This is a genomic window from Alteromonas antoniana, assembly GCF_019249295.1.
Classification (GTDB): domain Bacteria; phylum Pseudomonadota; class Gammaproteobacteria; order Enterobacterales; family Alteromonadaceae; genus Alteromonas; species Alteromonas antoniana.
Genome location: NZ_JAESDH010000005.1, coordinates 1 through 57,671 on the forward strand (window position 1 = coordinate 1; position 57,671 = coordinate 57,671).

The 57,671-nt window shown below is 50.0% G+C and carries 54 protein-coding genes (1 of these 54 running past the window's edge); 29 read left to right on the top strand and 25 right to left on the bottom strand.

The features are described 5' to 3' along the window. Positions 1 to 291: 291 nt before the first annotated feature. The 4 genes from JKP77_RS05215 to JKP77_RS05230 all read right to left on the bottom strand — a co-directional run bounded on the left by JKP77_RS05215 (position 292) and on the right by JKP77_RS05230 (position 4,164). Positions 292 to 1,596: a methyl-accepting chemotaxis protein gene (locus JKP77_RS05215; protein WP_218310153.1), complete on the bottom strand. Its 1,305-nt coding sequence runs from the start codon at positions 1,594 to 1,596 to the stop codon at positions 292 to 294. Between the two features lie 163 nt (positions 1,597 to 1,759). Then, the gene (locus JKP77_RS05220) at positions 1,760 to 2,782 is read right to left on the bottom strand and encodes an alpha/beta hydrolase (RefSeq protein WP_218310154.1); all 1,023 of its coding nucleotides are present in this window, start codon (positions 2,780 to 2,782) and stop codon (positions 1,760 to 1,762) included. Between the two features lie 17 nt (positions 2,783 to 2,799). Continuing rightward, positions 2,800 to 3,003, bottom strand: coding sequence for a hypothetical protein (locus JKP77_RS05225; RefSeq protein ID WP_218310155.1), 204 nt, complete (start codon positions 3,001 to 3,003; stop codon positions 2,800 to 2,802). A gap of 6 nt (positions 3,004 to 3,009) precedes the next feature. Beyond that, positions 3,010 to 4,164, bottom strand: coding sequence for a glycoside hydrolase family 43 protein (locus JKP77_RS05230; protein WP_218310156.1), 1,155 nt, complete (start codon positions 4,162 to 4,164; stop codon positions 3,010 to 3,012). A gap of 464 nt (positions 4,165 to 4,628) precedes the next feature. Between JKP77_RS05230 and JKP77_RS05235 the strand changes: the two genes are divergently transcribed. The 4 genes from JKP77_RS05235 (at position 4,629) to JKP77_RS05250 (ending at position 11,964) form a co-directional block, all read left to right on the top strand. Beyond that, positions 4,629 to 7,313: a TonB-dependent receptor gene (locus JKP77_RS05235; protein ID WP_218310157.1), complete on the top strand. Its 2,685-nt coding sequence runs from the start codon at positions 4,629 to 4,631 to the stop codon at positions 7,311 to 7,313. A gap of 222 nt (positions 7,314 to 7,535) precedes the next feature. Continuing rightward, positions 7,536 to 10,067 carry a glycoside hydrolase family 3 protein gene (locus JKP77_RS05240; RefSeq protein WP_246601088.1) on the top strand — a complete coding sequence of 844 codons (2,532 nt, stop codon included), beginning with the start codon at positions 7,536 to 7,538 and terminating at the stop codon, positions 10,065 to 10,067. A gap of 54 nt (positions 10,068 to 10,121) precedes the next feature. Next, complete coding sequence (locus JKP77_RS05245) at positions 10,122 to 11,201, top strand: sensor histidine kinase (protein WP_246601089.1); 1,080 nt, start codon at positions 10,122 to 10,124, stop codon at positions 11,199 to 11,201. After that, positions 11,173 to 11,964 (top strand): LytR/AlgR family response regulator transcription factor, encoded by a 792-nt coding sequence (locus JKP77_RS05250; protein ID WP_218310158.1) that lies wholly within the window; start codon positions 11,173 to 11,175, stop codon positions 11,962 to 11,964. Before JKP77_RS05245 ends, JKP77_RS05250 begins: the two co-directional genes overlap by 29 nt. A gap of 195 nt (positions 11,965 to 12,159) precedes the next feature. On the opposite strand, the gene JKP77_RS05255 is transcribed toward JKP77_RS05250, so the two are convergent. Both JKP77_RS05255 and JKP77_RS05260 read right to left on the bottom strand, forming a co-directional pair. Beyond that, positions 12,160 to 13,737, bottom strand: coding sequence for an AMP-binding protein (locus JKP77_RS05255; protein ID WP_218310159.1), 1,578 nt, complete (start codon positions 13,735 to 13,737; stop codon positions 12,160 to 12,162). A gap of 128 nt (positions 13,738 to 13,865) precedes the next feature. Further along, on the bottom strand, positions 13,866 to 14,321 hold the full coding sequence (locus JKP77_RS05260) for a hypothetical protein (RefSeq protein ID WP_218310160.1): 456 nt from the start codon (positions 14,319 to 14,321) through the stop codon (positions 13,866 to 13,868). 109 nt (positions 14,322 to 14,430) lie between these two features. Between JKP77_RS05260 and JKP77_RS05265 the strand changes: the two genes are divergently transcribed. From JKP77_RS05265 to lysC, 4 genes are all read left to right on the top strand, one after another. Further along, positions 14,431 to 15,537, top strand: coding sequence for a PQQ-dependent sugar dehydrogenase (locus tag JKP77_RS05265; RefSeq protein WP_218310161.1), 1,107 nt, complete (start codon positions 14,431 to 14,433; stop codon positions 15,535 to 15,537). Between the two features lie 230 nt (positions 15,538 to 15,767). Continuing rightward, on the top strand, positions 15,768 to 18,380 hold the full coding sequence (acnB, locus tag JKP77_RS05270; RefSeq protein ID WP_218310162.1) for a bifunctional aconitate hydratase 2/2-methylisocitrate dehydratase: 2,613 nt from the start codon (positions 15,768 to 15,770) through the stop codon (positions 18,378 to 18,380). An 82-nt stretch (positions 18,381 to 18,462) separates the two neighbouring features. Further along, positions 18,463 to 18,903 carry a DUF192 domain-containing protein gene (locus JKP77_RS05275; RefSeq protein WP_218310367.1) on the top strand — a complete coding sequence of 147 codons (441 nt, stop codon included), beginning with the start codon at positions 18,463 to 18,465 and terminating at the stop codon, positions 18,901 to 18,903. A 70-nt stretch (positions 18,904 to 18,973) separates the two neighbouring features. Then, positions 18,974 to 20,323 carry a lysine-sensitive aspartokinase 3 gene (gene lysC, locus JKP77_RS05280; protein ID WP_218310163.1) on the top strand — a complete coding sequence of 450 codons (1,350 nt, stop codon included), beginning with the start codon at positions 18,974 to 18,976 and terminating at the stop codon, positions 20,321 to 20,323. A gap of 365 nt (positions 20,324 to 20,688) precedes the next feature. On the opposite strand, the gene JKP77_RS05285 is transcribed toward lysC, so the two are convergent. The 7 genes from JKP77_RS05285 to JKP77_RS05315 form a co-directional block, all read right to left on the bottom strand. Next, positions 20,689 to 22,713: a HAMP domain-containing methyl-accepting chemotaxis protein gene (locus JKP77_RS05285; protein ID WP_218310164.1), complete on the bottom strand. Its 2,025-nt coding sequence runs from the start codon at positions 22,711 to 22,713 to the stop codon at positions 20,689 to 20,691. Positions 22,714 to 23,200: 487 nt separating this feature from the next. After that, a complete protein-coding gene (locus JKP77_RS05290; RefSeq protein ID WP_218310165.1) occupies positions 23,201 to 24,016 on the bottom strand; it encodes a symmetrical bis(5'-nucleosyl)-tetraphosphatase in 816 nt (271 codons plus the stop codon). Positions 24,017 to 24,029: 13 nt separating this feature from the next. Beyond that, a complete protein-coding gene (gene apaG, locus JKP77_RS05295) occupies positions 24,030 to 24,404 on the bottom strand; it encodes a Co2+/Mg2+ efflux protein ApaG (RefSeq protein WP_218310166.1) in 375 nt (124 codons plus the stop codon). Positions 24,405 to 24,406: 2 nt separating this feature from the next. Next, a complete protein-coding gene (gene rsmA / locus JKP77_RS05300; protein WP_218310167.1) occupies positions 24,407 to 25,231 on the bottom strand; it encodes a 16S rRNA (adenine(1518)-N(6)/adenine(1519)-N(6))-dimethyltransferase RsmA in 825 nt (274 codons plus the stop codon). Then, on the bottom strand, positions 25,228 to 26,211 hold the full coding sequence (gene pdxA, locus JKP77_RS05305) for a 4-hydroxythreonine-4-phosphate dehydrogenase PdxA (protein WP_218310168.1): 984 nt from the start codon (positions 26,209 to 26,211) through the stop codon (positions 25,228 to 25,230). The genes rsmA and pdxA overlap by 4 nt, the downstream gene beginning before the upstream one ends. Before the next feature lie 19 nt (positions 26,212 to 26,230). Beyond that, entirely contained in the window at positions 26,231 to 27,517 is a 1,287-nt protein-coding gene (gene surA, locus JKP77_RS05310) for a peptidylprolyl isomerase SurA (RefSeq protein ID WP_338024837.1), read from the bottom strand. Between the two features lie 54 nt (positions 27,518 to 27,571). Then, a complete protein-coding gene (locus JKP77_RS05315) occupies positions 27,572 to 29,809 on the bottom strand; it encodes an LPS-assembly protein LptD (RefSeq protein WP_218310170.1) in 2,238 nt (745 codons plus the stop codon). A 389-nt stretch (positions 29,810 to 30,198) separates the two neighbouring features. Here JKP77_RS05315 and djlA point away from each other — a divergent pair, with 389 nt between their 5' ends. From djlA to mazG, 11 genes are all read left to right on the top strand, one after another. Then, on the top strand, positions 30,199 to 31,053 hold the full coding sequence (gene djlA / locus JKP77_RS05320) for a co-chaperone DjlA (protein ID WP_218310171.1): 855 nt from the start codon (positions 30,199 to 30,201) through the stop codon (positions 31,051 to 31,053). After that, positions 31,053 to 31,976 (top strand): site-specific tyrosine recombinase XerD, encoded by a 924-nt coding sequence (gene xerD / locus JKP77_RS05325; RefSeq protein ID WP_218310172.1) that lies wholly within the window; start codon positions 31,053 to 31,055, stop codon positions 31,974 to 31,976. The genes djlA and xerD overlap by 1 nt, the downstream gene beginning before the upstream one ends. 146 nt (positions 31,977 to 32,122) lie before the next feature. Beyond that, the gene (dsbC, locus tag JKP77_RS05330; protein ID WP_218310173.1) at positions 32,123 to 32,836 is read left to right on the top strand and encodes a bifunctional protein-disulfide isomerase/oxidoreductase DsbC; all 714 of its coding nucleotides are present in this window, start codon (positions 32,123 to 32,125) and stop codon (positions 32,834 to 32,836) included. Between the two features lie 97 nt (positions 32,837 to 32,933). Further along, complete coding sequence (recJ, locus tag JKP77_RS05335; protein WP_218310174.1) at positions 32,934 to 34,661, top strand: single-stranded-DNA-specific exonuclease RecJ; 1,728 nt, start codon at positions 32,934 to 32,936, stop codon at positions 34,659 to 34,661. Continuing rightward, positions 34,651 to 34,926 carry a hypothetical protein gene (locus tag JKP77_RS05340; protein WP_218310175.1) on the top strand — a complete coding sequence of 92 codons (276 nt, stop codon included), beginning with the start codon at positions 34,651 to 34,653 and terminating at the stop codon, positions 34,924 to 34,926. Before recJ ends, JKP77_RS05340 begins: the two co-directional genes overlap by 11 nt. 13 nt (positions 34,927 to 34,939) lie before the next feature. After that, positions 34,940 to 35,656 (top strand): DNA repair protein RecO, encoded by a 717-nt coding sequence (gene recO / locus JKP77_RS05345; protein ID WP_218310176.1) that lies wholly within the window; start codon positions 34,940 to 34,942, stop codon positions 35,654 to 35,656. 64 nt (positions 35,657 to 35,720) lie between these two features. After that, positions 35,721 to 36,461 carry a pyridoxine 5'-phosphate synthase gene (gene pdxJ / locus JKP77_RS05350; RefSeq protein WP_218310177.1) on the top strand — a complete coding sequence of 247 codons (741 nt, stop codon included), beginning with the start codon at positions 35,721 to 35,723 and terminating at the stop codon, positions 36,459 to 36,461. 3 nt (positions 36,462 to 36,464) lie between these two features. Beyond that, positions 36,465 to 36,848 carry a holo-ACP synthase gene (acpS, locus tag JKP77_RS05355; protein WP_218310178.1) on the top strand — a complete coding sequence of 128 codons (384 nt, stop codon included), beginning with the start codon at positions 36,465 to 36,467 and terminating at the stop codon, positions 36,846 to 36,848. Then, positions 36,848 to 38,236, top strand: coding sequence for a 23S rRNA (uracil(1939)-C(5))-methyltransferase RlmD (gene rlmD, locus JKP77_RS05360; RefSeq protein WP_218310179.1), 1,389 nt, complete (start codon positions 36,848 to 36,850; stop codon positions 38,234 to 38,236). Before acpS ends, rlmD begins: the two co-directional genes overlap by 1 nt. 66 nt (positions 38,237 to 38,302) lie before the next feature. Beyond that, entirely contained in the window at positions 38,303 to 40,483 is a 2,181-nt protein-coding gene (gene relA, locus JKP77_RS05365; RefSeq protein ID WP_218310180.1) for a GTP diphosphokinase, read from the top strand. Next, positions 40,461 to 41,282 carry a nucleoside triphosphate pyrophosphohydrolase gene (gene mazG / locus JKP77_RS05370; RefSeq protein WP_218310181.1) on the top strand — a complete coding sequence of 274 codons (822 nt, stop codon included), beginning with the start codon at positions 40,461 to 40,463 and terminating at the stop codon, positions 41,280 to 41,282. The genes relA and mazG overlap by 23 nt, the downstream gene beginning before the upstream one ends. 66 nt (positions 41,283 to 41,348) lie before the next feature. Here the strand turns inward: mazG and JKP77_RS05375 are convergent, their stop codons facing one another. Then, the gene (locus tag JKP77_RS05375; protein ID WP_218310182.1) at positions 41,349 to 42,239 is read right to left on the bottom strand and encodes a hypothetical protein; all 891 of its coding nucleotides are present in this window, start codon (positions 42,237 to 42,239) and stop codon (positions 41,349 to 41,351) included. 564 nt (positions 42,240 to 42,803) lie between these two features. Here JKP77_RS05375 and rplM point away from each other — a divergent pair. From rplM to JKP77_RS05410, 7 genes are all read left to right on the top strand, one after another. Further along, positions 42,804 to 43,232 (top strand): 50S ribosomal protein L13, encoded by a 429-nt coding sequence (gene rplM / locus JKP77_RS05380; protein WP_218310183.1) that lies wholly within the window; start codon positions 42,804 to 42,806, stop codon positions 43,230 to 43,232. Positions 43,233 to 43,244: 12 nt separating this feature from the next. Further along, positions 43,245 to 43,637: a 30S ribosomal protein S9 gene (gene rpsI, locus JKP77_RS05385; RefSeq protein WP_218310184.1), complete on the top strand. Its 393-nt coding sequence runs from the start codon at positions 43,245 to 43,247 to the stop codon at positions 43,635 to 43,637. Between the two features lie 487 nt (positions 43,638 to 44,124). Then, positions 44,125 to 44,757 carry a ubiquinol-cytochrome c reductase iron-sulfur subunit gene (petA, locus tag JKP77_RS05390; RefSeq protein ID WP_218310185.1) on the top strand — a complete coding sequence of 211 codons (633 nt, stop codon included), beginning with the start codon at positions 44,125 to 44,127 and terminating at the stop codon, positions 44,755 to 44,757. 1 nt (position 44,758) lies between these two features. Then, the gene (locus JKP77_RS05395) at positions 44,759 to 46,024 is read left to right on the top strand and encodes a cytochrome b (protein ID WP_218310186.1); all 1,266 of its coding nucleotides are present in this window, start codon (positions 44,759 to 44,761) and stop codon (positions 46,022 to 46,024) included. Beyond that, positions 46,021 to 46,755 (top strand): cytochrome c1, encoded by a 735-nt coding sequence (locus JKP77_RS05400; RefSeq protein ID WP_218310187.1) that lies wholly within the window; start codon positions 46,021 to 46,023, stop codon positions 46,753 to 46,755. The genes JKP77_RS05395 and JKP77_RS05400 overlap by 4 nt, the downstream gene beginning before the upstream one ends. Before the next feature lie 115 nt (positions 46,756 to 46,870). Further along, positions 46,871 to 47,503: a stringent starvation protein SspA gene (sspA, locus tag JKP77_RS05405; RefSeq protein ID WP_218310188.1), complete on the top strand. Its 633-nt coding sequence runs from the start codon at positions 46,871 to 46,873 to the stop codon at positions 47,501 to 47,503. Beyond that, complete coding sequence (locus tag JKP77_RS05410) at positions 47,500 to 47,961, top strand: ClpXP protease specificity-enhancing factor (protein ID WP_218310189.1); 462 nt, start codon at positions 47,500 to 47,502, stop codon at positions 47,959 to 47,961. Before sspA ends, JKP77_RS05410 begins: the two co-directional genes overlap by 4 nt. A 39-nt stretch (positions 47,962 to 48,000) precedes the next feature. Here JKP77_RS05410 and mgtE read toward each other — a convergent pair whose 3' ends face one another. Together mgtE and JKP77_RS05420 are read right to left on the bottom strand one after the other, a co-directional pair. Further along, positions 48,001 to 49,359 (bottom strand): magnesium transporter, encoded by a 1,359-nt coding sequence (gene mgtE, locus JKP77_RS05415; protein ID WP_218310190.1) that lies wholly within the window; start codon positions 49,357 to 49,359, stop codon positions 48,001 to 48,003. Between the two features lie 148 nt (positions 49,360 to 49,507). Then, a complete protein-coding gene (locus tag JKP77_RS05420) occupies positions 49,508 to 50,257 on the bottom strand; it encodes a helix-turn-helix domain-containing protein (protein WP_218310191.1) in 750 nt (249 codons plus the stop codon). A 136-nt stretch (positions 50,258 to 50,393) separates the two neighbouring features. On the opposite strand from JKP77_RS05420, the gene JKP77_RS05425 reads away from it, so the two are divergent. From JKP77_RS05425 to yiaA, 3 genes are read left to right on the top strand one after another with little or no spacing between them, the layout of a single operon-like run. Beyond that, positions 50,394 to 50,711 (top strand): hypothetical protein, encoded by a 318-nt coding sequence (locus JKP77_RS05425; RefSeq protein ID WP_218310192.1) that lies wholly within the window; start codon positions 50,394 to 50,396, stop codon positions 50,709 to 50,711. A gap of 3 nt (positions 50,712 to 50,714) precedes the next feature. Further along, the gene (locus tag JKP77_RS05430; RefSeq protein WP_218310368.1) at positions 50,715 to 51,527 is read left to right on the top strand and encodes a DUF2145 domain-containing protein; all 813 of its coding nucleotides are present in this window, start codon (positions 50,715 to 50,717) and stop codon (positions 51,525 to 51,527) included. A 5-nt stretch (positions 51,528 to 51,532) separates the two neighbouring features. Beyond that, positions 51,533 to 51,973, top strand: coding sequence for an inner membrane protein YiaA (yiaA, locus tag JKP77_RS05435; RefSeq protein WP_220100079.1), 441 nt, complete (start codon positions 51,533 to 51,535; stop codon positions 51,971 to 51,973). Positions 51,974 to 52,137: 164 nt separating this feature from the next. Here the strand turns inward: yiaA and JKP77_RS05440 are convergent, their stop codons facing one another. The 9 genes from JKP77_RS05440 to kdsC form a co-directional block, all read right to left on the bottom strand. After that, positions 52,138 to 52,410, bottom strand: a complete 273-nt coding sequence (locus JKP77_RS05440) for an HPr family phosphocarrier protein (RefSeq protein WP_218310193.1) — start codon at positions 52,408 to 52,410, stop codon at positions 52,138 to 52,140. After that, entirely contained in the window at positions 52,410 to 53,255 is an 846-nt protein-coding gene (gene rapZ / locus JKP77_RS05445) for an RNase adapter RapZ (protein WP_218310194.1), read from the bottom strand. Before rapZ ends, JKP77_RS05440 begins: the two co-directional genes overlap by 1 nt. Positions 53,256 to 53,279: 24 nt before the next feature. Next, positions 53,280 to 53,723 carry a PTS IIA-like nitrogen regulatory protein PtsN gene (gene ptsN, locus JKP77_RS05450; RefSeq protein ID WP_218310195.1) on the bottom strand — a complete coding sequence of 148 codons (444 nt, stop codon included), beginning with the start codon at positions 53,721 to 53,723 and terminating at the stop codon, positions 53,280 to 53,282. Between the two features lie 3 nt (positions 53,724 to 53,726). Then, a complete protein-coding gene (gene hpf / locus JKP77_RS05455; protein ID WP_218310196.1) occupies positions 53,727 to 54,014 on the bottom strand; it encodes a ribosome hibernation promoting factor in 288 nt (95 codons plus the stop codon). Positions 54,015 to 54,043: 29 nt separating this feature from the next. After that, entirely contained in the window at positions 54,044 to 55,534 is a 1,491-nt protein-coding gene (locus tag JKP77_RS05460; protein WP_218310197.1) for an RNA polymerase factor sigma-54, read from the bottom strand. A gap of 79 nt (positions 55,535 to 55,613) precedes the next feature. Continuing rightward, the gene (lptB, locus tag JKP77_RS05465; RefSeq protein WP_218310198.1) at positions 55,614 to 56,339 is read right to left on the bottom strand and encodes an LPS export ABC transporter ATP-binding protein; all 726 of its coding nucleotides are present in this window, start codon (positions 56,337 to 56,339) and stop codon (positions 55,614 to 55,616) included. Positions 56,340 to 56,341: 2 nt separating this feature from the next. Beyond that, entirely contained in the window at positions 56,342 to 56,911 is a 570-nt protein-coding gene (gene lptA, locus JKP77_RS05470; RefSeq protein ID WP_218310199.1) for a lipopolysaccharide transport periplasmic protein LptA, read from the bottom strand. Continuing rightward, the gene (gene lptC, locus JKP77_RS05475; protein ID WP_218310200.1) at positions 56,880 to 57,461 is read right to left on the bottom strand and encodes an LPS export ABC transporter periplasmic protein LptC; all 582 of its coding nucleotides are present in this window, start codon (positions 57,459 to 57,461) and stop codon (positions 56,880 to 56,882) included. Before lptC ends, lptA begins: the two co-directional genes overlap by 32 nt. Next, a protein-coding gene (gene kdsC, locus JKP77_RS05480) for a 3-deoxy-manno-octulosonate-8-phosphatase KdsC (RefSeq protein ID WP_218310201.1) crosses the window boundary here: on the bottom strand, positions 57,458 to 57,671 show its 3' end. Its footprint extends 341 nt past the window's final position; 214 of the gene's 555 nt are visible here — the last part of the coding sequence; its start codon lies beyond the right edge, outside the window — the gene reads right to left on this strand; the stop codon is at positions 57,458 to 57,460. Before kdsC ends, lptC begins: the two co-directional genes overlap by 4 nt.

Here is a 57,671-nt window from a genome sequence, read left to right on the forward strand (position 1 = left end):
AGTTTGTCTGATATTGGCATTCTGCATTCCTTTCAACAGGTTAAGAATGCCACTTACACAGATCTTTTTACACTCTCGCATTGCAGGTGGGACCAGTATTAGTTTTTATGTAAAAAGGAGCGCATCGCGCTCCTTTTTCTTAGCATCCACTCACTGCATAGTTCTAACTACCTTTACTCGTAGGTAGGTGAATCCTTGCAGAAAGCCGATAATAGTGATTACTCCCAGCGTTGACTGGAAAACAGGGAAAAAAATCCAGGCCTCGGGGCTCCGGCTTTAGTTAACCCGTACTCACTCAAGCAGTTTGGAAACACTGTTAGTGACGTTTTCAGCACCCTGCTGTATTTCGTTCATTACACCGCGCACCGACATGATCCTGTCGCTGTTGTTTCCTACACTACCAGTGACCTGAGCCATTCTGTTAGTCGCGTCTTCCGTCAGCGCCCGGTTTTCCCTCACCACGGTTTCAATTTCCGTGGTCGATTCGCTGGTGCGCTTAGCAAGATGCCTCACTTCATCAGCCACAACGGCAAACCCTCGACCTTGTTCTCCGGCTCGTGCTGCCTCAATAGCCGCGTTAAGTGCCAGCAGGTTAGTTTGCTCCGCAACACTTTGGATGGTTGAAACGATAGCGCCAATTTTACTGGAATGGTCATTAATTTTTTGCATTAGCACGTTGGTTTCTGTCACCTCACTGATCATATGTTCGAAGGCTTCAGTGGCTTCATCCAGTGACGCATTGCCCTTAATGGCGATTTGCGCCGTTTCTTCTGACGTCGCCAGTACCATCTCTGCCGCGCTGGCAAACGCCTGACTGGCGCGCTGACTTTCTGTTATGTCAGTGGCGAACTTGATAACGGAAATGATATTTCCGTACGAGTCAAAAACTGGCGTATAGGAGGCTTCCATCCAGATCTCTTTTCCGTTCTTGCCAAACCGCTGGAATTTATCCGCCGCGATTTCACCCCGGCCCAGCCTGCCCCAAAAGTCCGGATTGTCCTGATAGAACGCATCGCTACAAAAGAGGCGGTGGTGTTTACCTTTGATTTCCTCTAACCGGTAGCCGGTCAGATTAAGAAAATTGTCATTGGCGGTCAGAACCTCACCATGCGGTGTAAACTCAATGACGGCAGTTGAACGACTGGTAGCATCCGTCATCGAGGCATTTTTCACTTGTTCCTGATGTTGTTCAGTAACGTCCTGAGCAATCTTCATGACAGATTCAACGTTACCGTTCTCATCCTTTACCGGGAAATACGTTGCCTCAAGCCAAATCATATTTCCATTGGCGTTTAAGCGGGGAAACGTGCCGGATACTTCTTTTCCATTTCGAAGCGATGCCCAAAGGTTCTTGTATTCGTGAGAATCTATGTACTGCTGGGTACACAAAGACTTATGGGGTTTACCGGCCAGCTCCTCTTGTTTAAAGCCAACCATTTTCGAAAACAGCGGGTTTACCTCTGTGATAATCGCATCTACCGTAAACCGGATGACCGGTACAGACGCTGTTATCGCGTTAACAATGGTTTTGTAATGCAACAGGTCGGAGAGTAGTTCCTGTTTAACTTCATTATGTTTTTTTGTTGTTGTAAACATGTTTGGTTACGCTGTGAGTAGGGGATGCCATTGATAGTGTAACTGGTTATATCGTAAACAATAAATTATCAATAAGTCTAAATACTTTTTAATGTTTTGAGGAGTCGCTTCGCTGTCGCCACGGATTACTCATAGCCTCCAGCGAAGGCTCGCTTATATGCTTTTATTTACTCTCGTTTATCATCCCATGCATCCTCAGCCAACTGACATAGGCAGTAAACCAGCCTGTACTGGTCGTGGTTTTCGGATACATGCCAAAGCCGTGACCGCCCTGTTCATAAAAGTGAAATTCAACCGGCTTTTTGGCAGTATGCCAGCTTTCAATCAGACCAAACTGGCTGTTGGCGAAAAACGGGTCGTCGGCGGCTAAGGCAACGAACAGGGGCGGCGCGTCTTGTGGTACTTCAACCGAAGTGATTGGCCCATAAATATTCGCAATGAAAGCCGGTTTGGCATCTTCACCAACCAGGGTTGTCGCCATGGTCAGCATGGCGCCGGCTGAGAACCCAATCATCCCGACACGATCTGAATCAATATTCCATTCGTCTGCGCGGCGGCGGATGAGGGCAAAGGCAGCCGTGGCATCTTCAAGCTGAGGTGCCAGTTGTTGTTTCATTTGGGCAGGTTCAGGGCGGGGAGGGCGCCTTCCTGTGTTGGAAAACATCTCTTCCATTGCGCGAGCAAAGTCAGCCATATCTGCTGGCGTCTGATTCAGGCGATATTTAAGAACAAACGCGGCGATGCCTTGTTCGGCCAGCGCTTCTGCCACGCCCCAGCCCTCGTTTTCCATCGATAAAGTACGAAACCCGCCGCCCGGTGCGACAATGACCGCTGCGCCGCTGGCGTTAGCCGGATCTGGTAAAAACGGCGTGAGTGTGGCAACGGTCACGTTGCGCGCGAACTGGCTGCCATACTGTGAATGCCAGGCTTCTTTGTGTTTTGCATCAGGCAGCGGTCCGGTTCCCAATTCGATTGCCTCAGGCTGAGCCGGAGTGGCAATCACTGTCATGGCGTCATTGGGCTGAGCATGCGTTGGTACCGCAAGTAAACAGGAGGTCACACATAACAGCGCGGACATCAGGCCTCGTGCATTGCGCCGCAAAGACGCCGTAACAGACAATCTTGTCAGCGGGCGTCGGATGAATGTCTGGCCATATCTGGCAGGGTGATGAGGGTGTATTTTCATCGGATAGTATCCTTTTATCATCTGTTATGTTTGCGAATAGCGACGCCGGGTCGAAAACCATGGGCGGTGATAAAGCGTGCGTTGGCGATAACACGATTCAGCGTCGTCGAAATGGCCACTGCCTGGCGGAAAAGCAGGTCAGGCAGTGGACGGAATGGCGGCATCAGACTCACTTCCTGCATAACGTTGGCTGGTGCCGGCAAGGCGTTCATCGCTGCCATCAACGGTTATTTCTTAACTGTTCTGACGATATCTTTAATGGTGCCGTCGGCATTGAAGTAGACTCTGTCAATACAGACCGACCTTCTGTAGCTTCCGCCGCCGGGAAGCTCGGCACTGTGGTAGGCCAGATAAGTATTGCCGTTAAAGTCGAACATGGCAGGATGAATGGTAGTGGTGCCCGGCAGCGGGTCCATAATCACGCCCTGATATTCCCAGGGGCCCGTCGCCGACGAGCTTGTGGCATAGGCAATACTTTCCGGGAAACCCGCTGCATACACCAGATAGTAGATACCGTTATGTTTAGAGACATAAGGCGCTTCTTCAAAGTTCGGCAGCGTCTCTACGGCGTGGATCCGGACATTGCTGGTATCGCGGTTTTGCATGTTGCCCTGCGCATCGGTGGTATATCGCTCGCCTTTTAAGTGGATAAGATCCGGCTCAAGCTCCACCCACCAAAGCTGTTGATTCCCCCAGTAAAGGTAGGCGCGGCCATCATCGTCAATAAACACGGCCGGATCAATATTGCGCCATGTATGGTCTTTGTATGCGGCGGTATCTTCCAGCAAAATCATGGGCATGCCGCGTGGGTCTTCAAACGGGCCTTCAGGGCTGTCGGACACGCCAACGCCGATTGAAAAGCCGAATGCATCATCACGTTGTCCGCCTTCGACAGTGGCATAAAAATAGTATTTAGATTTACCGGTTTCATCTTTTCGGTGTATGACATGATGTGCGTAGGCATTACCGGTTTTCTCATCCCCCCGCGCCCAGTCAAAGTCAGAGTAGGTCAGCACGGTCCCTTTATTTTCCCAGTTCACCATATCGCTGCTTATCCACAGGCGATAGTCGTACATTCGGTAATCGTTGCCGTCTACGTACTGCTCGTCATGGGTGGTGTAAAGATATACCGTGCCATCAACCACCATCGCGGCGGGATCGGCGGTGTAAATAATGTCACCGACATTGTTCGTCGGGTCGCTGGTATCGTATTTGATGATGGGGTTATCGAAACGTGTAGGAGCAGAATTGATAGCTTCAGAGACGCTTACTGAAGACGACGAGCTTTCTGAGCTGCAGGCAGATATGCCGATAAATGAGACCAGTAAGCACAGTATCAAAAAGGGAGTTTTGCTATGAACTCGTCGATTCAGTCCGGTCATGTTTCTGGGTTTCCACTTGGCAGATTATTGTGGTTAACATTCTGTTAAAAATGGGAGCAAGGGGAAACGTCAATACCGTTATGAATCTGATTATTGAGCTTATTTTATTTGCTGCTGGAAGCACTAATAAGAATTGCCTGTCAGAAACTCAGGCGCATAAGCGTTATCGGCGAATTACCAGCGAGCGAGCAGTTCGACGCACTTGCGTTCAGAAATGCCGGGCAGCAATTTGTTAACTTTTCGGTCAGAAAATGCCTGTTTATGACCCTGGTCCCATCCCGGTCTTGACCTGTTTATCAGCCACAAACTGAAAATATGCACGTGTTGTAGCGTCAGGCTCTCGCCTTAGCGAAACCGCCTGTAAGCAAGGCGTGGATGGCGGTAAGTTGTTAATAACAAGTAAAACGAGAAAAGTGGCAAGCGCAAAGCCACATTAACATTTACAGGACATCAGGAATCAACCTATGAGAAAACTTAATGCGGTAGCTATTGCCATACTCATCGCTTTACCCGCTTCTCTTCATGCTCAGGAGCGCGATGATGATACATCTTCAACAAGCGCAGAAAGCATTGATGAAAACGCACTGGAAGTCATCTCTGTTACAGCCACTAAGCGTAAAACCAAGCTAATGGAAACACCGGTGGCCATCTCTGCCATCAGTGAAGAAGCACTAAAACAAAATGGCGTTCACAATGTAAAAGATATCGCCAATTTAGTGCCCGGACTGGACATATCCACGGCGACCGATCAGGCTGCGCCGGTCATCTCGATGCGTGGTGTCCGCTCGACCAATATCACGGAATTGGGTGATCCTGCTGTCGGTGTTCACCTTGACGGTGTTTACTCTCCCCGTATGCAGGGCGCACTGGCACTGATGTATGATGTTGACCGTGTGGAAGCGCTACGCGGGCCGCAAGGCACCTTGTTCGGCAGAAACTCGACGGTGGGAAGTATCAACGTGATCACTGCAAAACCCGACTTCATGGGGCAGTTTGGCAACGTTAACGTAGAAGTTGGTAAATACAACAGCAAGTCGGTGGATGGCTTTATCAATATCCCGGTTAACGACGAATTTGCTGTTCGGGTAGCGGCGAAGGGGTTAAAGCGCGACTCCTACCTGGAAGGATATTATGATCCGAACCAGTATGATAGCCGTCGTCTCAGCGACGATGTACTGAATGCGCCTGTCATTTCTGAAGATTCGTATCAGGGCGTTGGCGATACGGTCACTCAGCTGGAGAACTGGTGGATTGATAACGCCGGAACCAACCCGGACGCCCAGCAAGTACGTGCATTAACACCGGCTGACAAGTCATCGTTTTACAACAATGCGGATGAGTACTCTTTTCGCATCAGTACGCTATGGGAACCCCTTGATGGTAATTTCTCAAACCACACTATCTTCCAGAAGTATGTCAATGACAGCGGCAACAATCTGGACCTGGTAAACTGCGAGAAATTACGCGGCAGACCCGGTGAGTTCGGTGGAGACTGCAACGCGTTTTTGCCAAGCGATAACACCTATCAGGCCGTTGTGAACGTACCGGGTGAACTTAACCTGGACATCACTTATCTTAGAAATATCCTGAACTACAACATCAGTGACGAGTTGGATCTGGTATGGATCCTGGGGTATGAAGACATGGAGCGCTCCTCCTCTCAGGACAGTGAAGTAGGGCTCGACCCCTGGGATGGTGCGACCTATTTCCTGGACGGGACAGGCGCTGAGTCATATTCGACGGAAGTTCAGCTGCAGTCTGATGAATATGGCGATCTTATCTGGATTGCCGGTATCAACTATTTCCACGAAACCACCAAAACGCTGGGCTACTACGACAACCCGATGGATGACAAGTCGTTCTGGGATCAGCCAGACAGATCGACAGAAGCTTATGCATTGTTCGGACAGGCCACCTACAACCTGACACCGGATTTGCATCTGACCTTAGGCTATCGCTTCAGCGATGAAACCAAAGAAGATAAGGGCGGGCGTACCTATCGGTGCTCCAATGCTGACGGGTGTGCGCCTGGCTGGCTGAACCGAACCGCACTCAATGATCTGCCGGTAGATTATTTTGAAGATCCATCGATTTATGCGTCTTATTTTGCTAACGACAATAAAGGCAGCTGGAGCAGAAACGATTTCCGCATCGGGCTGGACTATGATGTCAACGACAACACAATGGTTTACAGCTACATCGCTTCTGGCTTTAAAGCCGGTGGTATAGGCGATGTATATGAAGTGGTTAACGACCGCACAGGTGATACCACACGGTTCGAAACGACATTTGAACCTGAAGAAGTGCTGACCTGGGAAGTGGGGGCAAAATCCAGTTTGCTGGACAATTCACTGAACCTGCAAGCCGTGTTCTTCTACACCGATTACACCGATATGCAGTACGCGTCAGTGGGCTCTATAGGAAACGTAGAGCGGCTTTCTCCGGTAGAGGACGAAACCGGCGCGCCAATTCTAGATGAAGACGGCAATCCGGTTCTGGACTACCAAAACCAGCCTGTCATTGCGTATTACACGCAAAACGTGCCCGGCTCAACAATCAAAGGCATTGAGCTGGAGTTTGACTGGAAACCTTATCCGAGTGGTCGGGTGACCGGTTATGTCACCTGGACCCAGGCGGAAGTCACAGAGGACTGGTTTACCAAATGGGACTACGACCCCGAGTACTTATTTGATATCTCTTACGAGGAGTCGATTGACCCGACTAACACAGCGCTCAGCACCAATCTGAAAGGAAATAATCTGGCGATGACGCCAGAGTTCTCGGCGAATATCAGCTATACCCACAGCTTCAACCTGGGAGAGTATGGTTACATTCACGCCTGGACCAATGTGAGCTGGAAAGATGAGTCCTACTCCACCATCTGGAATGTGGATAAACACTTGGACGATATGGATTTTGCGGTGCCGGATGAAGCCATAAAATATATGGATGACACCCGCGATGCATTTGCCATTTTCAATGCGTCTCTGAAGTACGAGCCGCAAAATCAGAAGTGGTTTGCTGAAGTGTTTGTTAACAATGCGACGGATGAGATTGTTCAGTACTGGAACAATACCAGCAAGGGCTTTGCCAAAGGTAGTTTTGGTATGCCGCGCTATTACGGTGTAAGAGCTGGCATCAATTTCTGATCCGGAAATACCGCAATAGAAATCAGGCCCGGCCGGGTAATCACATCAGGCCGGGCTTATGCCTGTAACAGACTATTCAGGACCATGGTGGATAAAACGCTCCTGTTCCCTGCAGATCGCTTTGCAAGGGCAATGCAAACTGCAAGTCTGTTCTTACGCCCTCGTGTGGCGGCTGTAATCACGCTTTTCTTCAACATCTTTTGCTAATCGAGAATGTCAAAAATGAACTTTTTAAAAATGAAGGCGGCACCCTCGTGGTCGCTCCTTTTTATGTTGTGCTGTTGCAAACTGGCGCTGGCGCAAGACAGCAACGTTGATTGGTCTGTACCGGACAAGCCCGATCTGAGAGACGCCGGCATTGAACGCAAGCTCGACCAGTTGCTGTCGACGATGACCGTGGAACAAAAAGTGGCGCAAATGATTCAGCCAGAGATTGGTTATCTCACGGTGGAGAAGATGCGCCAATACGGATTTGGCTCTTATCTTAATGGGGGAAACACTGCACCCTATGGTATCAAACAAGCAGACCAGCGGACCTGGCTGCGCTACGCGGATGAAATGTATCAGGCGTCTGTTGATGCCAGTATAGATGGCAGTACCATTCCTACTATTTGGGGTACCGATGCCATGCATGGCCACAGCAACGTTTACGGTGCCACATTGTTTCCTCACAACATCGGGCTTGGCGCTGCCAGAGATGCGAAGCTTATAGAAGAGATTGGGATCGCCACCGCCAAAGAGGTTGCAGCTACGGGCATTGAGTGGAGTTTTGCGCCCACCGTTGCAGTGGTGCGAGATGACAGATGGGGAAGAACCTACGAGAGTTACTCAGAAGATCCGGAGGTTGTGGCTGACTACGCCGATAACATGGTGCTTGGTCTTCAGGGCCATCCGGACAAAGACTTTCTTGAAGGCTATCACCGCATCGCCACGGCCAAGCATTTTATCGGCGATGGCGGTACCAAAGGTGGCATCGATCGGGGGGATACCCGATTAGATGAGCAAACGTTAAAGGATATTCACGCCGCAGGGTATGTATCAGCGTTACAAGCCGGTGTGCAGTCGGTAATGGCATCGTTTAACAGCTGGAATGGCAAGCGTGTGCACGGGCACAAATATTTACTGACGGACGTTCTGAAAGAAAAAATGGGCTTTGATGGTTTCGTAGTCAGCGACTGGAATGCTCATAAGTTTGTGGATGGATGCGATCTGGAGCAATGTGCCGCAGCAATTAATGCTGGTGTTGATGTACTGATGGTACCCGAGCATTATGAAGCCTTCTTTCATAATACTGTGCAACAAGTGAAAGACGGCGTGATCCCGGTTTCCAGAATTGACGATGCGGTAAGACGGTTTCTACGCGCAAAAATACGCTGGGGGATCCTCGCCAGAGGAAAACCCTCTGCGCGACTTGGTGCGCAGAACCCACAGTGGTTGAACGCACCAGAGCACAGAGACTTAGCGCGTAACGCGGTGAGAAAATCTCTGGTGCTGCTGAAAAATAACCATAACCTGCTTCCCGTAAACCCCGACAGCAGAATACTGATAGCAGGCGAAGGCGCAGACAATATCGCCATGCAGGCCGGTGGGTGGAGTGTATCCTGGCAGGGCACAGACAACACCAACGCAGATTTCCCTAATGCTACCTCGGTATATGAAGGGATAAGGCAGCAGGTAGCGTCTGTGGGCGGCATCGTTGAGCACAGCCCGGATGGCAGTTTTGAACAGAAGCCTGACGTTGCTATTGTGGTGCTGGGCGAGCAACCCTATGCGGAATGGTTCGGCGATATACAGACATTGCAGTTTAATGATACAAAAAACAGGGATCTGGCACTTCTTCAGCGACTTAAATCCGAAAATATTCCGGTAGTCACGGTGTTTTTAAGCGGGCGTCCGCTTTGGGTGAATAACATTCTGAATTTGTCTGATGCGTTCGTGGCGGCGTGGTTACCTGGCTCTGAAGGACAGGGGATTGCAGATGTCCTGCTACGCAAAAAAGACGGCAGCATCAATTATGACTTTTCCGGCAAGTTGAGTTTTTCGTGGCCCAGATACGACAACCAGTACCTGTTGAACCGCCATGACGCAAGCTATGACCCACTATTTCCTTACGGATACGGGTTAACTTACAAGGACGCCGTTTTCGTTGAGCACCTTGATGAAACGGTGACGGCGCAGCAATCACAGAAGCCTTCAGAAGTGATCCCGCTTTTTGTCCGTAATCTCAGTGCGGGTATTCAATGGGCATTAACCGATTCGTCGGCAACAACGGCGCAAATGAAGACCGCGTCTGGTGTGAGTCCTGATGAAAAGTCTCTGACAATGCAGTCAGTTAATCTTGCGTTTCAGGAAGATGGCAGAAAATTCAGCTGGAATAATGCTGAAGCACCAAGCAGTGCAGCGCTGCAATACACCTCGTTGTATCAGAACGATGACGTGCTCACACCGCGCTTTCTGAATCTGAAAATACGGCTTGATCAGTGGCGTTCTTTCGCACCGGTCACGCTTGCAGTGCAGTGTGTAGAGACAGCGTGTGAGAACACGGTGGTGATGACGCCCAAAGGCACGGCACTGCAGGAAGGTGAGTGGGTTGGGTTCAGCATTGCTGCGCAGTGTGGTGATGCGTTGCCTGTTGGCGACCAACCAGACGCGGCATTGCGACTCTCGGCAACCCATGGAGTAAGCCTTGCTGTTGCCGATATCGCTTTGGTGAAAGCGCCTGCGGCAGGTTACAATGTGATTTCATGTCAATAAGACTGATAACTGCGGGTAGATTTTTTATCCGCATTTATTTTTCGGAGCAGTAAATTGATCAATTTAAGCAGACGCCCACACTTGTTCTGGCTTTGTCAGTGTAGTGGTTGGGCGGTTTATGCGTTGCTGACTGAGGTAATGATAAAAATACCCAGTGACGAGCCCTGGCGTATTCATTTACCTCACCTGATTCTGGATACGCTTTTCGGATTTGCCATCACCCTGGCGTTACGTTCTTTGTACTCAAAAGTATACCGGCTGCAACAGCACGTCGTACTTATACATGTCCTGTTGCTGATACTGGCGTCGCTGACCTGGACTCAGTTTAAATGGACAGCGCTGCAGTGGTTATATAACGACCCCTGGAAGTCAATGTCGTGGTTTGATTTTGGTACCTGGACGACGGCATCCTTAACCATGCTGGCAACCTGGACCGCAGGTTATTATGGGATAAAGAGCTACCTGGATAATGTGGAGCAGCGTGAGCGTGCTGAAAGAGCTACGCATCTTGCCAAAGAAGCCCAGTTGAAAATGTTGCGCTACCAGCTCAACCCCCATTTTATGTTTAACAGTATCAACGCCATAAGCACGCTCATTTTAAAGCATGAAAACAATCATGCTGTAGTGATGCTGGAAAAGCTGTGTGACTTTCTGAGATACAGCTTGTATACCGACCCGTTAAAGAAAATTCCGGTATCAGAAGAGGCGACGATGTTACGCACTTATGTTGATATCGAAAAAGCCCGCTTTCGCTCAAAACTGGATGTCCATATTGATACCGAGCCACAGATTCAGTCGATGCGCATTCCCTCAATGCTAATACAGCCTTTGGTGGAGAATGTATTAAAGCACGGCATGCTGCCTAATCAGACGATTTCAGTTTCTGTGGAGTTCGCTGAAGTAAACGGTGGGCTCGCTATAACGGTTACGGATTCGGGTAAGGGGTTCAGTAATCAGGAAAACTGCAAGCTAGGAATTGGACTGACCAACTGCAGAGACAGGCTGCGGTTAATTTACCAGGGAAGGGCTAACCTGGAAACGGTAAACAATCCGGGCGGAGGCGCTTGCGTACGCATTTTTATCCCGCAGGAGGGGACATTGAACAATGACAGTGTTGAAAACCCTACTGGTTGATGATGAAGAGAGTGCACTGGAGGGGCTCGCCCTGCGGCTGCAGATGTTTTCTGATATCGACGTGATTGGACTGGCCTCAAGTGTGGATGAAGCCATTACATTATCGCAGGAGGACGTGCCGGACCTGATATTTCTGGATATTGAAATGCCCGGAAAGTCGGGGTTTGAATTATTAAAACAATTTCAGCCGGAAAACTATCCGGCAGTGATATTTATAACGGCATATCATCAACATGCAATAAAGGCGTTTGAGGTCCGGGCACTGGACTACCTTCTCAAACCTGTCAAACAGGCGAGGTTAGAAGAAGCGCTGGAACGGGCCAGAGAAAACGCTGCGTCGAAACAGTCAGTACTGGAAACGGGCAAGTTAACTGCGCAAGCAGGTGATGCTGACCCGGGTGTTCAGTCTTATAGCGTCGCCAATGACAAGCTGGCGATCCGTGATGGTACAGGGCCGGTAAAGTTAGTGGAGTTTACCGATGTTTACTGGATTGATGCCGCAGGCGACTATATGTGCGTGCACACTGAAAACGAAACTTTTGTGATGCGCGAGAGAATGAAGAATCTGGTCAGTATCGTGCCTGCCTATTTTCAGCGGATCCATAAATCTACGATGGTAAATACGCGATATATCAAACAACTGGACCCGTTGAGAAATGCAGAGTACCGGGTACATCTGTCAAATAATAAGGTGCTAAAGGCCAGCCGGACATTTAGTAAACAGCTCAAAGAAACCATGATGGGATCACTGCCCGCCAGTTAGCACCGACAAACGGCCGGGGCAAACGAGAGGCCAGAAAAGCAAAGGCGAGCCGAGCCTGGGGGCAGAGAGGATTTGCTTGGGCAGCGCAGTGAGGTTTCAGGTACCTGTTTAACCTGTCAGGTTAAGGTAGTAGGCCGGGCAGCAACCACTGCGTGTCAGTGTTTGCTGCCCGGGCTTGCCTTCAAAGTGCCGCACTTACGACGCTTTGCGTAACTCACGGCGTAAAATTTTACCTACCGTTGATTTTGGCAGTTCTTCCAGAACCGTAATGGTTTTCGGTACCTTATACCCGGTAAGATGTTCGCGGCAATAAGCTCGCAGCGCGTCGGTATCAATCTCTTTCCCGGTTGTAATGAAGGCGCATACACGTTCGCCGGAGTTGTCATCTGGCATGCCCACGACAGCGGCCTCCATGACATCCGGATGCGACGTAAGTACGTCTTCTACTTCGTTCGGATACACGTTGAAGCCGGATACCAGGATCATATCTTTCAGACGATCGACAATTTTAACGGCGCCCGATTCAGTAAACTCACCAACGTCGCCGGTTTTGAAAAATCCGTCTTCGGTCATGACTTTGGCCGTCTCATCATCACGGTTCCAGTACCCCAGCATAACCTGGGGACCGCGGGCGGCAATCTGTCCTGACTCGCCCTCTGGCACAGAGTTGTCATGACTATCCAGCAGTACGATGTCGGTGTCAGTCAGGGGTAAGCCCACTGTGCCAATTTCTTCCTCGCCCGGATTATTAAAACATAGCACCGGGGCGGTTTCAGACAGGCCATAGCCTTCCGTGATACTGCAGCCGGTCACATCTTTCCAGATAGCGACAGCCCCTTTGGTTAACGCCGTTCCCCCGGAGAGGGTCAGGTGCAGCTCTGAAAAGTCGAGCTTGGCAAACTCCGGATGACGACCAAGGCCGACAAACAGCGTATTAATACCCGCAAAAGTCGTAAATTTGTGTGGCTTCAGAGTGTGTATGAATCCATCAATGTCACGCGGGTTCGGGATCAATATCGTCTGACATCCTTTGGCGAAAAACGTCATCATGCATACCGTAAAGGCATAAATGTGATACAGCGGTAACGGACACACCACCACTTCCTTGCCATCGCGAAAGCGTGCGCCAAGACGATCCAGCGTCTGTATACTGTTTGCCAGCACGTTTCTGTGACTGAGCGCCGCCCCTTTTGAAACCCCGGTGGTGCCGCCTGTGTATTGGAGCATACATAGCTCGTCAAGCTGGGTTTCGGGACGTGATGGCAACGATTGTGCACTGCCTTTATCCAGCACAACGGTAAGTGATGTCGTACCGTCGATGTCAGGGGCTGAATCCGGGTCAAGTAACTCTGTTGCCGAGGTGGTGATGACGGTAGCAATGCCAGTGTCGGCTTTGATAGCCTCAAATTTAGGCAGTAAATCACTGAGGATCACCAGTGCTTTGGCACCGCTGTCGGTAAACTGATGCTTCATCTCCCGTTCGGTATAGAGTGGGTTCGTGTTGACCACGACCAACCCGGCACGCAAAGCGCCATATACCGCAATGGGATTCTGAATCAGATTTGGCAACTGAATGGCAATTCTTTCACCGGGTTGAAGATCAGTATGGTGGCGCAGGTAACTGGCAAACGCCCGGGAGTAGGTGTCTATCTGACTAAACGTCAGCGTTTGCCCAAGCGCGGTGTAGGCGGGTTTATCTGCAAAGCGCACCAGAACCTGTTCAATATAATCTGCCAGCGACGATACATTATCCGGATAAGTCAAACTTGTCATAAGGCTGCAACCACGATTCAAATATAAATTAAGAGTCATTAACCCTAGCAAAGGTTCTGAATTATTTACATTTTGATTACATGATTAGTATCTATTCATCGTTTTTATGCAGAACTATATAAGGTTGTTTATTTAGCTCGAAACACCTGGTCAGTTACCGCAAAAGTGAGCCCGCCAAGGAACCCGGCACTGCTCTGAAGTAACTTGCCGCCTGTCTCTCGGGCGCCTGCAATTAACGTGACTTCCATGATGGGATGCATGGCCAGCAGCATCGCGAGCATACCGAATGCACCAGCGCAGGCGCAAATAAACGCATAGAGTGCGCCGCGGTGCGGAAGAAAGCGTCCAGACAGTGACGCTACGCCCATCGCGATAAACAGCATGGCGAAAATCGCCGTACCATAGGCAGGCAATAGCCCAGCCAAATCATAAGCAATGGTTGCCAGACGCTCTGCCAGAGGGATCTGTACATCCAGTTCACTGAGCCTGGCCAGAACAGATTGGGTATGAAAGATACAGGCAAAGCTGTAAGTGACTAAAAAAGCCGGTACTAAAATCATCACAAAGCGGACAAACTTTTTCACACTCACTCCTTTTGACTGCGTTGCAGCTACTTGCCAACAGTGGCGTTGGCGCGACCTTATCATTCCATGGTAGGGTAGACGTCTTCAAGTTTTCTTTGCATCTAACATCATGAAAGTATGGCTTTCTTTGCTCACATCGCTGGTTCTTTTCAGTCTTTCTTCAGCTACAGCGCTGGGACGCGAAGACGTTCAGAAATACAACACAACCACACTGTCTGAACAGCTTCGTCGTCCGTGGGCCGTAGTGGAAACGCCAGACAGACGCTGGTTAATTACCGAAATGGGCGGCACGCTGGTTACGCTTTATCCTGACGGCACAACCGTGCGCACCGTGTTGCCTCTGGCGTCTTTGTACGTTGAGGGGCAGGGTGGCCTGCTGGATATTGCACTGACCCAGGATTTTACGATGTCAGGCCGGATCATGCTGACATATGCGAAGGGGACCGCAGACTGCAACCGCTTGGCGGTAGTCAGTGCGACACTTACCCAACAAGGCACGCTGGAAGATATTACGCCTGTGCTGGACGTGGCCCCGTGCAAAGATACCCCGGTCCATTTTGGTGGACGTCTTGCAGTGTTAAATGATGGCACCTGGCTGGTGACGACCGGCGATGGCTTTGATTATCGCGAGAGTGCGCAGAAGCCGGACTCGCAACTGGGCAAGGTATTACGTTTTCGTGAAGATGGCGCTGCCCCTGCGAACAATCCTTTCATCGCTGAGGCACCATATATTTTCTCTCTGGGTCACCGTAATCCGCAAGGCCTTATTGTAGACCCCGAAAGCAACACGATTTATCAGCAGGAACATGGTCCGGATGGCGGTGATGAAATTAATATCCTTACCGCCGGTACCAATTACGGCTGGCCGGTAGTGACACTGGGTGTGGATTATTCCGGCGCGCGAATCAGCCCGTTTGAATCTTATCCGGGAATGCAGGACCCCTTGTTCAACTGGACGCCCTCTATCGCGCCGTCGTCAATGGTGTTATATCAGCAAGACACCTTCCCCTGGCTACAAAATCACCTGGTTATCAGCGCCCTGAAATCAAAAGGCCTGTTTGCCATAAATTTGTCTGAGTCTCCCCTTCAGAGCCAGCGAATATTTGCTACTATTGATCAGCGCATACGCGACGTTGTGACTGACCGTGAGGGCAATATCCTTGTGTTGACGGATGGCGAAACGGCGTCGCTGATAAAACTGACACCAGCATCATAAACCTTTGTCCCGGGCGCTCAGGCACGCCGCTGTCACGAGTCAGGGCAAAGTATCAACAATAACTATGCGAAATGTACAGCAATAGCCTGGCTGAATAGCCGCTATAAGTGAATGAAAGCGCATTAAAATTTAAATTTACACTACAAGCCGTTATAATCCCGGCGTTTATCTAGTCACGTCCTGTGCCAAGACCGTTTACTTAGGGCAGGATTAACCATGAGGAAGATATCGTGTTAGAAGAATACCGTAAACACGTAGAAGAACGTGCTGCAGAGGGTATCCCGCCAAAAGCACTGACCGCAGAACAGGTTGCAGGTCTGGTTGAATTACTGAAAAACCCACCTGCTGGCGAAGAAGAGTACCTGCTGGAGCTGATCTCCGAGCGCGTTCCTCCTGGTGTAGATGAAGCCGCCTACGTAAAAGCGGGCTTCCTTAGCGCAATCGCCAAAGGCGAAGACAGCTGCGAGCTGATCAGCCGCGAAAAAGCCGTAGAGCTGCTGGGTAACATGCACGGCGGTTACAACATCGCTACGCTGGTAGACTTGCTGGACGAAGATGCTCTGGCACCCATGGCAGCGAAAGAGCTTAAGCACACGCTGCTGATGTTTGATGCTTACCACGATGTAGAAGAAAAGCATAAAGCCGGTAACGCTCACGCTACTGACATCATCAAGTCATGGGCGGAAGCCGAGTGGTTTACTTCGCGTCCTAAGATGGACGACAAAATGACGTACACCGTGTTTAAAGTCACCGGTGAAACCAATACTGATGACCTGTCTCCGGCACCGGATGCATGGTCACGTCCTGATATTCCACTGCACGCACTGGCGGCTTACAAAATGACCCGAGACGGTCTGGAGCCGGAAGAGCACGGTGTGAAAGGACCGATGAAGCAAATTGAAGAGATCAAGGCAAAAGGCCATCCGGTAGCGTTCGTTGGTGACGTCGTGGGTACCGGTTCTTCACGTAAGTCGGCAACTAACTCTGTACTGTGGTTCTTCGGTGAAGATCTGCCAGGCGTGCCTAACAAGCGCGGCGGCGGTGTCTGTATTGGCGGTAAAGTCGCGCCAATTTTCTTCAACACCATGGAAGATGCCGGTGCATTGGTTTTTGAAGCTGATGTCGACAACATGAACATGGGTGATGTCATCGATATCTACCCGTACGAAGGCAAAATTACTAACAGCGAAACCGGTGAAGTGCTTGCCCAGTACGACTACAAATCAAAGGTTATCCTTGACGAAGTTCGTGCTGGTGGCCGTATCAACCTGATCATCGGTCGTGGTCTGACTGACAAAGCCCGCGAAACACTGGGTCTTGAGCCTACGGATCTGTTCCGTACGCCAGAACAACCAGAAGATACAGGCAAAGGCTATACCCTGGCTCAGAAAATGGTCGGTAAAGCGTGTGGTGTGGAAGGCGTTCGCCCTGGCACCTACTGCGAACCTAAAATGACAACCGTAGGTTCACAGGATACCACCGGTCCTATGACCCGTGACGAGCTGAAAGATCTGGCGTGCCTTGGCTTTACAGCCGATTTAACCATGCAGTCTTTCTGTCATACTGCGGCGTATCCGAAGCCAGTAGATATCGAAACACAGCACACATTGCCTGATTTCATCATGAACCGTGGCGGTGTTTCGCTGCGTCCTGGCGACGGTATCATCCACAGCTGGCTGAACCGTATGTTGCTGCCTGATACTGTAGGTACCGGCGGAGATTCGCACACCCGCTTCCCGCTGGGTATCTCGTTCCCTGCCGGCTCTGGATTGGTGGCGTTCGCGGCTGCTACAGGCGTTATGCCTCTGGATATGCCAGAGTCAATCCTGGTTCGCTTTACCGGTAAGCGTCAGCCTGGTATCACGCTACGTGATCTGGTTCACGCCATCCCGCTTTACGGTATCAAGCAAGGTCTGCTGACGGTTGAGAAGAAAGGTAAAATTAACCAGTTCTCTGGTCGTGTTCTTGAAATTGAAGGTCTCGAAGACTTAACCGTTGAACAGGCGTTTGAATTATCTGATGCGTCAGCAGAGCGTTCAGCTGCCGGTTGTACTATCAACCTGTCAGAAGAATCTATTGCAGAGTACCTGCGCTCTAACATCACCATGCTTCGCTGGATGATCAACGAAGGCTACGGTGACCCACGTACGCTTGAGCGTCGTGCGCAGAAGATGGAAGAGTGGCTGGCGAACCCAGAACTGATGCGTGCGGATAAAGACGCAGAATATGCAGAAGTTATCGAGATTAACCTTGATGACATCAAAGAGCCTATCGTGTGCTGCCCGAACGATCCGGATGATGCGAAAACGTTGTCTGAGGTTGCCGGCGATAAGGTCGACGAAGTCTTCATCGGCTCTTGTATGACCAACATCGGTCACTTCCGTGCCGCTGGTAAACTGCTTGAGCAATACAACAAAACGCTGCCTACCCGTCTGTGGATTTCTCCACCTACCAAGATGGATAAAGCGCAGCTGATGGAAGAAGGCTACTACAATATCTACGGTCGTGTAGGTGTGCGTACAGAAATGCCGGGCTGTTCACTGTGTATGGGTAACCAGGCACGTGTTGATGCCGGTGCCACCGTACTGTCTACCTCTACCCGTAACTTCCCTAACCGTTTAGGTGATGGCGCGAATGTATACCTGACTTCTGCTGAGCTGGCTGCAGTAGGTGCTATCGTAGGTCGTATCCCGACGGCGGAAGAGTACATGGAGTATGCCGGTAAGATTGACTCTATGGCTGCTGATGTTTACCGCTATCTGAACTTCGATAAGATGGAAAACTTTAAGAAAGCGGAAGACGATGCGAAGGCGAAAATCATTCCAACGTTGAATGTTGCCTGAGTGAGCGTATAAACTACAAAGCCGGGCACCGAAAGGGCCCGGCTTTTTTTATGGCTTTATGGAGAGCACCTGTATGCCAATGATGAAACCTGCCACACTGGCTTTTATTGCGCTTTTTTTACTGACAGCCGCTGCGGTTCAGGCGATACCCGACCTGCCGGTAAAATTCGACAGCGCATCAATAGAAGTGGAAGGACAGGTATATCCCGTGGAATACGCTCAGACCTATGAGCAACGGGCCCGCGGCCTGATGTATCGTAAGTCGTTGTGCGAAGACTGCGGCATGTTATTCAGGTTCAGCACTCCTAAAAGAGCCAGCATGTGGATGAAAAATACCTTCATTCCACTGGATGTAGCATTTATCGACAGAAACGGCGTGATAACAGATATAAAAGCCCTGGAGCCCCATAACCTCGAGTCAGTGGGAGCATCAAAAGAGGTCATATACGCGCTGGAAATGAACCAGGGGTGGTTTGCCAGACAAAATATAAAGGTTGGCGACCAGATTATTGTTAATCCATAACAACGGATCCTGTATCCCGTTGTTAGCTTACCGGGCGCGTTAACCTGTCCCGGTGAACACGGAGAAAACTGTGACTAATGCTTTAACTATTGCCAAATTCGGCGGCACCAGCGTAGCGAATTACGCAGCGATGCAAAACTGTGCGCGTATTGTCGCCGGCAACCCTGATACCCGTATTGTCGTGGTTAGCGCGTCTGCGGGCGTGACCAACTATCTGGTAAGTCTTGCGCATACCGCAATGACACAGGACCAGATTTCGCAAACCTGCCAGGCGATTGAAGACATTGAGCGGGCTATCCTTGCCTGTCTGAAAGATCAGCAGGAAATTGAGCCCAAACTTAACGATTTGCTGGACGAAATGCGGGCACTGGCGTTGCACGAAGAAATCATGCATCGCAACGATTTAAAAGACGGTTTGTTGTCGATGGGCGAACGTATGTCTTCGCTACTGTTCAGTGCGGTACTGGCTGAAGAGAACGTCAGCACCATGAACTTTGACGTGCGCAAAGTACTGAGAACCGACAGTGAATTTGGTGCGGCAGCACCGCAACTTGAGGACATCGCAGCGCTGAGTGAGCAGCTGCTGCGCCCGGAGATAGAAAATGCCATTGTCGTCACACAGGGCTTTGTGGGCGCAGACGAGGAAGGCAGAACCACAACCCTGGGACGCGGCGGTTCTGATTTTACTGCGGCGTTGCTGGCGGAAGCGCTTAACGCGCAGGTTTGTGAAATCTGGACTGACGTGATTGGTGTTTACACCACCGATCCCCGAATTACGGACGCCGCACGTCCACTCCCTGAATTAAGCTTTGAAGAAGCGGCAGAGATGGCGACGTTTGGCGCCAAGGTGCTGCACCCGGCGACCATGGAGCCCGCGCTTCGAAAAGATATCCGGGTTTTTGTGGGCTCCAGTAAAGAGCCTGAAAAAGGCGGTACCTGGATCATGCGTGACTGCCAGGAAGAGCCGCCGTATCGTGCCATCACCCGTCGTAAAGAGCAGGTAATGGTAACGGTGAAAACACCGAAGATGATGTATGCTCAGGGCTTTCTGCAGCAGGTATTTGCCATTATCGCAAAGCACAAGCTAAGCGTGGATTTGGTCACTACCTCGGAGATTTCAGTGTCGTTTACGTTGGATAATCCGGCCAATTCTGTGGCGCAGCGATTGAACAAAGAAACGATAGCTGAACTGGAAACCTTGTGTGATGTGACGGTAGAAAGCGGCTACGACCTGGTCACCGTAGTGGGTAACCACATGCAAACAGCCAAAGGCGTATCCAGTAAGATTTTTGCGGCAGTGTCAGACTATAATCTGCGTATGATTTGCTTCGGCGCGAACCCGCACAACATGTCATTCTTAGTGAACGAGCAGGACAGCAACGATATTGTCACAGGTCTGCACAAGACACTCTTTGAATAAACAGGCGTTGTTTTCTCCCTATCTGATGTGAAGAGGCCGGTTGGCCTCTTTTTATTTGCTCTGCCTTTGCCAGTGGATCTGTGTTTTGCAGGTAGGACTCTACATGCCAAATAAAGTCGATTTACTCGGCGCTGGTATAAAGCAAAAAAAGAGTAGCCTCTGCTTTGCCTGAACTCAGTCTGCTTTGCCTTAACTTAGCATGAGCAGAACTGACAATCTGTGAGGACTGGTATGCGCGCACTGCGCGGATTTGAACATGCTACGTCATGTTTCTGTCTGTGGCGATGACACGGCTCATAAGATGAAATTGCAAGATAACAAAAAAGGGGGCGCATGGGCCCCTTTATCATCATTCGTGTAAGTGTCTACACTTTAAACTGACGGATAGATTGCTGCAGCTCTTCTGCCAGTCTGGCCACTTCATGGCTGGACTCAGAGGTCTGTTGCGCGCCGACTGTAGTTTCCTCGGCAATGCCAACAATGGTTTCGAGTTTCTCACTAATTTCATGAGAAACCGTATTCTGCTCGCGGGCAGACTGCTCAATCTGTGAGCTGACATCATGCGCTTTGTGAACCGCATCAGAGATAATATCCAGCGCCTGTGTCGCGCGTTCAGTCTGTTCTACACACACTGCGGTTTGTTCTTTACCCTGATTCATAACCGCCACCGCTTTCTCAGCACCGGCCTGCAGCACCTCAATCATCGCGTTGATTTCCTGCGTAGATTCCTGAGTACGACTTGCCAGCGTACGGACTTCATCCGCAACCACCGCAAAGCCGCGACCTTGTTCACCGGCACGTGCAGCTTCAATCGCCGCGTTCAGCGCCAATAAGTTGGTCTGGTCAGCAACACCACGAATTACGTCCAGGATCCCACCGATAGAGGCGCTGTCCTGATGCAGTTTATTGATAACTTCCGCTGCATCCTGAACATCTCTTGCCAGCACTTCGATGGTGTTGCGGTTTTCAAGAGAAATCTTACGCACATTTTCTGCTTCAGCATCGGCATGGCGGATTTGACTGAGCGTGTCTTCTGCGTTTTGCATAACCAGCTGAGACGTAGAGTGCATCTCTGTAGTGGCGGTAGCCACCTGTGAGATTTGAGACTTCTGATCCTGAATGCTGTGGGTAGTTTGCGAGGTCACTGTTGAAGTTTGCTCTGACGCTGCAGCAAGCTGCTCTGCACGGGTGTTGATACCTGTGATAAGCGACTTCAGGTTGCCGATCAGTTTGTTACAGTTGCGGGCCAGCTGACCGAATTCATCCTGTGCAGAGTCATCCATACGCTGGGTTAAATCACCCGAAGATGCAATGTTAAGTAATTCGTTGACACGGTTAAGCGGACGGGTAATGGCATTAACGGTGATAAAACCGATAACAGCGGCAATGGCGATAGACACAATCACGACAACAATCACGAAAATATTGCCGTTTGAAACTGCACCATTTACCTGCGCGTCAATATCGGCTGCTTTCTGGTTCGCCAGGGTAAGTAAACGCTCCAGCTCAACTGTTGCCTGTGCGATATTTTCATCGGACGCATTCAGTGCTTTTTCGGCAGCGTTTCTAAACTCAAGACGATCAACTTGCAATTGCAGTACACCGTCATTGGCAGTAATTGCATTCAGCGCGTCTGATACCAGCGTGTTGATCTCATCCAGCGTACCGGAGGCATCCTGGCCGTCCGCGGCACTGACCATGTCTGAAAGCAACCCGGCTACGCGGTCGACTACCAGCTCAACTTCATTACCTAACGTTTGTGAGCGGATCAGCGTCTGAGTTTTGACATATTCGTAAGAAACAGTAAGCAGTGACAGCAGAGAGGTTTCAAGTTCGCTGCCGACTCGCGCCGCTTCCTGTAAATCATCGCTGTTTCGAACAGCCTGCATGTCTGAGAAATCCAACAGATAGGTAGAAGCGTCATCGGCATTATCTTCTGCAACGCCCAACTGTTCATCGATTTCGTTACGCATACTCATATAAGCACGGTGGCTGGTATACATGGTTTGCACGTTATCGATGTATTCATCGTAGCTGGCTTTTACCGAATTCAGCGATTGTTTCAACTCAGGATCGTTGCTGACAGCTTTTGCTAAAAGTGCATATTGACGCTCGAAGTTTTCTTTACTTTCGTTAAAGCTGGCCTCTTTTTCTTCCAGACCACTGAGGTCTTCTTCAATGTACGCCTCAAAGGTGAGACGGCCCATGTTAAGAAAACTGGCTTTTAACGCGTTACTGCCAGAGAGTGTGGGTAAGGCTACCTCATTCACTTCATCTGTCGCAGAACCGACGGAGTTCAGGTTATAGAGTGAAACGGCGCTGATAACAACCAGCAACAAGCTGATAGCAACGAAGCCGCCAATGACCCGCATGGCTACTGTAATTCTCATCGGAACTCCTGATGTGACACTGTTATTGTTATGAAGATTTCTCTCGCAGTGAATTTTGGCAAAAAAATAGTATAAATTCACTACCGAACTTACACTTTTCCTGCAACGAAACCGTCGTGAAAAACCTATCCTGATTTTTTTATCGACATTACAATAAGATACTTAAGCCCGCTTATCCTAAATAGCAGAAAAGATCTTACAGATTTTACTACTATACCGGAAAATCCTGAGAAGGTGCGAATAAGTCGATGGGCGGCAATGCTGAAAGTCAGGTGATTTCCTGCGGTAGTTGTCGTAGGCAAAACGGGTGAGAGCGCAAAAAACGCAGGCCGGGCAAGCACAGGTTTACTGCCTGCCAGGGCAAGCTTCAAAACGTATTTGCAGCAAAAACTACGCGGCCTGATTATTACCTTTAGTTGCAACTTCTGTCATGCAACCGCATACACCCGAATGCGCTGCGTGATTACCCACGCTGTTCTCTCTTATTTTAGGCGCTGACGCTGATGCGTTTACCCGATTCAAGATGAAGGGCGGTCATTGTCTGTCCCCATACGTAGCCAGTATCCAGACCGATAAACTGGTCGTTACGGGTTTTTCCATTTAACGCTGCCCAGTGGCCAAATACCACTTTCTCATTTCTCTGAAGCTGATTGTTGGGGCATTGGTACCATGGGATCAGGTTGGAAGGCGAGTCCATAGGTGAGCCTTTGGCATCAAAATCCAGAGACTGATCGGGCATTAAAAAGCGCATGCGTGTGCAGGCATTGATAATAAAACGAGCGCGATCTTTACCCTTTAAACTTTTTTTCCATCGGGTAGGGGAGTTCCCATACATGTTATTCAGCATGGTTACCCAGTCATCTCCCTTTAACACCTGGCTGACTTCATCACTTAGTGACAGAAGCGTTGGCACAGACCACAGCGGATAGAGGCCAGCATGAACCATCACATGGTTTTCATCAATCTGATAGGCCAGCGGAAACTGGCGAAGCCACTCTATGATATCCGGGAGGTCCGAAGCATTGAGCAGGTTGTCCATGCGATCACTTTTTTTCACTTTGCGGATCCCTTGTGTTACCGCCAGTAAATGCAAGTCGTGATTGCCTAAAACCGCGTGAAACCGGTCGCCGAGCCCCATTAATAATTTAACGGTTGCCAGCGAGTCTTCACCCCGGGCCACCAGGTCTCCCACAGCAAAAAGACGGTCAGTGGCACGGTCAAAGTTGATTTTGTCCAACAGCGCGTTCAGGCCATCTGCACAGCCCTGGATATCACCAACAATATAGGTATTTCCGGTGGTCATCAGTCCTCTGAAATCAGTTTATGACGTTGGGTACAGCAAGTCGAAACACATCGATTGGGGCCCGGAACAGGCTGCCATCGGACGCTTGCATCTCATAATAGCCTTGCATATTCCCCACCGGTGTATCAAGGATTGCGCCACTGGTGTACTGAAATTGTTCGCCAGGTTTGATCACAGGCTGCTTGCCGACCACGCCACTACCCTGAACTTCAGAGCTTTTGCCGTTGGCATCGGTAATGTTCCAGTAGCGGTTAATCAACTGCACCGTGTCACTGCTTTGATTAATGATCGTAATCTGATATGCAAATGCATATTGCGTGGAGTTTTCCGGCAGATGGTCGGGTAAATAACGCGTCGATACCTGTATGACTATGGTGGGATCGTTCATTGTTATTCTGCCGGCCAGTCTTTCTCGGTTACGGCGTTGGCAATTGCTGCAAAGTCCGCCAGAGACAATACTTCTGCGCGAGCAGTAGGGTCCAGCCCCAGCGCTACAATTTCGCTTTCATCGAGGCAATCCTTTAGCGAATTACGGATGGTTTTACGGCGCTGATTAAATGCCTGTGCGCAGACTCTTTCCAGCGTGGTAACTGACTTCACCGCAACCGGTGGCGTAGCGTGAGGAACAAGCCTGACAACAGCAGAATCGACTTTCGGGGGCGGCTTAAACGCGCCGGGAGGCACGTTCAGTACCGGCATTACCTGGCAATAGTATTGTGCCATCACAGATAACCTGCCGTAAGTTTTTGAGCCAGGCCCTGCTGCGAGTCGTGTGACCACTTCTTTTTGCAACATAAAGTGCATGTCTTTAATGTCACCGGTAAAGTCAAAAAGATGGAACATCAAAGGAGTAGAAATATTATATGGCAGGTTACCGAATACGCGTAGCGGCTCATCAGGCTGTTTGGAATTAGCCCGGACCGACGAAAAGTCGAGGGTGAGTGCATCCTGTTCGATAATCGTTAGCTTGTCGCCATGAAACGGATGGTGACGCAAACGTTTTGCCAGATCTCTGTCCAGTTCGACGACAGTGAGCTGATTTACGCGTTCGCAAACCGGATCGGTCAGCGCGCCAAGGCCGGGCCCGATCTCAACCAGATTCTCACCGTTCTGCGGATTAATTGCAGAGACAATTTTATCAATGACGTACTCGTCATGAAGAAAATTCTGGCCAAATCGTTTTCTGGCAGTGTGTCCTAAATGTGTTTTACTCATTGTTGATGATGAGCCAGTTCAATGGCTTTCTCTAATGCTTTTCTGAAACTTCCGGTATCGGCCTGTCCGGTGCCGGCGAGTTCCAGCGCGGTACCATGATCGACAGACGTACGGATAAACGGCAAGCCAAGGGTGATGTTTACCGCTGCGCCAAAGCCTTTGTACTTAAGCACCGGTAACCCCTGATCATGATACATCGCCAGTACCACGTCGGCATCTTCCAGATATTTTTTCTGGAAGATCGTATCGGCGGGAAGAGGGCCTGTAATATGCAGTCCTTCATCGCGTAGCGCATCTAATGCGGGGCGTATAGTGTGTATTTCTTCGGTACCAATATGCCCGTCTTCGCCCGCATGGGGATTGAGGCCACACACATAGATATGCGGCTGCGTAATGCCAAACTTAAGTTTCAGATCGGTGTGAATGATATGAATAACTTTGTGCAACCGTTCCCGGGTTATCGCTCTGGACACATACTCCAAGGGGATGTGGGTGGTTGCGAGCGCAACATTCAGGCCTTCTGTAGATAACAGCATAACCACGTCCATGGTATTGGACTGATGCGCAAAGAATTCGGTATGTCCGCTGAATGAGACGCCGGACTTATTGATGATCCCTTTGTGTACCGGGCCGGTTACCACGGCAGCAAAGTTTCCTTCCATATTTGCCTGACAGGCCTGACGCAGGGTTTCAACAACGTAGCGACCATTCTCACTATCTAACTGGCCGGCGATAGCAGGTGTGGCGATATCGACCTGTTGAATATACAGGCTGCCCGCTGGCAACAGTTCGTCGTTGCCGGCTTCAAAGGGAACCAGTGTTAACGGCAGCCCTAGCTGACTCGCGCGGGCTTCCATCATGGCCTTATCAGCAAACACGACCAGCTGCGCATCCCATTGCTCCTGCGCCAGCTGGATAATGAGATCAGGGCCAATGCCAGCGGGTTCGCCGGGCGTTACCGCAAGTTTAATTGCTGTCATGAACGTGTCAGTTACCTTATTAGTCTAAGACTTCGATGTACGCAGCATCACGCATTTCACGCAGCCAGGTTTCGGATTCTTCAGCAAACTTCCGGTTAAAGATAAGTTGATGTGCTTTTTCCTCTTTACGCTTATCGGTAGCGTCGTCAAAGCGACGGTCAATAAGCTGCATTAAATGCCAGCCGTGAACAGAGCGTACCGGGTCACTGTATTCACCGGGCTCCAGTTGCGCCAGCGCATCACGGAATGCAGGCACATAGTTGTTTGGATCTGTCCAGCCAAGCTCACCACCGCGCAGTGCAGAACCCGGATCTTCGGAATGTTCCTTGGCCAGTTCAGCAAAATCAGCCTCACCATCAATGAGCTGTTGTTTGAAGTTTGCCAGCATCTCTTTGGCTTTTTCTTCACTCAAAATGATTGATGGCTTGATAAGAATGTGACGGGAGTTCACTTCTTCTACCGTGACCGTTTCGATACCACGGGTATCCATAATCTTCAGAATGTGGAAGCCTGCACCACTGCGGATGGGGCCGATTAATTCGTCTTTCGCTTTGCCCTGAACGGCTTCGGCAAAAAGAGTAGGCATCGAGTTAATGTTTAGCCAACCCATATCACCGCCTTCCAGCGCTTCTGAGCCGGATGACGATGCCAGTGCAATTTTCGCAAAGTCAGAACCGGTATTCAGCAGCTCAAGCACCTTGTCCGCACGGTCACGCGCGTCAGCAACATCGGCATCGGTAGGTTCTGGCGGAAAGCCGATAAGAATATGTCCAAGACGGTATTCCGCTTGTTCGGCGCCTTGTTGTTCAATCAGTTTCACCAGCGTGTTGACTTCCTGTTCGGTGATATACACGCGGCGGCGAACATTCGCGCGGCGCACTTCACCAATGATCATTTCTTCGCGCACATCTTCGCGGTAATCTTCATACGCGATACCGTCCAGGCGAAGCTGACGGCGCAAGTCTTCCAGACTGGCTCCCTGATTCGCGGCGATGTTAGAGATAGTTTGTTCAAGCTGTGGATCGCTTATCCGGATCCCCATACGCTCTGCCATCTGCATTTGCAGGCTTTTCACAATAAGCCGCTCAATAGCCTGCGTGCGCAGAGCCCGGTCTGAGGGCAGATCCTGATTGTTTTCTTCCGCATTGCGCTTTACTTCAGAAACCAGCGCCTGAATTTCGCTTTCCAGAATAACACCCTGGTCGACGATTACGGCGACCTTGTCCAGCATGACTTCCTGTGCAACGGAAGAGAAACTCAGTAGCGCACTTAAACACAATGCCCGAAATAAAAACTTCATAAACACTCTTTTTAATTGTTTGCTTCATTGTGAGCCGTCAGTATGACGACTACAAGTGGGTTAATTTAAACTATACGGCTGTCGATAGCCAAACATGCCGTCTTCCAGCATGCGTCGGTTTGAGCCTTTTGAGCCCATACCCTTGAAAATAAACTGCATGGAAATGCCCGACTCATAGTCATCATTCCCCTGCACGTTCCCGGCTTCGTAGCGATTGCTCAGATAGCGCTGTGCAACCACCCGGATAGCCCAGCAACAGGATTCGTACTGAATACCAATATAGTTTTCGATACTCCTGTCGCGTTCAATATCACGGTACGTACGACCTACCCAATGCCAGTTTTTGGCGATAGGCCAGCTTGCAGACAGCCCGGCCTGGTCAATGGTTTCCCCGGACAAATCGCGAACGTAGCGGTGTGTAAGCTGAATCAGGCTGTCATTATCTCTGCGATACTCCAGCGCGACGCTGCTTCGCTCCACCTTATCTGTGTCGGTAGTAATTTGTACATCGGTGTGAAAATACCAGCGGTCACTCATGCGCCAGTCAACTTCGCCGGCCAGAGCTGAACGATCGCCATCCTTGGTCGCTGCAATTAACTGATTATCATCAAGGTAGAATATCTGACCCAGGCTAATGACAAATTGTTCCCGGTTGGCGTTATCAATTATTCTGCTGGTGACACCCAGCGTGATTTCATTGTTATCACTGATTCTGTCCAGGCCGGTAAATTCCTGCCCGCGAAAGAGACCGTCAACATCGGTGAGTAGTGACGTTGAATCATACATGCCGATATCACTCTGATCCTCGTAAGAGGTATACAGATACTGCAACTTGGGTTCGAGAGTCATCGTCATGCCGTCGGCAATCCAGGTTGTGTCGCGCTCGAAGTAGAGTGCAGAGAACAGCCTGAACTGACCTAATGTGCGGTTTACTTCCTCTTTCAACTCAGTCCCGTCAGTATTGTCCTGACTGTAATAGGTATTCAGCACGGTAGCCTGTGCTGTTATCTCCCCCCACTGACGCTGATACGGGATAGACAGCGAGGGAGCCACATGCCATCGCAGCGCTGTCGGGGCGGTATCCAGCGAGTTATCAAAATACGCAAGCTCTGAATCGAACGTGAAATCGAGATACTCTGCAAGCGGGGTCGTATAATTAAGTTTGGCTTCCGGCAGAGCACGGTAAGTATCGGGATAATCCCCAATCACCACAAAATCTTTTAGCTGGACGTCCATGGTAAGCTTGGGGGAATAGTAGCTTAGCCCGACAGTGCGGTATAAGTGGGTATCAGCACGGTTATAGAAATCGGAGCCTAGATCGACAATATAGTTGTCATCGCTCATTCCGTTCACGTCTACCCGCGTTTCCCAGTTGTCACCCAACGCACCGTGATGCTCCAGGCGATAAAAATAACGGTCTTCGTTCGGTGTCAGGTCACGATCGCTGGGTAAGTACTCCAGGTTGATTTGTCCATAACTCTGCTCAGTCAGGTATCGAAACTCCGTCTTAAGCTGGACCCCCCGCTTTGTCATTACGCGAGGTGAGAGGGTCATGTCGTAATTGGGGGCCATATTCCAGTAAAACGGCTGTTCGTAATCGATGCCGGTTTGCCCTGAGCTGGTAATCTCCGGAAAAAGCAGTCCCGTCTGACGCTGATTACTGACTGGAAACGCGAAGTAAGGGAGGTAGAATACCGGCACGTCACGTACGTAGAAACGGGTATGTTTCGCCTGACCCCATACCGTACCCTTCTCAATACTGATCTCGCTGGCCTGAATGCTCCAGTCTTCTTCTCCCAGCGGGCAGGTGGTGAAGCTGACATCTTTTAAAATAAGCCCTTCGTCTGAAGCCAGAACAATGCTTTCTGCAGCGCCGCGCCCGGCAACCCCGGAAAGCTGATAGCGGGTATTGGTCAATGCCAGTCGCTCGTCTGCCTGACTTAACGAGATTGAGTCAGACTTCACTTGCAACTGAGTGTCCTGATACGTGACATCGCCCTCGGCATACATGTTTTTGCCGTTTTCGTTAACCTGGGCCTGATCGGCATGGATAGTGGCAGCGTCTGAAGTAATATCGACATTGCCCGAAAACAGCGCCACCTGATTTTCGATAATTTCAGTCCGGTTTGCTTCCACCTTCACGTGTCCGCGCGGCATCAACTGCTGACTGGAAAACTGCACGGGCTCTACGCTGCACAAAGAGGTTGCAGTATCAGCTGGTGTATCTTGAGTAGATTGCGCTATCGCGGCGTGGTTGGTAAAGGCCGCCAGAACAAGCAAAGCGCAGAGTTTTTTCATGCGTAGGTGAGTCGCCCGTGTTAATCCCCGCAGCCTGTTACCTGTGTTTGTACACAAAAGAATGACAGACTGTGTGTCCCCGATGATGTCGTTGAATCGCTAAGTACAGAAGCCTGCACTGCGTTAAAGCGACAATTCTAAGCACTTATGTCTGAATAACCAACCAGTAGTTCAAAAAAATCTGCGAATTTCGCTATGTCTTCTCTTTCGTGAAAGCATTGTTTATAGTGATTTTGCCCTCAGATTGTAGGTTTGCCGGTGGCTGGCTTTGATTTCACAGCACAAAACATTCACCTGCACGAAGTAAAGATGTGCCCGTAGTGAATGTCGCATAGCGCGCTGCCCGGCTATGCCGTTCACTGTTTACGTTGCGACAGGAGTACGCGGTTATGGCGTTTTGGGGAAAAATCCTCGGTTTTATTTTCGGCTTTATGTTTTTCAAAATTCCCGGTGCCATCCTTGGCCTGGTAGTCGGGCATTTTTTTGATAAAGCGTACAGTCAGGATTTTAACCAGTTGGGCGGTTTTGGACGCTTTTTCACCGATCAGAATAGCGTAAAGCAGCAGGCGATTTTCTTTCACAGTCTGTTTTCGTCGCTGGGGCATCTGGCGAAATCAGACGGCCAGGTTACCAGCCGGGAAATTCAGATAGCGACTAATTTGATGGACGAGATGCGTCTTACCGGGGAGGCCCGTCGTGAAGCTCAGGACGCGTTTCGTGAAGGTAAGGCCCGGGACTTTCCGGTGGTAGAGACCTTAAAAGGCCTGTATGAAAATTGTCACGGTCGTCGCGATATCTTGCAGGTGTTTTTGGAAATCCTTATCCAGGCGGCCTTTGCTGACGGCCAGTTGTCGCAGGAAGAATACAACGTGCTGGAGAAGGTTGCGAGCCCACTTGGATTCCGCCGTCGGGATCTCGATTATCTCATTTCCATGTTCGAAGCAGAGTTACGGTTTCGTCAGCGTGGTGGCGCTTCAAATGCCGGAGGGGGAAATCAGCGTCAGCGCCAGCAGCGCGCTTACTCCGATACGCAAACGTTATCTGACGCTTACAAAATTCTTGGCGTGTCGCAAAGCGATGACGAAAAGGTGATTAAACGCGCCTATCGAAAGCGGATGGCCGAGCACCACCCGGATAAGCTTATCTCTAAGGGATTGCCTCAACAGGCGATGGAAATTGCCAAACAGAAAGCGCAGGACATCCAGTCGGCTTACGAGCTGATTAAAGAAAAGCGCGGTTTTTAATGAAAAATACCCTGCGCAAAGAGCCGCTGTCGGTCATGAATCAGAAGCATATTGATGCGTTTATCGATATGTTGTGGCTGGAAAAGGGGCTGAGTGAACATACACAGCAAAGCTACCGCACCGATCTCTCTAAGCTTGCGCTGTATTGTCAGCAGCGAGGCATGAGAGATATTTCGGCCGTCACCACCGAAATGGTGCAGGATTATCTGGTACACCGACACAGCGAGAAGTTGTCAGCCCGCAGTACACAGCGTGCAATGAGTGCGATGCGCGCGTTTTTTGTTTATCTGGTAAATCAGCACCTGCGCGTGGATAACCCGATAACACCATTACGTAACCCGAAAATTCCGCAATCGTTACCCTCGTCACTCAGCGAACGGCAGGTCGATGACCTGCTAAATGCCCCGGATATTGAGGATCCCATTGAATGTCGCGACCGCTGCATGCTGGAAGTCCTGTATGCGACTGGCCTGCGTGTGAGTGAGCTTATTTCGCTGCGCATGGATCAGGTAAGTACGCAACAAGGGGTAGTGAGAGTAACCGGGAAAGGCAATAAAGACCGGCTGGTGCCGCTGGGCGAAGATGCCGTCGACTGGATAGAGAAATACGGCAAAGACGCCAGGCCGATACTGACGAAACATCCTACCGATCTGGTTTTTGTCAGTAAACGCGGCAGTCAGATGACGCGTCAGACGTTCTGGCACCGGATTAAGGTGTATGCAGCGCGGGCAGGGATCGAACAGCATCTTTCCCCACACACGTTGCGTCACGCGTTCGCCACACACTTATTGAACCATGGCGCAGATTTACGGGTCGTACAAATGTTATTGGGGCACAGCGACCTGTCGACCACACAAATTTATACCCACGTAGCGACAGAGCGCCTGCAAAACCTTATTCATTCGCATCACCCCCGGGGTTAGCGATGAATGCCATCAACGTATGGATAAGCATCCCTGCACCTGCGCTGATGCTGTGTTAGGATTTGGGCAAAAGTAAGACAGATCAATTGAAAGAAACTGTCAGTATTCAGGGTCTTTACCTTGTAAACCATCTTCAGGAGTTGTTAGTGAAGTTATTTAAACGAGCGGTCATACTGGCCACTGCCTTGTTGGGCGCGACAGCCTTTGCTGCGGACTCGCAGGACGATATAACGGCGAAAATTGAATCAAAACTTGGCTTTGATGTCATTGCTGTTGCCGATGCACCGGTTGAAGGGCTGTATCAGGTTACGACTGACAAGGGCCTCTTTTACATCAGCAAGGACGGCAAATATCTGGTGCAGGCGCGCATCTACAACATGGATGCCGGTATGCGTAACGAAACGGAAGTCGCGCTGTCTTCACTGCGATTAGAAGGTATCAGTGCGTTCGAGGATTCTGCCATAGAATTTACCGCCGAAGATGAGAAACACACGATTACTGTGTTTACGGATATTACCTGTGGCTACTGCCGTAAACTTCACCGTGAAATCGAAACCTTTAATGATTTGGGTATAACCGTGCGTTACCTGGCGTTCCCACGCTCCGGGTTAAACAGTCAGGGTTTTAAAGACATGGTGTCAGTATGGTGCGCAAAGGATCCACAACAGGCCATGACGGATGCTAAAGCGGGCGAGAAGGTGGAAGCACAGACATGCAAAAATAAAGTTGCCCAGCAATATGAATTTGGTCAGCAGATCGGTGTAAATGGCACACCGAATATTATTCTGCCTGATGGCTCGCTGATCCCGGGCTATCAACCGGCTGAAGCCATTGCCCAGGTCCTGAATCGTCAGGGATAACCACCATCAATGTCACGCTGCGCATTACGCGCAGCGTTTTATCTTTCCCTGCTTCCCCGGTATCATACCGATATTGTTGTCTTCAGCACTGTAGAGTATGCCGTTACCGATTATTCGACGCGAAGTTAGCGGAGCCCCGCTATCTACCGACCTCCATCCTGTCATTGAGCGCATTTATCGCGCCCGTGCTGTTTCCTCTGTGGACGATATTGATACCGGTGCGCGGGGTCTTGAGCACTATCAAAAGTTAAAAGGGATTTCAGCGGCCGCGTCGTTGCTGGCAGATGCTGTGCAAAAGCAACTGCCAGTGACCATCGTTGGAGACTTTGATGCAGACGGTGCCACCAGTACCGCGGTTTGCATGCTCTCGTTACGTCAGATGGGATTGAGTACCGTGGACTACCTGGTACCCAACCGTTTCGATTTTGGCTACGGACTCAGTAAGCCCATTGTGGATATTGCGCATCAGCAGGGTGCAAAGGTGATTGTGACAGTGGATAACGGCATTTCCTGTCTGGAAGGCGTGGCCCATGCGAAATCACTGGGTATGCAGGTAATTGTCACGGATCACCACTTGCCAGGCAACGAGCTGCCAAATGCTGATGCGATAGTGAACCCTAACCAACCTGGTTGCGATTTTCCCTCGAAATCATTAGCCGGTGTTGGCGTCGCGTTTTATCTGATGCTGGCCTGCCGGGCAGAATTGCAGCAGCGTGACTGGTTTGCTTCACAGGCTATCAATTTACCTAATCTGGCGGACCTGCTGGATATCGTTGCAGTCGGGACCGTTGCTGATGTGGTTTCGCTGGACAAAAACAACCGTATATTGGTGCATCAGGGTCTGCAGCGTATCCGCAGTGGTAAATGCCGCCCCGGTATTAAAGCCATTATTGAGGTGGCCAATCGCCAACTGGCTTACTTAAGTGCGTCAGATTTAGGCTTTGTTGTCGGCCCCAGGCTAAATGCCGCTGGCAGGCTCGATGACATGGCCATGGGAATAGCCTGTTTGCTGGAAGACGATACTATGCAGGCGAGAATGATGGCAGCAGAACTGGATAGCCTGAATCAGCAGCGCCGTGAAATTGAAACCGGTATGCGCGAAGAAGCGATGCAGGTGGTGGCGTCTCTCACGCTTAACACGGATGAAGTCCCGCCTGCGCTGGTATTGTATAAACAAGATTTTCATCAGGGCGTCATTGGCATCGTGGCAGGGCGCATAAAAGAACAGGTTAACCGCCCGGTGATCGCATTCGCGCATCAGGACGATGAGGTAATCAAAGGGTCTGCGCGCTCCATATCCGGCATTCATATTCGTGACGTGCTGGATGAAGTGAATACCCGCAATCCTGGCCTGATTGAGAAATTCGGTGGCCATGCCATGGCAGCAGGACTCAGTTTGCCGCTGACGCACCTTGATGCGTTTACCCGCGCATTTACCGAGGTTTGCGAGATGCATCTGGCGAACCGCGACGACACCGATGCTATCTGGTCTGACGGTGAGTTAACGCAACATGAACTGGATCTGTCCTTCGCGCACATGCTGCGCCAGTCCGGCCCGTTTGGGCAGGGCTTTGAGGCACCGGTCTTTGACGGTGTTTTCGAGTTGGTACAGCAGCGTATTGTGGGTGAAAAGCATCTGAAAGTGACATTTCGCCTGCCCCAGGGCGGAGAAATCGACGGCATTGCGTTTAACGTCGATACGTCACAGTGGCCCGCCCATGATGTCAGACACGTGAAAGTGGCGTATCAACTGGACGTCAATGTATTCAGAGGCCGAGAATCCGTGCAAATGCTGGTGGAGCAAATTCTTCCCCATGAACACTGATCCGGAAAAGTTACTGGCGAAACACGGTGCACTGACTGAAACCAGCAATGCAAAAGTGGTTAGCCACGTACAGCGGGATGAAGACGACTGGGTACGTCACACCATTATGTTGGATGGCTATGACGTGCCGTTTGTTTTTCGACGCAAAAAAGCCTACCGAAGTCTGGTTGGCGCGCGGGTGAATCTCACTTATTATCGTCAGACTGAATCGGTAGCAGGCATCGATTTCGAATCCATGAAAGTCGTCAGAATCAAGCGCGCCTGAAACGGAACCACACATGAAACCGGCCACTTGGCAACATACCTATGTCTTGCATCGCCGACCTTACCGCGAAACCAGTTACCTGGTAGATCTGTTTACCCGCGAATCCGGGAAAATGTCAGTGGTGGCGCGGGGCGTGCGAAACAGCAAAGGCGACAAAAAAAGCCTTTTGCAGCCTTTTCAGCAAATTCGCGTTCAGTATTCCGGAAAGTCAGACCTGAAAAACCTGAATCAGACCGAGTCGTTTCTGGCCGCTGTCCCGCTGTCCGGCCAGGCACTTTTTTGTGGCATGTATCTCAACGAGCTTGTGAACCGCATTATGCCGGTCGGGCTTGCCAGTGAGAACGTCTTTGATAGTTATACCGAGGCGTTAATGCAACTGGCGTCGGGGGATGATATCGAGTTGCCATTACGTCAGTTCGAATTCGCTGTGCTGGATGACATGGGGCAACTGGGTGATTTTACCGTGTGTGGTAGTGACGGTGATCCGGTTGTGGCTGAAGGCATGTATGGATGGGCGCAGGAAGAAGGCGTTGTGCAGGTCAAACCTGGTCCTTCGGCGCGCGGTATTCCGGGTTTTGCCCTGCTGTCACTGGCTGCCGGAGACTGGACGCCAGCGGCGAAAAAAGCGGCGAAAATCATTAACCGTGAAGCGTTAAAACCGCTATTAGGCAATAAGCCACTGAAAAGCCGGGAACTCTTTAAGCCTAAAGCGCCGGTAGTGAAGCCATAATTCACCGCTGCCGGCAGAATATTTGATAAACTCACTCAAACAGTAAATCAGAGCGATAACACGAATGACGACGATCTTCTTAGGTGTAAACATCGATCATATTGCAACGCTACGTAACGCCCGTGGCACGAACTATCCGGATCCAGTGCACGCTGCAGATATTGCAGAGCGTGCAGGCGCTGATGGAATTACCGTGCATTTGCGCGAAGATCGCAGACACATTAAAGACCGTGACGTTACGTTACTGGCGCAAACTATCAATACACGTCTGAACCTGGAAATGGCGGTGACAGATGAAATGCTCGCGATTGCTGAAGACATTCGTCCTGCATTCTGTTGTCTTGTGCCGGAAAAGCGTGAAGAGCTTACCACTGAAGGGGGCCTGGATGTGGCTGGTAATCAGGCTGTGATAAAAGAGGCCTGTACACGGTTAGCCGACGCCGGAATTCAGGTGTCTCTGTTTATTGATGCCGATGAGCAGCAAATTGATGCCGCGATTGCCTGCGGCGCACCCTACATCGAAATTCATACAGGCCAGTATGCCGAGGCGAAGACAGAATCTGAGCAGGAGCATGAGCTTAAGAAGCTGGTGCAGGGCATTGAATATGCCCACAACGCAGGCCTTAAAGTCAATGCGGGGCATGGGCTTCACTATCATAACGTAAAACCAATAGCGGCAATTCCTCAGTTAATTGAGCTGAATATTGGCCACGCCATCATTGCACGGGCTGCGTTTGATGGCCTGCATACCGCTGTCGCCGATATGCGCAGGTTAATGCTGGAAGCACGCGCAGAGAGTAAATAAGCGATGGCCATAGCTGGTATCGGCACCGATATTATTGAAATAGCCCGCCTGGAAAAGAACCTTGCGCGTACCCCGCGTCTTGCTGACAGGGTGCTTACACCGGAAGAGAAAGTTATATTCGACGCGCACAATGAACCTGCCCGCTATCTGGCGAAGCGATTTGCGGTGAAGGAAGCGGCGGTAAAGGCGCTGGGTACCGGCATCGGGAACGGCGTAAGCTGGCAGCATATTACGGTATCGAATGATGAATTTGGCGCGCCATACCTGACGTTTTCCGGTCACTTTGCGACGTTATGTGAACAGCGCGGGATTTGCCACAGTCATGTGTCTATTTCCGATGAGATTCACTACGCCGTAGCCACCGTATTGCTGGAGACTGACGGATAATGGTGAGTTTTTACAAGCCGAAAAAAGGCGTGAATACCGGTAGCCAGAAACACAAGGCAAACAAGCGGGGAAAGAACCCGGGCAGAAGCGCCCAGGTGCTTGAGTCGCAGACAATAGAAATAGACAGTTGGGACTGGCAGGGGCTCGGCGTGTCCCGCCAGCATCCGATCACCTTCGTTGATGGCGCGTTACCTGATGAAAACTGCGACGTGCGTATCTTCAAACAGCAAAAAAACGTGGCTCACGCCACGGTAAGTCAGATCAACAAGCCTTCCGACTTGCGACGTGCACCGTTTTGTCCCATCGCTGAGAGATGTGGTGGCTGTCAGTTGCAGCATGTCAGTGCAAAAGACGCTTTAGATTTGCGACAAGAAGCACTTGGCACCTTATGGAAAAAGCAACTCGGTCTGGAGGACATACCCTGGCAACCGGCACTGACAGGCGAGCATCCGGCCTACCGGCGAAAGGCCCGGCTGGCGCTCGACGCCAGAGATAAAAATGCGGTGCGGATCGGTTTTCGTGAAATTCGAGGCAAGCAGGTGGTTGATGTTGAAAGCTGCCCGGTGCTGGTTTCTCCGCTGAATTCTTTGTTGCCAGCGTTACGCGAGTTGCTGCTGGCTCATGAAGGTGTCAGACATGTAGGCCATATCAGTTTGTTGCATGGCGATAATTGCAGTCAGGTAACACTCAAAATGACGCGCTCTGTCAGTCAGGCGATGCTCCAGGCACTTACGGACTTTGGGAAAAAGCACTCGGTTAATATACAGCTTGAAGCAACTGACAATGATTTCCATACACTGCACCACGTTGCGCCGGTCATTTGCGAGACTGAACCGGGGCTTTACATTACCCCTCAGGCAAATGATTTTGTTCAGGTAAACCGGGATGTGAACCAAAAAATGATTGCTCAGGCGATGGACTGGCTTTCACCACAGACCGGCGAGCGGATTGCTGACTGGTTCAGTGGCCTGGGCAATTTCAGTTTGTCGCTGGCAAAGCGTGGCGCACGGGTACAGGCCGTTGAAGGCGTGTCTGAAATGGTGCAACGTGCTCGCCAGAGTGCCCGGGAACAGGGCATTGACAACATCGACTGGTTGCACCTGGATCTGACAAAACCTCACGTGATTAAGCAGGCACTAAGTGCCGGGTTTGATAAAGTACTGCTGGATCCGTCTCGCGAGGGCGCGCTCCAGGTGTGTGAGGCGTTAGCAGATGTCAACGCAAACGTGAAGGCAAAAGCAATATTGTATGTTTCTTGCAACCCGAGCACATTTACGCGCGATGCAAAAGTATTACTGGACTCGGGCTATGAGATGGATAAAGTTGGCGTGCTGGAGATGTTTCCCTACACCAGACATCTTGAAGTGATGGCGCTTTTCTCACAATGACCGAAGCTGCTGGGCCAGCGTAATACGCAGTATCTATCGGAAGTAAACGACGACGGGTTAAAAGGCATGGTATCAACAAGAAAAGTTCACGAGCCCGAGCGTCCGCCATTTGAACACTGGCTGGACAGCCTTTCTTTAACTGATGACACCAAATCAAAGCTGCAGCAAATCAGTGATACACCGGAGAAGTTGCTGGTGGGGCAGGAGATGGTGGAGATCCTTCATCAGCTCAACATGGATGATGCCACGTTGCAGGCTGCATTGGTGTTTCCCTACTGTGAGCAGCATGAGCTGACCGAAGAGCAGATGAACACCGAATTTGGTGAAGAAATCTGTCAGCTTATTGTTGGGGTCAGGCGCATGGATGCGATTAAAGCCCTGCATTCCCGCCGCGTAGACAGTAAAACTAAAGCGGTCAGCGATGAGCAGCACATAGACAGTATCCGCCGAATGCTGTTGGCGATGGTGGAAGATGTGCGTGCGGTAGTCATCAAAATGGCTGAGCGGATCATCGCACTGCAAAAAGTTAAAAAAGCCGATGAAGAAACCCGCGTCATGGTGGCCAGAGAATGCGCCACGGTTTACGCACCGCTGGCTAACCGGCTGGGTATCGGGCAGTTAAAGTGGGAACTGGAAGATCTGGCTTTTCGCTATCTGCACCCGGAAACCTATAAAAGTATTGCAAAACAGCTGGACGGCAAACGCAGAGAGCGTGCTGAATATATTGAGAGTGTGGTTAACGGTCTGCAGTCGTTGCTGGACAATGAACACATTAAAGCTGAGGTTTACGGCAGACCAAAGCATATTTACAGTATCTGGAAAAAGATGCAGAAAAAGCATCTTACTTTTGAACAGCTGTTTGATATCCGTGCCGTACGTATTATCGCCGAACGTTTGCAGGATTGTTATGCTGCGCTGGGCACGGTTCACGCTAATTTTAAGCATATTCCCAAAGAGTTTGACGATTATATTGCCACGCCAAAAGCGAACGGTTATCAGTCTATTCACACCGTCATAGTCGGGCCGGAAGGCAAACCCGTTGAAATTCAGATCCGCACCAGCAAAATGCATCAGGATGCAGAGCTTGGTGTGGCCGCGCACTGGAAGTACAAGGAAGGCTCCGCCGGTAAAAGCTCAGGCTATGATGAGCGCATAAACTGGTTGCGCCGCATCCTGCAGTGGCAGGAAGAAGTGGCCGAGTCTGGCGATCTGGTTGAAGAGCTGCGCAGTCAGGTGTTTGATGACAGAGTGTACGTCTTTACGCCGAAAGGCGATGTGGTTGATTTGCCACAAGGCGCAACGCCTCTGGATTTCGCCTACTATATTCACAGCAACGTAGGCCATCGCTGTATAGGTGCAAAGGTAAACGGTCGTATCGTGCCCTTTACGTATCAGCTGCAAAGCGGTGACCAGGTTGAGATCCATACCGGCAAAGAGCTGAATCCGAGTCGCGACTGGATGCATCCGGGACTGGGATATGTACATTCATCGCGGGCGCGCGCCACCATCCATTCTTATTTTAAAAAGCAGGATCGCGAGAAAAACCTGGGAGCCGGAAAAGAGTTGCTCGAGCGCGAGTTAACCCGGGCTCACTTGCCACTCAAAAGTGCTGCTGATGCGGCAGAACGTTTCAACCAACACTCAGTGGACGATTTATTTACCGCAATTGGTGCAGGTGATGTGCGTGTTATGCAGGTCATTAACTATCTGTTGCAACTACAGGAACCGGTGCAGGATGAGCCGGAAATAAGTCCGAAAGTGAAAACGCGCAGGAAAGCCGGTTCTAAAGGCAAAAGTGATACGGTGGTTGTGCAGGGCGTAGGGCATCTTATGAGTCAGCTCGCCAACTGCTGCAAGCCTGTTCCAGGTGAGCCTATCATGGGCTACATCACGCAGGGACGGGGAGTAAGTGTTCACAAAGAAAGCTGTGAGCAGCTTCAGCATCTGCTCTCTCAACATCCCGAGCGTCAGATAGAAGTGAATTGGTCTGATGAACTGAATGTGGGGTTTGAAGCGGCGCTGGATATATTCTGCACCGACAGAACCGGGATCTTGCGCGACATCACTACGGTACTGGCGAATGAAAACGTTGCTTTGCTTGGCGTGAACAGCTTAAGCGATAAGTCTCGTCAGACGGCCATGATTTCTATTTCAGTTGAGGTGCCGGATTTAAATACCCTGTCAAAAGTGATGGCACGGTTGCGCCAGCTTAAAGGAGTTGTGGATGCAAAACGAAAAAAGCATTGAGTCTGAAGACCAGTTGACGCGTTTAACCCATATCATGGCGGCGTTGCGGGATCCGCAAACCGGTTGTCCCTGGGATGTGGCGCAGACGATGGCCAGTCTTACCCGTTACACCATTGAGGAAGCCTATGAAGTGGCAGATGCTATTGCGAAAGGGGATCCGGATGAGATTTGTGACGAACTGGGCGATTTGTTGTTTCAGGTCGTGTTCTATTCGCAGATAGCGGACGAGGACGGGGAGTTCAGTCTGCAGGATGTCGCCCGGGCGATATGCGAAAAGCTTATTCGACGCCATCCTCACGTATTTGCGGGCGAAGCCGCGCCGGATGAGGCTGGGCTTAACGCACAGTGGGAGGCAATTAAAGCGCAGGAAAAGCAGAGTAAAAATAATCAAGCGCGTCTCCTGCTGGATGATGTGCCCAGCGGTTTACCGGCGTTAAAACTTGCCCACAAAATGCAAAAGCGCTGTGCCAGCGTAGGTTTTGACTGGCCAGAGGCTAAGCCGGTACTTGCAAAAGTAAGAGAAGAAGTTGACGAGATAGAGGCGGAGTTATTCGCAGCAGAAAAAAGCCAGGCAGCGATTGAAGAAGAAATTGGCGATGCGCTGTTCGCCATGGTAAATCTGGCAAGGCACTGCAAAGTCGATGCAGACACCGCGCTCAGGCAAGCCAGTCATAAATTCGCCCGGCGATTTAACGCGGTAGAGACGCTGGCATTGAAAAATGAGCAGCCCCTGCAGGCGATGACACTCCAAGAAATGGAAGCGCTCTGGCAACAGGTGAAGCAGCAAAAGCCTGCTTAACTCCCGTTAACGACCGCATCAGGCTTAACCGGTGTTAATGATCCGCATCAAAATGTGTCTAGCTGGTTAAGGATTTCGTCGTAACGCGGCTATCGCCCTTTCAGGATCATCCACCCAGCGATGATAGTCCAGTGAGTAAGACAAAGACGGGTTAACCAGATCGTGTACTTTGCGCTTAGGGTCAGCGGCGAGTGTGACGGCTTTTTTATGACTATCGTGCTCTAAAAACAGCTCCCGCATTTCCCCGTTCTCGAGCATTCTGATGAGCCCGCGTCTTATTCGTGTGGCTAGCTCCGGACTGGATGGCGACACAAAAAAGTATTCATAGTTGGGATAGCGGAGCAAATGGTGTTGTTCAAGCTGCACATTACGTTGTTGGTGACGGACCAAATCATTATGTACTTCAATAATGTTACGGGGGAAGGTATTGACCACACCCCGTTGAACCATGGCAAACATGGAAGCAAACCAATCGCTCCAGTCAGCACCATGAACATCGAAGCCATTGGCGCGCAATATCTCAAAATCCGGCCAGTCATTGCCCTGCACCGAACGCAGTTTACGTAGCTGTGCGTGAGTCATTGAGTGAGGGAATTGTGACTGCTTGCCTTGCTGGATAACAAATACCCGATAACCGGCGAACCCTTGCAACAGCGGAAACCGGACCGGAATCATCAACGTCTCTCGTTGATCCGTGGTGACTGACCACATAACATGAGCATCGCCATTTCTGATGGTCAATATCTGTCGTGCCTGCGGCATGGGTTGAGGGTGGGGAACCACATTACGCTCGCCATATTCCGGGGTGAGCGCAATAGCGCGCTGAAGAACCTTGGCGTGATAATAGCCATACGCTTCGCCAGGAAATGCGCGAGTGTAAATAATATCTCCCTGAGCGAATACAGAAGGGCTAATGAAAATTAGCAACAGGGAAAGATGCAGCCACCATCGGTTCATAAAACGTCGACTAACGATCGGTTTGATATCGGATATAAGAACAGTAGACCACATTATGCAGTTTTGCAGTGCCTGGGAAGGTATCAAAACATCAATTGTGACAAAGTAGACCTGAGGCATGAGTTCTCTGGACAGCCTTCGCAGCGACTACCACTGCATATAAACGTGAACGCGGAACCCGCGAACACACGCAAGCGAGACCGACATCGAGGCCGCTACCCGATTTATCCGAAACCTGACCTGCGGGCGAGACGAGAGTGGCGTGTCTGTATCGCCCGGTTATACACCCGAATAGCGCGACAAAGCCCGACAAACCTAATCCGCTTGCTAAGTGTGGGCGTCACTCTTAGCTGTTCCACACCCCGACAAGCAAATATTCTGAAAAAAAAGCCCTCAGGGGTTCGCTTTTTATGCAAATCCTGTATAATTCGCGCCCTGCCCAGTTACGCCCACCTTTGGGAAGGTGGAAGAATCAATGGACTCGAAGGGGTTCACGCATTGATTTTTATGGTGATTTTCTGACGCAGAAAATCAGTAACGACGATATTTTTCGGGTGAATTTAAATGAAAACTTTTGTTGCTAAGCCAGAGACGGTAAAACGCGACTGGTTCGTGGTTGACGCCACAGACAAAACTTTAGGCCGTTTGGCTTCTGAAATTGCTATGCGCCTTCGTGGTAAGCATAAGCCAGAATATACTCCTCACGTTGACACCGGTGATTACATCATCGTTATTAACGCTGAGAAAGTAACAGTAACTGGTCGTAAAGCGCAGAACAAAATGTACTACGCACACACTGGTTACCCAGGTGGTCTGAAAGAAACTAACTTTGAAAAGCTACTTGCTCACAAACCAGAAATGGTTATTGAGAAAGCAGTGAAAGGAATGCTGCCAAAAGGTCCTCTGGGCCGTGCAATGTTCCGTAAAATGAAAGTTTACGCTGGTGCAGAACATGCACACACAGCACAGCAACCACAAGTTTTGGACATCTAAGGAGCAACTGACATGGCAGATACTCAATACTACGGCACAGGCCGCCGCAAAAGTTCTACTGCTCGTGTGTTCCTGCGTCCAGGTACAGGTAGCATCACAGTAAACAAACGTGCTCTTGATGAGTACTTTGGTCGTGAAACCGAGTGCATGGTGGTTCGTCAACCACTGGAACTTGTAGAAATGACTGAAAAATTTGACGTTTACATCACCGTTGCTGGTGGTGGTTCAAACGGTCAGGCTGGCGCAATCCGCCACGGTCTTACTCGTGCTCTGATGGACTACGATGAAGCACTGCGTCCCGCTCTGCGTAAAGCAGGATTCGTTACTCGTGACGCACGTCGCGTTGAACGTAAGAAAGTGGGTCTGCATAAAGCACGTAAACGTCCACAGTTCTCAAAGCGTTAATTTTACGTTTTATTCAAAAAACCCGGTTTATGCCGGGTTTTTTATTATCTGCAGTTCCCCATTTTACCAGTGACAACGTGCATAACAGTAGAACTATGCCTTTTGTCATTGCATCTTTAAGAATTCTCCCCGGTTTACTGTGTTGTAAACGCATTGTGAGAAAGATGACAAACCTTTAACCTTGCTGGCGAGAATTACGACGAAAGTTGCATAAAAACGCTAACTGCTGGTAGCTGCAGAGAATTCTGTATAAATGCAAGCCAACTATTTCACCGTTTAATTCCAGTAAAACCTTGTATATTTAAGGGGTTTTCCCTTATCATTTCGGGTCGAAAATTATGACAAACTTTCGTGAATTCTCGACCGGACAAAATTACCCGGAAGAACTAACTTCATGACAAGCCGATATGGCGTACTGACGGTTATCCTAATAATAATCATTCGATATTGTCAGGCACCATAATTATCCGAACCTGGAGAAATGTGGATGAGCAATGTATCTGTAGATGCAAAAGAGTCTGCACAAACTGACAACCAGCCCAAAGACAATACCCGTCGCCGCTTCTTAACGGTTGCGACATCTGTTGTTGGTGGCGTTGGTGTCGTTGGTGCTGCAGTGCCTTTTGTTGCGTCCTGGAATCCGAGCGCAAGAGCGAAAGCGGCCGGTGCTGACGTTGAAGTGGACATCAGTGCGATTGAGCCTGGTCAGCTAATTCGTGTGATGTGGCGAAGCAAGCCGGTGTGGATTGTTCGTCGTACGCCGGATACCTTAGGCGAGTTGGCCAAGCATGAAGACAGGCTGAAAGATCCTAATTCGGAAGCAGAACAGCAGCCTGCATTTGCACAAAACCAGTATCGTTCACTAAAAGAAGAGTATCTGATCCTGGTCGGTATTTGTACCCACCTCGGATGCTCTCCACAGTATCTGAAAGATGGTGCATTTGAAGAAGTCGTGGAAGGCGTTCCTGACGGTTTCTTCTGCCCATGTCACGGCTCTAAGTTTGATATGGCAGGTCGCGTATTTCAAAATGTACCGGCTCCACTAAACCTGGTGGTGCCTCCTTATCAGTTCGTTGATGACAATACGGTTATCATCGGCTCAGAAGCGGAGGTTGCGTAACATGTCTGGTTTCCTAGCATGGATTGAAGAACGTATCCCTATGATGCGCGTGGCAAATATGCACGCCATCCAGTACCCAGCTCCCCGTAACATGAACTTCTGGTACGTGTTTGGTTTTCTGGCCACAATTGTACTGGTAAACCAAATCGTAACCGGTATCTGGCTTACGATGAGCTTTGAACCTTCTTCAGCCCGGGCTTTTGCCTCGGTTGAGTACATTATGCGTGAAGTAGATTACGGATGGATTATCCGCTACATGCACAGCACCGGCGCATCGGCGTTCTTTATCGTGGTATACATGCACATGTTCCGCGGTATGATTTACGGTTCTTACCAGAAGCCTCGCGAATTATTGTGGGTTTTCGGTATGTTTATCTACCTGGCGCTGATGGCTGAAGCCTTTATGGGGTATGTACTACCCTGGGGTCAAATGTCTTATTGGGGCGCACAGGTTATCGTATCGCTGTTCGGTGCGATTCCGGTTATTGGTCCGGACCTGGTTATCTGGATCCAGGGTGACTATGTCATCTCAGGCGCTACGTTGAACCGTTTCTTCGCGCTGCACGTTATCGCGCTGCCGCTGGTTATTGTTATTCTGGTATTCCTGCACATTATTGCTCTGCACGAAGTCGGTTCAAACAACCCGGATGGTGTGGCAATCAAACACAAGAAAGGGTCGTTACCAGAGTCTGAAAAGACGCCTTATAAAATTCATGAGTACTACACCAGTAAATATGACATCGCTGACGACGTCGTACCATTCTTCCCGCACATCGTGCTGAAAGACCTTGTGGCATTCTGTATATTCCTGTTTGGTTTTACGTACATTCTGTTCTTCGCTCCTGAAATGGGCGGTAAATTCCTTGAGCATCCAAACTTTGAGATTGCCAACCAGTTGAAGACGCCTGCGCATATCTTCCCGGTTTGGTACTTCACGCCGTTCTACGCCATCCTGAAAGCGGTTCCGGATAAGCTGATGGGTGTACTGGCAATGTTTGGAGCGATTGTAGCGCTATTTGCACTGCCATGGGTAGACCGCGGTCGAGTGAAATCATGGCGCTATCGCAGTGGTTTACACAAAGCGAACCTGATCCTGTTTGCGATTGTCTTCATCTTCCTGGGCTACTTAGGTGGTACACCACAGGAAAACTGGAAAATCATCGCATCTCAGGTAGCTACCGTGCTTTACTTCGGTTTCTTTGTCGCGTTGTTCCTGTACAGCAAGAACGAAAACACCAAACCTGTACCAGAGAGGATCCCTAAATGAAAAAACTGATGTGCTTTCTGGCATTCTTTCTGCCGGGTATGGCCATGGCCGCAGGTGGCAATGTTCACCTGGATGAAGCGCCAATTGACTTAACTGACAAAGCCTCGCTTCAGCGTGGTGCCAAGTTGTTTATGAACTACTGTCTGGGTTGTCACTCAATGCAGTATCAGCGCTATCAGCGCACGTTCAAAGACCTGGGGATCTCAGATGAGCTGGGCGAGCAGTATCTGCAGTTTACCGGTGAGAAAGTCAGTGACTACATTACCCGTGCTATGCCTGCAGAATCTGCGGCTGGCTGGTTCGGCGCAGCGCCACCGGATCTGACGCTGGTAGCCCGTGTTCGTGGCGAAGACTGGATCTATACCTACCTGCGCTCTTTTTACAAAGATGAGAGCCGTCCGTTTGGTGTGAATAACAAGGTGTTCCCGGAAGTCGGCATGCCGCATGTTTTGGAACCGCTACAGGGTATCCCACGTGAGACCACGGAAGAAGTGATGGTAGACGGTGAAATGGTAGAGCGTTACGTCGGCATTAAGTCTGACGGCACCGGCTCTATGTCTCCGGGCGAATACGATGAGGCGGTAGCCGATATCGTTAACTTCCTGGAGTATACCGGTGAACCTTCCAAACTGGACTCACACCGCATCGGTAAGTGGGTACTGGTATTTATCGTGGTGTTGTTCGTATTTGTTTACTTGCTGAAGAAAGATTACTGGCGAGAAGTGCACTAAACGTCACGGTTTTTATGTATAATAGCTAAGGGGGCATCTCGCCCCCTTTTTTAGCATTTGATAGTTAGCCCGGTCGCCTTTCCGGGTTTCGATATTTCTCGACGGAGGAAACTTAATGGCCGTAGCCGCGAATAAACGTTCAATAATGACGTTGTTCTCTGACACCATTGACATTTACAGTCATCAGGTTCGTATTGTTTTAGCAGAGAAAGGAGTGGGGGTTGAGATCAGCTACACCGATCCGACAAACCTGCCCGAAGATCTGATTGACCTGAACCCTTACGGTACGGTTCCAACGCTGGTGGACCGAGAGCTGGTACTGTATCACTCTCATATCATCATGGAATACCTGGATGAGCGCTTTCCTCACCCGCCACTGATGCCTGTGTATCCGGTATCTCGTGGTCAGAGTCGTCTGATGATGCACCGCATTGAGCAGGACTGGTATTCACTGGCAGAGAAAATTTTCCGTGGCGAAGGCGATGTTGATGCGGCGCGTAATGATCTACGTGAAGCGCTGCTTGCACTGGGGCCGGTATTTGCTGAAATGCCTTATTTCATGAATGAAGAGTTTAGCCTGGTAGATTGCTACCTGGCACCGCTGTTATGGCGTCTGCCGTTATTAGGCATTGAGCTTAACGGCGCAGGTGCGAAAGAAGTTCATGCATATATGAATCGTCTATTCTCACGGACGTCATTCAAAGCTTCTCTGACGGATCAGGAACGCGAGATCCATAACCCGTTATGACATCAATGACCTCTAATCAGCCGTACTTGTTGCGCGCGTTCTTTGACTGGATCGTCGATAATGAATTGACGCCTTATATTGTCGTAGACGCCAACAACGAGTTGGTGGAGGTGCCACAGGAGTTTGTCAAAGATGGGCAGATTGTTCTGAATATCTCTCCATCAGCCTGTGTGAACTTTTACCTGGATACGGATGGCTTGTCATTCCAGGCGCGTTTCGGTGGGCAACCCCGCCGAATTAGCATGCCCTGTCAGGCTGTGATGGCAATTTACGCCCGCGAGAATGGCGCAGGCACGGTGTTTGCCACGGAAGATGAAATGGTACCCACCGCTGAACCACAGTCCGATCAAAGTCAGGATACCTCAGCACCGAAAGCGGTAGACGAAAAAACGGATAAGCAGGCAGATGCGCCTGTTCCTCCTAAAAAAGGCAAACCTTCGCTGAAGGTCATCAAATAAAAAAAGTCCGGCATGCCGGACTTTTTTTTGCCTTGATGCTTACATAAGAAACAGTGTCGCTGTGCCCAGAAAGGCGAAAATACCCACCACATCAGTGATGGTTGTCAGGATCACGCTACCCGCCAGTGCGGGGTCTATCTTCAGCTTTTTCATAATGATTGGCAGCGTTGCGCCAGACAGCGCAGCGGCAATCATGTTTACGAGCATGGCAAAGGCAATGATAACACCCAGCATCGCATCCTGTTTCCACAGGGCGATGACTGACGCAATCAACACTGCCCAGATGATCCCGTTAAAAAAGCCGACAGCCAGTTCTTTGCTTATCAGCCAGCGGGAGTTACTGGCATTTACGTGCCCCAGCGCCATACCGCGAATAACCAGCGTCAGTGTCTGATTACCGGCGACGCCGCCCATACTGGGCACGATGGTATTTAAAATAGCTAACACTGCCAGTTGGCTTAGTGTCGCCTCAAACAAGTCACTGACAGCAGCGGCCAATAAGGCGGTGACCAGGTTAACGCCAAGCCAGACTGAGCGGCGCTTGGTACTTTGTAATACCGGCGCGAAGGTATCTTCTTCGTCATCCAGACCGGCCATACTCATCATCGAGTGCTCGGCATCCTCGCGGATAATATCCACAACGTCATCAATCGTAATACGACCGACAAGACGATGTTTCTCGTCAACGACCGGTGCCGACAACCAGTTGTAACGCTCGAACAGACTGGCGACCTCATCGTCCGGCATATTAACCGGAATGGCTTCAGCCTCCTCGTCCATCACATCACCGACTTTATCATCAGGATCGGCAGTAAGCAGGCGGGCGACAGGGACAATGCCAACGAGGTTATCAGTGCGGTTTACCACATAGAATGTGTCCGTATTCTCGGGCAAATCGCCCTTCAGGCGAATATATCTCAATACGACATCTACGGTGACATCGGGTCGCAATGTAATGGTGTCGGTGTTCATAATGAACCCGGCAGTTTCCTCACCGTAGGATAGAGCTTGCTCAGCGCGGAGTCGGTCCTGTGCATCCATTGACTGCAGGATATCCTGCAGGACTTCATCCGGCAGACTACTAAGCGTTTCTGCCAGATCGTCGGTGTCCATTTCTTCGAGGGCATCGACCACATTGGCCGGCACCATTTTGGTTATGATGCCGTTACGTACTTCTTCTGAAAGCTCTTCGAGAATATCGCCGTGAATGTCAGCGTCTATAAGATCCCATAGCTCATCACGGGTCTTGGTAGGACTGGACTCAAGAATGAGGGCAACATCAGAAGGGGGCAATTCGTGTAACAGCTTACGAACCGAGACAAAGCGCCCTGTAGAGAGTGCCGCGTTGAGCTGTCGCAGCTGACTTTGAGCATATTTTGATTCGACTGCTTCTGCCACTGTCTGCTCCGCCTAACTGACTGATTATTAATATGCTATAGGATATCGCACAACGCCTGAGGCTGTCATGGTAATTCACAGACAGGCGCGCTTTTTGTCATGCCTTCAAACTTAACGTGGTAGACAATCTGAGGACTGTCTCACACTTTCATTCAGGGGCAGGTGGCGGTCGGCGCATGTTCTCAAATAAGGAGGGCTCCCACGGGCGCATCGCCATCAATAACCCCATATGCTTGCGCTCAGTGACTGGTAAACTCCGGTCTTCTTCATTTAACTGGGCAGCTTCGTGCGTGATCTGATCAAGTCGCCGTTGAATGATGTCTATCGAGGTAGGGGAGTACCGTCCTCGTAAATAAAAGCGAAATGTCCATGGCTCGTTTTTCTTCGGAGCCATGAACTTTACCATGACTTCCTGCTCCATAAACCGCTCCAGCGGCCCGCCGGGGATCCAGCGAAAGTCCTGCGCGATCAATAAGCGGTAACGATTATCGGGAAGCAGCTCAATGAGTTTGAGACGGTCAAGTCGGGCAAGCAACTGAATGGCCTCAGTTTCGGAAATCGCATAATACCCAATGATGTCTTTAAACGACCATCCATCACGCACACAAACAGCTGCCAGCAACAACCTTGGATCGTCGAGTAATGTATTCTCCTGCTCTACGGTAAGCTGAGACAGTCGCTGACGCTGCTTTTCAACAGTGGCGAACAAATCGCTGAGTGTCATTGCCAGCAACTGGCAAATTGCCTCAAGGCGCTCAAGCGAAAAGCGCTGTTGTGCAAAACTTCGTTTTACACTGGCTTCGCTGATGCTTAGTTGCTCTGCAACCTGTTTATAGGTGAGGTTATGCTCTCTCAGGCATTGCTTAAGGACACGGGTTAATTGGGTTATCTGACTCATAAGTATTAAAAAATGATACCAATGGGGTCATTATAGTCGACATTTTATATAAAGGTTTATTTATTTGTTCCTTGCCCGTAGCGTAGAGCGTGTTGAACGGCATGAGCCGCTCACCATTCTCAAAGGAGAGAGGAAAATGAAAGCACGTTATATGGTTTTAGCTGCCTTACTGGCAAGCGGATATGTTCAGGCTGATGATTCTGTAGGACACAGTGCTAAAGGTTCAAAGCACAGCGCTATTGCGGCCTCACAAGGCGCGGCGGTTTCAGTCGCGGTAGGAAGTGCGGTCATTGCCGCCCCGGTGGTGTTAAGCGCAGCGGCGGTATCGGCTGCACATGATGCATCACACAAGCATGATGCACCGGAAACGCTGATTATCACCGACACTGTCATTACGGTCGACGCAGCGCCAGATATTGCCATTACTCATCGTCAAACCGACGATAAGGAGTAAATGATGCGTAGGTTACTCGCGGTATTACTTATTTTATTGTCAGCCCGGTACGCGCAGGCGGGAAGCCAGGCGGCCCAATCGCCGGTTTTTAGTCCCGATGCGATTGCCAGTTTCTCCAAGCAGGTGGAAAAAGATCTGGCAGCGCAAGGCGCAAGAGTCGCAATCCTGGCGAGGCAGGGGCGAGCGCAGAAAGAGTTGCCGCAGGGAATAAGCTTCACGCATACGGCCATTGCTATTTATTCAGATATCACGCTGGATGATGGCAGTACCGCGAGAGGCTATGCCATTCACAACCTTTATCAAACGCCTGATAACCTGGATGTCAGCGAACTGGTGACCGACTATCCGGTAGACTTTTTCTGGGGGGCGCACGCCCTGAAGGCCGGCATTATTATTCCTACTCCAGAGCTGCAACTGGCGATACTGAAGATATTTCAGGATAACCAGGTAGCGGGTTTACACAATCCTGCGTATTCGGTCATTGCTAACCCCTTTAATTCTGCCTACCAGAACTGCACGGAATATACGTTGGATATTATTAACGCTGCTGTCTACGGCACTACCGACAAAGCGCGACTGAAAGCCAATGCAAAAGCGTATTTTTCACCTGAAAAAGTTCGCTTGAGCCGCTTCAAACTGACGCTTGGCGAGATATTTTCTGATGGCGTTAGTGTGTCAGATCATGGTCGCACGGTCAGAACAACCACCTTCACAACCATTGGCAATTACCTGAATCAGTATGGTTTAGCGGACGCTGTTTACACACTGGACGCTTCAGGTCAGAAAGCCCGTTTAACACCAGTATTAAAAGGATAAAGATTATGTCAAAGCCAACTAAAGCGTTTCGTATTGCTGCTATTGGTGCGCTTCTTGTGGGAGCCGGCGCTTACTGTATCGGGCTGTTAAATGCGGCTATGCCACTTAATGAGAAAGGGTACTATTTTGCTGTATTGCTGATGGCATTGTTTTCGGCGGTATCTCTGCAAAAAACGTTCAGGGACAAAATGGAAGGAATAAAAACCACTGCCATCTACCTGATGCTTTGCTGGATAGCTACCGGTGCGTCGGTTGTCTTACTGTGTGTAGGACTGTTTAATGCGGACTTGTTGTTAAGCGAAATGGGCTTCTTCGGGATGGCATTTACACTAAGTTTGTTCTCTGCTGTTACGGTGCAGAAAAATGTCCGAGACTGTGCTGTTGTTAACCGGGATGCTGATGATGAACCTGAAATAACATCCCCTGATGCCACTCAACCTGAGTAAAGCCGGACGTGTCAAACGTTAATAAAAACGCCCCGTATCATCGGGGCTTTTTTATGCTTGTGAGCGGTACTCAGTTCGCTTAAGCCCGCTAAAGCCTCACTAAACGTTGCAACGGCAGAGTAAGCCCATGACGGGTATTATTGCGGTGTGCAGCAGTAAGCGAACTATTCTTCTTCGTTAAACTTCCCGTCGATTAATGAGGCAATAGCATGCAACGCTTCTTCTGCATCTTCTCCGTCACTAATGATCTCAACCTGCTCACCCTGATGACTTTCTAACATCATCAGGCCTAGCACGCTGTTTGCGTCCGCTTCTTTATCACCTTTCAACAGTGTCACTGTTGCATCAAATTTATTGGCTACCTGCACCAGTTGTGTGGCTGCTCTGGCGTGCAATCCGAGCTTATTAACGATGGTAACGGTTTTGCTGGCGCGCATTACTGATTTAACTCCCGGTGACGAATCTGTACATCAGGATGCATATCACTGAAGGTTCTGGCCAGTGTTTCTGCGACAAACACTGAACGATGTTGCCCGCCCGTACACCCAATCGCAATGGTGACATAGCTGCGGTTATTACGCTCAAGGTGCGGTAGCCAGGTCGTGATCAGGTTCTGGATTTGCCAGATGAATTTGGTAACTAACGGTTGAGAGCCGAGGAAATTCTGTACTGGTGCATCCAGCCCGGTAAGGTGCTTTAAATCCGGCTCCCAGTGTGGATTTGGCAGGAAGCGACCGTCAAACACATAATCTGCATCCTTCGGAATACCATGTTTAAAGCCAAAGGATTCAAAAACCAGCACCAGCCGCGAGCTTTTTTTACCCAGAATACGTTCACGGATAAGCTCTGCCAGCTGATGGATAGATAACTGGTCAGTATCGATATACAAATCGGCACGCTCAACGATAGGCGCGAGCAAGTCAGATTCTGCTTTGATCGCCTCCGACAGCGACTTATTGAGTTTCGCCAGCGGGTGTAATCGGCGCGTTTCACTGAAGCGCTTCACTAGCACATCGTCGCTGGCATCAATGTAGACAATTGTCATTGACCATGACGATGGCAGGTAGTCGAGAATTTCGACTAAATCTGCCGGGTTTTTTGGCAGGTTTCGTACATCAATACTGACGGCGACCTGTTCATACTCATCGACGACAGTATGTGTCAGCGTGGGTAGCAGGTTAACCGGAATATTGTCGACGCAATAATAGCCAAGATCTTCCAGTGCGCGCAGGGCGACGGATTTGCCTGAGCCGGAACGGCCACTAATGATGATAAGCTTCAATGCGCCTCTCCCTAAAAACGCGCGTTATTTCAGAGCAGTGATAATATCGTCGCTACTATTCGCTTTTCGAATGGCTTTAATCGTGTCTTTATCACTCAGTTTACTGGCAACGGTGGCTAATGTCTGCAGGTGACCTTCTGTTTGTTCCTCGGGGACCAACAGGGCAAAAAAGATATCGACGGGTTTGTCATCTAATGCATCAAAATCTATGGGGGGTGTGCTGGTGACAACAATGGCGAGTACACGCTCAAGGCCGGGCAAACGCCCGTGCGGCAGTGCAATGCCATTACCGATGCCAGTACTGCCCATTCGTTCTCTGCTGAGCAGGCTGCTAAGGACAACGGCTTCGTCGATGGTAGGGTTATTTTTAGCGGCAATCTGGCTGATAATCTCCAGAATTCGCTTTTTGCTGTTGCACTGGACCGCACATTCCGTGCGGTCCAGGCTGACAAGGGCTTGAATATCCATCAATTAATGTTTCTTCATTTTTTCCTTGTGTTTAATTACCTGCCGGTCAAGTTTATCGACCATGCTATCGATTGCTGCGTACATGTCCGTATTTTCGGATGACGCAAATACCTCCGCACCGCTAAGGTGAACCGTGGCTTCTGCCTTTTGATTTAACTTTTCAACATTGAGAATGACATGCACGTTCGAAATATGATCGAAGTGTCTTTCCAGTTTGCTGAATTTAGTATCGACATAACTACGCAAAGAGTCGGTGATTTCGACATGATGACCAGTGAGGTTAATTTGCATATTTCGTCTTCCTTATATTATCAAGCCTGTTAAATAAGGCTCTTACGTTGGTTCGACGGTGGGATCGATAGCGATTCCCGGTATTTTGCGATTGTTCGCCGGGCAACTTTAATGCCTTGTTCGGCCAACAACTGCGCAATTTTACTGTCGCTTAGCGGTTTACTTGGCTTTTCAGCCGCCACCAGCTTCTTGATCAATGCACGAATTGCAGTGGATGAGCATTCACCACCGGATTCTGTCGCTACGTGGCTGGAGAAGAAATACTTCAGCTCATAAATACCACGAGGGGTGTGCATGTATTTCTGAGTGGTTACACGTGAAATTGTCGATTCATGCATATCCACCATTTCTGCGACATCATTCAGCACCATTGGTTTCATCATTTCCGGGCCATGTTCAAAAAAGCCCATCTGTTGTTGAACAATGCAGTTAGCCACTTTCATCAGTGTCTCGTTCCGAGACTCCAGACTTTTAATGAACCACTTGGCTTCCTGCATGTGCGAACGGATAAACTGAGAGTCGCTGCTGTTGCGCGCTTTACGGCTCATGGCAGCATACTGTTGATTAACGCTCAGTTTAGGCAGGCTGTCAGGGTTTAATTCAACCACCCAACGGCCGTTTTTCTTCGCCACAGAGACGTCAGGAATGACGTACTCAGGCTCTTTAGTAATCAGTGCGCTACCTGGGCGAGGGTTCAGTGTCTGCAGCATTCGCATGGCCTCGCGGAGTTGATCCTCTTTCAGGCGGCTCTTGCGCATTAAGGTGCGGTAATCTTTGCTACTGAGCAAGTCAGAATAGTCTTCGAGAAGAATTTTAGCTTCTGCAACCCAGGGCGTGTCGGGAGCAAACTGGCGTAATTGAACTAATAAGCACTCTTGCGGTGTGCGTGAGCCAGAGCCAATCGGATCGAACTGCTGAATGCGCTTAAGTACACACTCCACCTCGTCCATTTCAACCGGCTCATCGGCATCATCCAGTTCGTCAGAGTTCACTGACTCCAGAATCTCTTCAAGTGTCACTGTCAGGTAGCCAGACTCGTCGATGGAGTCAATAATCGCCGTGGCGATGGCGCGATCAATGTCGGAAAACGGAGTCAGGCGCATTTGCCAAAGCAAGTGGTCCTGAATGTTATCGGTGGTCTCACCCTGAAATACCTGGTCTTCGTCATTAGAAGAGGGGCCAGGTGCAGGCGCAGACGACGCAGAGTAGTACTCATCCCAGGTACTGTCGATGGGCAGTTCGTCAGGTAAGTCATTTTTTTCCAGCGCGTCACCTGCCTCCAGACTGTCTGAATTAGTGCTGGCGGTTTCCGTTATGCTGTCATCATTATCGATGTTGTTTTTTTCAGCCGGGTCATTATCGCCGCCTTCCTCTACTTCAAGAAGCGGATTGGAGTCCAGCGCTTCCTGAATCTCCTGCTGGAGATCGAGTGTCGACAATTGCAGCAGCTTGATTGCCTGCTGCAACTGCGGCGTCATTGTAAGTTGCTGACTGAATTTTAGCTGTAAAGATGGTTTCATCTACGTCTTAAAAAATGCGTTATTCCAAATATACCCTGAAGAGGTAGCGACTGTATTTTCTGACTTTACTTGTCGTTAACTATAGCCTGAATTGTTCACCAAGGTATACATCCCTTACTTTTTGATTGCTTAGCACCTCTTCTGCGGTTCCTTGTGCAATCAGTTCTCCGTGACTGACGATATACGCCTTTTCACACACGTCCAGTGTCTCACGCACGTTGTGGTCAGTAATCAGGATCCCAATACCCCGGTCCCGCAGATGCTGAATGATCTTCTTTATATCATTAACCGATATGGGATCAACACCCGCAAACGGCTCATCCAACAGAATAAACTGTGGGTTGGCTGCCAGTGCGCGAGCAATTTCCACCCGTCGACGCTCACCACCAGACAAACTCATACCCGTACTATTACGTATATGGTTGATATTGAATTCATCAAGTAGCGCGTCAGCTTCTTCTTCCTGTTTTGCAGTACTTAACGCTTTACGCGTCTGCAAAATCGCCATGATATTTTCATGGACAGTCAGTTTGCGAAAGATCGATGCTTCCTGAGGAAGGTAGCCAATACCCTTGCGTGCACGCTCGTGCATGGGCTGATGCGTCAGGATCTCATCATCAATCAGAATCTCCCCTTTGCCAAGCTGAACCAGACCAACAATCATATAAAATGTTGTGGTCTTACCTGCGCCGTTGGGACCCAATAGTCCGACTATCTGACCGGTAGATACCGATAAACTCACATCACGGACGACTTGCCTGGATTTATACGCTTTTGCCAGGTTTTTCGCAGTCAGCGTTGACATAACTACGGCTTATCCTCTTCTTTGGCATCCTGCGCATTATCGTTGTCTGACTCATCCTGTTCAGAGAGATTGTCGAAAGATTCTGGACGAAATACCGTCGTTACACGGCCATTACTGTCGCCGTCGCCACCGGTTGCAAGTAACTGCTCCTTCGCCATGTCATAGGTGATATTGTCGCCTTTCACCATACTGGTATCCTGCTGCAATTCGGCGTTGCCAGCCAGCGAAATGGTGCGTTTGCTGACTTCATAGCGAATTTCATTGGCTTTGGCCTGCACTGGCGTTCCGTCATCCATGGTTTGTGAATAGCTGGCAGGCTTACCGCGCGCGACAAACACTTCTTTGCCTTCCCCCGCGGTGGCGATGACTTCAACTTCATCTGCATCGATAATCAGGCTGCCCTGCGTTATTCTCACATCATCTTTAAACAGTGAGGTTTTATTTTTACCGTCGACAAACTGCGATTTCGAATCCACCTTTATTGGCTTAGAAAAGTCACTGCTGTCTGCCAGCGCGAGCTGACTAACCCCAAGCAAGAGGCTAATTGCCAGGGGAATAAATGGTCTGTACATGATCAATTAACTCATATTCCTGGGTTTTTAAATCGGCTTTAAACCCGTTGCTGTTGATGGTGTAAGGAGTCCCCCGAATCAATACCGGCTGGTCAGACACCATCTTCTGTGTATCCAGATTAACTTCAATAAACTCAGTAGAAATCGTGCTCACAAAAGCGTCGTCATTCAGGCTTTTGATCAGCACGTCAGAATCAAGCTGAATCAGGTCATCGTTATACAATGTGCCTTCTTTCGCCGTGACTTGCCAGGACGAGGTTTGCTGCTCCAGGTAGATTGTGTATTCAGGCTGCTGAAACAATACGAAACCCAGTTCATCATAATGTTCCATGCTGGTCGCAAAAATCTGATGGTTACGGTTACCTTCGTCATCATAAAACGTGGTGGTGAGGTTTCTTGCTTTATACGCTGGCTGCAACGCGTCAATGCGCTGTTGCTCGCGGGTCTCCGGCTCCTCTTCCATCCATACCGGCAGATACAATAATAATGCCAGCACGAACAATGCTGAGATGCTAAGACCAAGCCGGCTTACACCGCCGCCGTCGCTCATACACTGGCTCCGTGAATGTTATCCAGCAGGTCATGCGCCTGAAGCAAGGTGTCACAGATTTCGCGCACGGCACCAAAGCCGCCTGGCAAGGTGGTTACCCAGTTTGCTTGTCGTTTCACTGCAGGGTGGGCATCCTGAACGGCAATGCGGGTGTCTGCATACGGAAACATACCAGTATCCGGCATGTCATCACCGACTACGGCAATCTGA

Coding starts and splice junctions, on each gene's coding strand:
- JKP77_RS05460 (WP_218310197.1), bottom strand. CDS start 55,534: ATGAAACCATCTTTACAGCTAAAATTCAGTCAGCAACTTACAATGACG.
- JKP77_RS05375 (WP_218310182.1), bottom strand. CDS start 42,239: ATGAACCGATGGTGGCTGCATCTTTCCCTGTTGCTAATTTTCATTAGC.
- hpf (WP_218310196.1), bottom strand. CDS start 54,014: ATGCAAATTAACCTCACTGGTCATCATGTCGAAATCACCGACTCTTTG.
- JKP77_RS05240 (WP_246601088.1), top strand. CDS start 7,536: ATGAACTTTTTAAAAATGAAGGCGGCACCCTCGTGGTCGCTCCTTTTT.
- JKP77_RS05315 (WP_218310170.1), bottom strand. CDS start 29,809: ATGAAAAAACTCTGCGCTTTGCTTGTTCTGGCGGCCTTTACCAACCAC.
- xerD (WP_218310172.1), top strand. CDS start 31,053: ATGAAAAATACCCTGCGCAAAGAGCCGCTGTCGGTCATGAATCAGAAG.
- rplM (WP_218310183.1), top strand. CDS start 42,804: ATGAAAACTTTTGTTGCTAAGCCAGAGACGGTAAAACGCGACTGGTTC.
- JKP77_RS05340 (WP_218310175.1), top strand. CDS start 34,651: ATGAACACTGATCCGGAAAAGTTACTGGCGAAACACGGTGCACTGACT.
- JKP77_RS05410 (WP_218310189.1), top strand. CDS start 47,500: ATGACATCAATGACCTCTAATCAGCCGTACTTGTTGCGCGCGTTCTTT.
- petA (WP_218310185.1), top strand. CDS start 44,125: ATGAGCAATGTATCTGTAGATGCAAAAGAGTCTGCACAAACTGACAAC.
- JKP77_RS05255 (WP_218310159.1), bottom strand. CDS start 13,737: ATGACAAGTTTGACTTATCCGGATAATGTATCGTCGCTGGCAGATTAT.
- rpsI (WP_218310184.1), top strand. CDS start 43,245: ATGGCAGATACTCAATACTACGGCACAGGCCGCCGCAAAAGTTCTACT.
- pdxJ (WP_218310177.1), top strand. CDS start 35,721: ATGACGACGATCTTCTTAGGTGTAAACATCGATCATATTGCAACGCTA.
- sspA (WP_218310188.1), top strand. CDS start 46,871: ATGGCCGTAGCCGCGAATAAACGTTCAATAATGACGTTGTTCTCTGAC.
- ptsN (WP_218310195.1), bottom strand. CDS start 53,723: ATGGATATTCAAGCCCTTGTCAGCCTGGACCGCACGGAATGTGCGGTC.
- JKP77_RS05290 (WP_218310165.1), bottom strand. CDS start 24,016: ATGACCACCGGAAATACCTATATTGTTGGTGATATCCAGGGCTGTGCA.
- JKP77_RS05430 (WP_218310368.1), top strand. CDS start 50,715: ATGCGTAGGTTACTCGCGGTATTACTTATTTTATTGTCAGCCCGGTAC.
- lptA (WP_218310199.1), bottom strand. CDS start 56,911: ATGTACAGACCATTTATTCCCCTGGCAATTAGCCTCTTGCTTGGGGTT.
- JKP77_RS05285 (WP_218310164.1), bottom strand. CDS start 22,713: ATGAGAATTACAGTAGCCATGCGGGTCATTGGCGGCTTCGTTGCTATC.
- lptB (WP_218310198.1), bottom strand. CDS start 56,339: ATGTCAACGCTGACTGCGAAAAACCTGGCAAAAGCGTATAAATCCAGG.
- JKP77_RS05395 (WP_218310186.1), top strand. CDS start 44,759: ATGTCTGGTTTCCTAGCATGGATTGAAGAACGTATCCCTATGATGCGC.
- JKP77_RS05400 (WP_218310187.1), top strand. CDS start 46,021: ATGAAAAAACTGATGTGCTTTCTGGCATTCTTTCTGCCGGGTATGGCC.
- JKP77_RS05250 (WP_218310158.1), top strand. CDS start 11,173: ATGACAGTGTTGAAAACCCTACTGGTTGATGATGAAGAGAGTGCACTG.
- JKP77_RS05215 (WP_218310153.1), bottom strand. CDS start 1,596: ATGTTTACAACAACAAAAAAACATAATGAAGTTAAACAGGAACTACTC.
- apaG (WP_218310166.1), bottom strand. CDS start 24,404: ATGAACGATCCCACCATAGTCATACAGGTATCGACGCGTTATTTACCC.
- rlmD (WP_218310179.1), top strand. CDS start 36,848: ATGGTGAGTTTTTACAAGCCGAAAAAAGGCGTGAATACCGGTAGCCAG.
- JKP77_RS05225 (WP_218310155.1), bottom strand. CDS start 3,003: ATGGCAGCGATGAACGCCTTGCCGGCACCAGCCAACGTTATGCAGGAA.
- JKP77_RS05440 (WP_218310193.1), bottom strand. CDS start 52,410: ATGCGCGCCAGCAAAACCGTTACCATCGTTAATAAGCTCGGATTGCAC.
- JKP77_RS05425 (WP_218310192.1), top strand. CDS start 50,394: ATGAAAGCACGTTATATGGTTTTAGCTGCCTTACTGGCAAGCGGATAT.
- JKP77_RS05220 (WP_218310154.1), bottom strand. CDS start 2,782: ATGAAAATACACCCTCATCACCCTGCCAGATATGGCCAGACATTCATC.
- JKP77_RS05420 (WP_218310191.1), bottom strand. CDS start 50,257: ATGAGTCAGATAACCCAATTAACCCGTGTCCTTAAGCAATGCCTGAGA.
- relA (WP_218310180.1), top strand. CDS start 38,303: ATGGTATCAACAAGAAAAGTTCACGAGCCCGAGCGTCCGCCATTTGAA.
- JKP77_RS05230 (WP_218310156.1), bottom strand. CDS start 4,164: ATGACCGGACTGAATCGACGAGTTCATAGCAAAACTCCCTTTTTGATA.
- yiaA (WP_220100079.1), top strand. CDS start 51,533: ATGTCAAAGCCAACTAAAGCGTTTCGTATTGCTGCTATTGGTGCGCTT.
- recO (WP_218310176.1), top strand. CDS start 34,940: ATGAAACCGGCCACTTGGCAACATACCTATGTCTTGCATCGCCGACCT.
- JKP77_RS05265 (WP_218310161.1), top strand. CDS start 14,431: ATGAAAGTATGGCTTTCTTTGCTCACATCGCTGGTTCTTTTCAGTCTT.
- recJ (WP_218310174.1), top strand. CDS start 32,934: ATGCCGTTACCGATTATTCGACGCGAAGTTAGCGGAGCCCCGCTATCT.
- rsmA (WP_218310167.1), bottom strand. CDS start 25,231: ATGAGTAAAACACATTTAGGACACACTGCCAGAAAACGATTTGGCCAG.
- JKP77_RS05235 (WP_218310157.1), top strand. CDS start 4,629: ATGAGAAAACTTAATGCGGTAGCTATTGCCATACTCATCGCTTTACCC.
- pdxA (WP_218310168.1), bottom strand. CDS start 26,211: ATGACAGCAATTAAACTTGCGGTAACGCCCGGCGAACCCGCTGGCATT.
- djlA (WP_218310171.1), top strand. CDS start 30,199: ATGGCGTTTTGGGGAAAAATCCTCGGTTTTATTTTCGGCTTTATGTTT.
- JKP77_RS05275 (WP_218310367.1), top strand. CDS start 18,463: ATGAAACCTGCCACACTGGCTTTTATTGCGCTTTTTTTACTGACAGCC.
- acpS (WP_218310178.1), top strand. CDS start 36,465: ATGGCCATAGCTGGTATCGGCACCGATATTATTGAAATAGCCCGCCTG.
- lptC (WP_218310200.1), bottom strand. CDS start 57,461: ATGAGCGACGGCGGCGGTGTAAGCCGGCTTGGTCTTAGCATCTCAGCA.
- mazG (WP_218310181.1), top strand. CDS start 40,461: ATGCAAAACGAAAAAAGCATTGAGTCTGAAGACCAGTTGACGCGTTTA.